Source organism: Burkholderia sp. IMCC1007 (assembly GCF_027257875.1).
Classification (GTDB): Bacteria; Pseudomonadota; Gammaproteobacteria; order Burkholderiales; family Burkholderiaceae; genus Burkholderia.
The window spans coordinates 1-55,685 of the sequence record NZ_JAPVQY010000051.1 but is presented as its reverse complement, the minus strand read 5'-3'; the positions used below and the strand labels follow the sequence as shown (position 1 = coordinate 55,685).

The following is a 55,685-nucleotide window of genomic DNA, read 5'->3' as shown; positions in this document are numbered from 1 at the left end:
TCGGCGCGGACCGGATCGTCGTGATCGGCGCGGCCGATCCGCGTCCCGAAATTCCCGCCGCGAACGGCTCGGGGCTGGTGCGCGGCTATCCGACGCCCGCGCAGATCGGCCAGCAGGTGCTCGCCAGCGTGTTTCTCGATTCGATCGGCGCGGACATCGAGCGGATCGAGCACATCAACCGGATGATCGAGCACCTGCCGCACCAGGTCGAGGTGGACAGCGGCTGGCGGCACGTCGACGTGCTCGCGATCGCGCCGTCCGAGCGCATCGAGCTGATTGCCGCGAAACACCTGAAGCAGATGCCGGCGACGATGCGCGGGCTGCTCGGCGCGATCGGCGGCAGCCAGCCGGCCGGTGCGTCGTTCGCGAGCTATCTGCTGTTCGAGGAGGCGTTCACGCGCGAGCTGATCGAGCTCGGCTACCGCGACGGGCGTGCGCAGCGCGACACGCTGGCCGGCTGGATCGCGCATGCCGACGGCGGCAGCGCGGCGGCAGCCGGCATGCCGTCGGAAAACGGTCGCGCGGCCGGCGAAATGCGGGTCTGACGCGCGTCGAATGCACGCATAGGACGCTATGCTTACAAAACGGTTGCATTTTAGCGACGCTCGCCCGCGACAGATCGCCGCACCACGGTTGGCGGCATGCGATCGGGGCCGGCGTCTCGGAACGGTCATGCGCGCGTGCTATTATGGCCGCCGCCGTATATACCATATCGAGCAGCCCGCCGGTCCGGCGGCCGCACGGGAACCCGTCCGGGAACCGCGTGGCGCAGGGGACGGGCTCGCCAATGAGCCGGCTTGCGCCGGCCCCCACATCAGGCGTGCGCAGCCGGTTCCGTTCGAGTGGAGCGGGCTGCGGCACGTCGCGAGGCGGCAGCGCGGCCGCCCGGCTGCCGACGCGGAATCCGCGTCCGGCGGGCGAATTCACGCGTAAAATTAGAGTCTTGGCTGCAAAAAGCGCGCATGGCGCGCTTGCGCGGCAACAGTCACGTTGAGAGAAGTCGCATTGCGCAGAACAGGGGTGGGACCATCATGAACACCATGCTTTATCCGGAACTTTACAGGTCGCTCGAAGCTGTCCGCTGGGACATGGAGAAGGACATTCCGTGGGACAAGTTCGACGCTTCACTGCTCACCGACGAGCAGGCGAAGACGATCAAGATGAACGCGATCACCGAATGGTCGGCGCTGCCCGCGACGGAGATGTTCCTGCGCGATAACCAGCATGACAGCGACTTTTCCGCGTTCATGAGCGTGTGGTTCTTCGAAGAGCAGAAGCACTCGCTCGTACTGATGGAGTACCTGCGCCGCTTCCGTCCGGAAATGGTGCCGACCGAGGAAGAGTTGCACGCGGTGCGCTTCCAGTTCGATCCGGCGCCCCCGCTCGAGACGCTGATGCTGCACTTCTGCGGCGAAATCCGCCTGAACCACTGGTATCGCTGCGCGGCCGACTGGCACACCGAGCCCGTCATCAAGCAGATCTACGAAACGATCTCGCGCGACGAAGCACGTCACGGCGGCGCGTACCTGCGCTACATGAAGAAGGCGCTGAACAACTGCGGCGACGTCGCACGCGCCGCATTCGCGAAGATCGGCGTGCTGATGGCATCGGCGCGCCGTACCGAGAAGCCGCTGCACCCGACCAACCTGCACGTGAACCAGGCGCTGTTCCCGCGCGACACCGTGCAGTCGCGCCTGCCGGATCCGGAATGGCTCGAGCGCTGGCTCGACGAGCAGATCCGCTTCGACGGCGAGTGGGAAAAGAAGGTCGTCGAACGGATCCTGCACAACCTGTCGATCCTGTTCGAGCGCACGTTCGCGACCGCGCAGGAACTGAACCGCTACCGCAAGGAAGTCACCGGCCGCCTGCAGGCCGAAAGCGGCCCGTCGTCGACCGCGCAACCGGCCTGACGCCGACAGGCATCGCACCCGGCGTGAAGTCGCGCCGGTCGCGATCGCCACGCCGCATCCATGCATGAAGCCCGCCCGGCCGTCCGGCGGGCTTTTCATCTGGCGCCGCCGTGTTTCGTCACGGCGCGCATCGCTTACTCCAGCCGACCTCCGTCATGCCCGCTACCTTCGAACGCAAGCTGATCACCCGCGACGCCCTCGTTGCGCTACGCGCGTCGCTGACTTCGCCCGTCGTGTTCACGAACGGCGTGTTCGACATCCTGCACCGTGGTCACGTCACGTATCTCGCCGATGCCCGGGCGCTCGGCGCATGCCTGATCGTCGGCGTGAACAGCGATGCGTCGGTGCGCATGCTCGGCAAGGGCGACGACCGTCCGATCAACCGCGAGGAAGACCGAATGGCGCTGCTCGCCGCGCTGGAAAGCGTCGACTGGGTCGTGAAGTTCGAGGAGAAGACGCCCGTGTCGCTGATCGACGCGGTTCGTCCGGACATTCTCGTGAAGGGCGGCGACTACGACATGGACGCGCTGCCGGAATCGGCGCTGGTGCGCGGCTGGGGCGGGCGGGCGCTCGCGATTCCGTTCGAGCACGACCGCTCGACCACGGCGCTGCTGAAGAAGGTGCGCGCGCAGCAGTCCTGACGCGGGGGCGCGCCGTCAGGGCGCGGAGGCCGCGAGCGGCTTGCCCGTGAGGGCCGGCGCGGCGAGCGGGCCGCCGATCACGGGTTGATCGCTCGCCTGCGCGAGCGGCGTTGCACGCAGCGCATCGGGCTGTACCTGCCGGGACAGCACGCCGGGTTCGCGCGGGCCGGCTGCCGGCAGCGGCCCGAGCATGCCGTGCGCCAGCGCGAACGCGAGCAGGTTCGCGAGAAAGAGAACAGCGATCAGCCAGCGCAGCATCGTCGAAATTCCTCGTCGTTGGTCGGTCGTTCGACCATTCCGTCCCCTCGAGCCGGCCGTTTGGCCGGCTTTTCATTTGCGGCCGATGGATCATTCGCGGCGCTCGGCCGCGCGTGCGTGTGCCGCCGTCTGTAGCCGCCTGCACAGGGGCGGGCCGCGATGCGTGCGCGCGCGCCGTCATCTTGGCGAAACCCGCGGCACGGGCGTCCGGCCATGCGGCCGGCACGATGCCGGCCGCTTTCCGTCAGTCCTGCGCCGCCGTTTCCGCGGCAATCAGCGCGAGCCCCGACAGGATCAGCGCGTCGTGCCGCGTGTGCGGCAGCGTCAGCGCACGCGCGACGTCGTCGGCCGCGCCGCCGGCCAGCACGAGCCGCACCGGCGCCTGCCATGCATCGGCGAGGTCGCGCCACGCGCGTTCGATCAGCCCCGCCTGCGCATACAGGCAGCCGGCCGACAGCGAGCGCGGCGTATCGACCTGGAACGGCTCGGCCTGCGCGCCCGCGAGCAGCCCGCTCGCGATGTCGGTGGTCAGCGTCGGCAACTGCGCGGTGTGCGTGCCGAGCGCGCGCATCATCAGTGCCCAGCCCGGTGCGATCAGCCCGCCGGTGAAGCGGCCGTCAGCACGCAGCGCCTCGAGCGTCGTCGCGGTGCCGAACGTCGCGATCAGCAGATGTTCGTCCGGGAACGCCGCGCGCGCGCCGATCAGGCCGGCCCAGCGGTCGCTGCCGAGCTGTTCGGGCGCCGTGTAGCCGTTCGTCACGCCGCACTGCACGGGGCGCGAGCGGATCGTCGTGCGCGGCAGGCCCGGCCAGCGTGCGTCGAGCAGCGCGTCCAGCCGCGCGGCCACGTCGGCGCCCGCGACGTTCGAGATCCACGCGCCATGCGGACGCGGCAGCGCCGACCAGTCCGGATCGGCGCCGCCGTCGCGCGTATGGCCGAACGCGCCCGTGTCGACGAGCGTGTGCTGCGCGTCGGCGAGCGCCCACTTGATCCGGCTGTTGCCGGCGTCGATCAGCAGATGCGGCTCGCTCATTGCGCTTCGCGCAGCGACACGTCGCCGGCCGCGATCGCCTGCATGCCGTCCGGCGTGTCGAGCAGCAGCTGGCCGGTCGCGTCGATGCCCGTCGCGATGCCGCGCACGCGCTCGACGCCCTGTTCGAGCAGCACGACTTCGCGCCCTGCGTACGCGTGCAGCGCGTGCCAGCGCGGCAGGAACGGTGCGAGCCCGTCGGTTCCGAACTGCGCGAGCGCGGGTGTCAGCGCGTTCAGCGCGGCGGCGAGCGTGTCGGTGAGGTTCGCCGATGCGCACGCCGCCGACAGCGCGGCCGGCGGCAGCCCGCTCGCGAGCGTCGCGTCGCGCGCGCGAAGCGCGTCGACCTGCGCGGCGACGGCTTCCGCGCCGCGTACGTTGATGCCGAAGCCGATCACGACGGCGGTCGCGTCGGCGGTGGTCCAGACCGTTTCGATCAGGATCCCGGCGAGCTTGCCGACGATGCGCGGCGTGCCGTCGTCGGTGGCCGTCAGCAGCAGGTCGTTCGGCCATTTGAGCGCGATGCGCGTGCGGGCGTCGAGCGGCAGCGCCGCGAGGCCTTCCGCGAGCGCGACGCCGATCGCGATGCTCAGGCCGCCGAGCGCGTCGACGGGGCGCGGCACGATGCAGCCGACCGAGCACAGCAGCGCGTTGCCGGGCTGCGCGAACCACGGACGGCCTTGCCGGCCGCGGCCGGCCGTCTGCTCGAACGCGACGCGCACGAGCGGCGCGGGCAGGGCGTTCGCGGTGCGCGGCAGCGCCTTGAGGCGGGCCGCGACGTCGGCGTTGGTCGAGCCGGTGGCGGCGACGATATCCAGCGGCCACGCGCGCGGCGCGGCGTCCAGGTGCGCGTCGAGCCGGTTGCGCGCAATGTGCGCGTCGCCGGAATCGGGCGTGTCGGAGGAGGTGGGGGCGTTCATGGCGCCTATTGTAGCGACAGGGGGCGGGAGGAGCGTCGACGTGCACCCGGAACAACGGAATCGCGAACGGTGGGCTTCATTCCGATCGAGCGGACGTCGTATCCGGTCAAGTCCATCATGACCATAAATGCATGGCTTGTGCGGCTAGGGTCCGAGCCAGTTCACCCGCTGCTGCATAAACATACTGAGACTATGTCTGGTTATTAGTATTTCGAATTTGTCTGATTGAACTTGCTTTCGTGATTGTGCAACTTTGGGTGAGTCGGCTTCCCTGTATTGTGGAGAACGGAGATGCAATGAGCATCGAGCACGAGGCACGCGCCTATCTATTCAGCAATATTGATTCACTCACGGAGCGCGTCGGTCTATCCGCCGACACCTTCACGGTTGTGATGTGTTCCGCAGTAATTCGCGGGGGCAGCATCGAATGATTCGCTATTTTCTCGCCAAAGGCGATCGGGGTGGTAGCGCGGTGATTACCGAGGGGCTCGAGGATATGACGTGCTCGGATCCGCTGCCGAGCGTGAATATCGCGACGCTTTATATGAAAACGTACTGCACCGCCTGCAATCAGGAAGGGTTTATTTCACCGAGAGGGCCACGCTGGCCGGGCACGGGATCGAACGGCCAACCATGGGCATTGAGTGGCGACATCAATGTCTGTGGATGCAATCCGCCCCCGATCTTCCATGCCGAACGCAACATGATGATGACATTCGAGGCCGAGCAAGCGATGGAGACGATGACGGGAGGTCGAAGCGAACTGCACTCGTCGTCCTCGGCCTGGAGCGAACACGACGAGCAATACGTGATGCGCGATGCCAATACCGGTCGGCCATTGGCTCGCGTGCGGTACCGAATATTGACCCAGTCCGGCCAGGTGTTCAGCGGCATTACCGATGAGACCGGCCACACGCAACGCGTGAGAACAAGCGGGGCAGAGAACTTGAGAATCGATATTATCGAGAACGACGATGTCTGAAAACGATTATGAATACGTGACCGTTCATGATTCGGCCGTGACAAATACCACGCGAGGTTCGAAAGTCGAATTGTTATTGGCGCTCAACGGGCCGCCGATTTGCAAGAACATGACCGATGCCGAATTTCGGCGAAGAGTTTTGACGCTGCGCGACGAGGCTGTCGAGGTGATCGCACAACGCATTCATGAACTATCTGTATGGAAGGCGCCAGCGCAAGCGCGCGTGAGGGAATGGTTCGGGATAGCCGACGAGACAACTCGTGCAACGCTGCTTAACGGGCTGACGGCACTCACAACGGTCATGAACGGGCTGACTGCCAGGAACTTCGTTCGTTCCGACCACGAGCTAGACAGGGTATTAGGGTGCACTCCAAACACCAAAAACCTGGCCGGAGAGGTGGCACATGTCTGTGGCCCCGATACAGCAACGCATACAATCTCAATCAATTCGAGATTTTGCGAGTTGCCCGATCGAAGCGCCGGTACACTTTCGTCCATGCAACTCACGATCGTTCACGAGTGCACCCATTTTGCCGACACCTTTGGATCCGTTGACTACAAGAATACATATGGCCAATTCATGGGCAGACGTCTCGAAAAGGAAGAGCCGAGAATGGCGGTCAGGAATGCGGATAATATCGCTTGGTATATTTTGTGTGCTGATTAGCGTTGGTGTGCCTCATCTCTCTGGAAAAGCTTTCGCGTGTAGCGTGGCCTTGCAATATGGCGGGAAGCTTGAGAGCGGTGTTACATCCCTATCGAACGTGGACCGGGTCGAGCTTGCCAATCTGCTGATTACCGTCCGTGATAGCGCGGCGAGAGAGGGAGCCGTTGTAATTTATGGGTTTGCAAACGAAAACGAACGTAATGCGCTTGTGGTTGCGCGTCGCCGGGCGGAAGCTGTCCAGGAATATCTTTTGAGTCTTGGGGTTTGGCGGCACCGAATCAATGTCGATACCAAGATCTGGAGAAACGCGTCGCTTGTTCCCGTGAGCCAGCGTAACCAGATCGAGGTCGAGTTTATTCCCGCATGTTCGCCTGGCGGCTGTGAGAACCCTTGTGGTTAGTCGGCCCTGAATAATCCTGGCGGGCTTATGCAGAAAGGATGTGATGGTGAAACGGTGTTGTTGGATTTGCAAGGAGCAGGCATATTCATGCGTGAATCCTGCAAATCCTGACGAGGTATGGATGGGTCCGAAGACGCCGGTGCCAGAGGGGGATTTCTTCCGCCAACCGCTGCGCGAGCAGATCAACTTGAAGCATCCGTTGATTCGCCTGGCCGAGCTGATTGACTGGGAGCGGTTGCACACGACGATGAGTGCGAGCTTCGTGTCGCAGCGCGGCCGACCGGCGACGTCGCCGCGTTTGATCGCAGGGCTGCTGTACTTGCAGCATGCCTTCGACCTGTCGGACGAGGACGTCGTCTGGCAATGGCTCGAGAATCCGTATTGGCAGGTGTTCACCGGCGAGACGTACTTGCAGACGAGGCCGCCGATCGATCCGTCGAGCCTGACGCGCTGGCGCAAGCGGCTGGGCGAAGCCGGCATTGAAGAACTGCTGGCCGAGACGATCGAAGCGGCCAAACGCGCCAACGTCATCAAGACTTCGAGCCTGAAGCGGGTGATCGTCGATACGACGGTGATGGAAAAGGCGATTGCGCACCCCACCGATTCGCGCCTGCTCGAACGTTGCCGAGAACATCTGGTGAAGGCCGCGGCCCAGCACGGGCTGACGCTGCGGCAGAACTACAACCGCGAAGCGCCGCGTCTGGCGGGCCAGATTGGCCGCTATGCGCATGCGAAGCAGTACAAGCGGATGAAGAAAACGCTGCGTACTTTGCGTTCTCGAGTGGGGCGCGTGATGCGTGACGTCGAGCGGCAATTGGACGGCGTCGCCCAGCAAAGTCGCGCGGCGTTGGACGAGCTGATCGGCCGCACGAAGCGGATTCTCACGCAGAAGCAGAAGGACAAAAACAAGCTGTACGCGCTGCACGCTCCGGAAGTCGAGTGCCTGGCGAAAGGCAAAGCACGCAAGCCGTACGAATTCGGCGTGAAGGTGTCAATCACCACGACGCACAAGGAAGGTCTGGTGGTCGGAGCTCGTTCGATGCCGGGCAATCCCTACGATGGGCACACGCTGGCCGAAGCGTTGGAGCAGGCGGCGATCCTGAGCGACATTCAGCCAGAGATTGCTGTCGTCGACCGCGGCTACAAGGGCGTAGCGATCGATGGCGTGAAGGTCTATCACCCGGGCTTGCGACGCGGCATCACGCGCGGCCTGCGCGCGATGATCCGGCGGCGCAGTGCGATCGAACCGGCCATTGGGCACATGAAGGCAGACGGCAAGCTCGATCGCAATTGGCTCAAGGGTGCGCTGGGTGATGCCCTGCATGCGGTGCTGTGCGGCGCCGGGCACAACCTGCGGATGATCCTGCGCAAGCTGCGGCTTTTTTACGCCCTGATCCTCGTCGCTTTGCTCGGCGTCAAAATCGCTGTGCCGCCGGCGGCATGACCTCATCCGTGGACCAAAACGAATTGTTCAGGGCCGACTGGTTAAGCCATGCATCGTCCGGAGCGTCGACGACGGTGGCTTTGACATCTGGCGTGATGATTCGTTTTTCGGTGCGTGACCGGCGTGGCACGCCCGCGTTCTGCGCATCGCCGCGCCCTTGCGAGCGATCGATGCGCCGGACGTGACGTCATGCTCGCCGGTCAAGCGGCCGTTCTGTGGTCGCGTGTTCGCGCCTGCATGGCCGCTTCACTCACGGCCCCACCACCGGATGCTTCAACGCATGCGCGGTCTCGATCCACTGCGCGTGGAATTCGTCCGCGTCCGGCTTGAGGCCGAGCTCGCCGTTGCGATACGCCATCGCGAGCGTCTGCACGGCTTCCGGCAACTCGTGCTCGGCCGCACGGCGATACAGCGCGAGCGCGCGCACTTCGTCGCGCGGCACGCCGCTGCCGTCGCGGTACGCGTTCGCGAGCATGAAGTCCGCAGCCGGGATGTCCGCACGCGACGCGAGGTCGAACCAGTGCGCGGCCTGCACGGAATCGGCAGCGGTGCCGTAGCCGCTGCGATAGATCAGCCCGAGGTAGTACGCGGCCGCCGGATCGCCATGCCCGGCCGCTTCGGCGAGCAGCGCGCGGGCGCGGGCATAGTCCTTCGGGATATCGCCGCTGCCGAGCAGCAGCGCCTTGCCGAGCGCGAGCTGCGCACGCCGTGCAGCCGGCGCGTCGGCCTTGCCGGCCGCCGCCGCGGCCGTTTCCAGCCAGCCGCGCCCCTCGTCGCGCAGCCCCGGCTCACGCGCATCGACGAGCGCGATGCCGAGCGCCGCCTGCGCGTCGCCCGACCCGTGGCGCGCGAGGGTGCGCAACTGCGCGAGCGCATGCGGCTCGACGGCCTGCGTGACCATCGCCTGCCACTCGTCGAGCTGCGCGGTGCTCGGCGCGGGGCCGGCGGCACGCCAGCCGGTCGCCGTGGCGGCGACCGCGACAGTCACGGCGGTTGCCGCGAGCAGCGCGGCCGGCGGGAGTTTCGCGCGCAGCAGGCGCCGCGCGGCAGCGGCGAAGCCGGCTTCGGCCGGCCGCATCGTCCGGATCGGTTGCATCACGGGTCTCATGGTCATTGCGTCAGGTCGATCTCGTAGACGGCGAGGTTCTTGCCCGAGCCGTCGTCGGCCGCGACCTGCGTGATGCCGGTCAGGCCCGCCGCCGCGGCGTCGCCGAGGCGGTTCTGCGCGGACGCGAACTGCACGTGCGCGACCGAGCTCGCGAGCTTCGTGAAGCGCCAGCTGCGCTGCGCGCCGTCGGCCGCGCGCGTGATCGCGCCGCGCTTCTTGATGAACGCGATCAGCACGTCGCGGTTCGCATCCGGCGACGCGAAGATCGTCTTGCTGCCGTCGAGGCCCGGGAAGTTGCCGCCGCCGCTCGCGCGGTAGTTGTTGGTCGCGACGATGAACTGCGCGTTCGGGGCGATCGGCGCGCCCTTGTACGTCAGGTTCCTGATCCGGCTGCCGACGGGCTGCGTGACGTCGATTTCATAGGCGAGATCGGCCGACGTGAACATGTCGAAGTTGTAGCCGGGGAAGCTGCTGACGAGCGGCTGCACGCTCGCCTTGGTCGGATCGATCGTGTTGAAGCGCTTCGCGGCCGTCTCGAGCCAGTTCTTCACGTCGGCGCCGCTCACCTTCACCGCGTATACGGTGTTCGGATACAGGTACAGGTCGGCCGCGTTGTTGATCGCGAGCGCGCCCGGCGCGACGTCGGTGTAGTCGCTGCCGCCGCCGAAGCCGCTCTTGAACGGCGCGCTGACCGACAGCACCGGCAGCGACGCGTACTGCGGCAGGTTCGCCTGCACGTAGGTCTTCACGTAGTCGGCCTGCGCCTCGTTGACGATCTGGATCGCGCCCGGATCGCCGACGTCCGCGAAGTACGAGTTCATCCGGTAGTCGGTCGAGCCGATCGGCGTCTTCACGTAGTCGATCGTCGCCTGGTGCTCGGCCGCGATCGCGGCGGAGACCGACGGGTCGGCAGCGACGTAGCTCCTGTCGGCGTTCTGGATCGGTCGCGCCTCGACGGTCGTCTGCGACTTGTCGACGCTCCACGTCTTGCCGTCGAACTTCAGGCCGAGCTTGATCACGCCGAGATGCTTGCCCCAGTAGTTCGCCATCACGGTCGGCACGCCGTTGACGGTGCCCTTGACCTTGTCGACGCCCGGCAGGTTGAACTGCGCGACCGTGCTGTTCGCGTCGGGGAACACCTGGTGCGAATGGCCGATCAGCATCGCGTCGATGCCGGGCACCTTCGACAGCCACCAGCTGCCGTTTTCCATCGTCGGCGAATACGCGGCGTTGTCGAGGCCGCCGTGCGAGATCGCGACGACGAGATCGGCGCCCTTCGCGCGCATCTCCGGAATGTACTTCTCGGCCGCTTCCTTCAGGCCCGTCGTGTAGACCTTGCCGTCGAGCCAGCGCTTGTCCCAGTTCATGATCGCGGGCGGCGTGAAGCCGATGATGCCGATCTTCACGGGCGTGCTGACCGTCTTGCCGTCCGGCGTCGTGGCCGTCACCGTGCGCGTCAGGATCGTGTACGGCGTGAACAGCGGTGCGTTCGTCTTCGCGCTGATCACGTTCGCGAGCACCTGCGGGAAGTTCGGGCCCGCGCACTTCTTCTGCTGGGCCGGCGCGGGCAGGGCGTCGACCTCGAACGTGTTGCCGGTCACCTGCGACAGGTACGGCAGCCCGTAGTTGAACTCGTGGTTGCCGATCCCGCCGCCGTCGAATTTCGCGGCGTTCATCACCTTGTAGATCGCGAGCGTCTGGTCGCAGCCGACCGGCTTCACGAGCGCCTGATAGTCCGACAGCGCGGTGCCCTGGATCGTGTCGCCGTTGTCGAGCAGCAGCGTGTTCGGGTACTGCGCGCGCGCCTGCGCGATCAGCGTCGACACGCGCTCGAAGCCGAGCGAATTGTCGGCGGCGAGCTTGAAATAGTCGTACGACAGCACGTTGGTGTGCAGGTCGGTCGTCTCGAGCAGCGCGAGCGTGGCCGTCGTGCCGACGGGTGCCTGGGTCTGCGGCTGCGGCTGCGACGACGGCGAGGTGACGTCATCGCCGCCGCAACCGGCGAGGGCGAAGGCAAGGCTGGCGAGCGCGGCGGCGCCGGTCACGCGACGGCGGGAAAGCGGGGGGAGACGCATCGATTGTCCTGTTCGGTGTTCTGTTCTATGGGTCGCGATGAATCGCGGGCACGCAGCGAAATGGCGGCGCGAGCGCCGACGGCCTGATGTGCGGCGCGTGAGAGTATCGAAAGGAAACGTGACGGAAGAATGAAAGGTCATGTGCGAGGCAACCGGCCGGCCGGCGCTGGCGGTACGCGCCGCACCGGCTCGACGCGGGGAAGACGCCCGCGGCCAGCCATCGCCGTCCAAAGCGATCCCGGCCAAGCAGCCCTCGGCCAGCAGCACCGACTCGACGCGGGGAAGGCGCCCGCGGCCAGGCATCGCCGTCCAAAGCGATCCTGGCCAAGCCGCCCTCGGCCAGCAGCACCGGCTCGACGCGGGGAAGGCGCCTGCGGCCAGGCATCGCCGTCCAAAGCGATCCTGGCCAGCCGCCGCGGCTGAATCTCGATGCCCGCCGCCCAGCCGCCCCGCCCGCGCGCCCCGAGCCCCGAGCCCCGAGCCCCGAGCCCCCACCGAAATCCTCACGTCGCGGCGCCGGGCGGTTCGCTACAATGACCGCTGTCATCCTTTTGCAAACAACCCGCCCTTGGACTTCGAGACTCCTCCCGGCCTGTCGGTCGATGCCGGCGGTCAGGGCCAGACGGTGCGCCTGTACGGTCAGTGGACCGCGCTCGCGCTTGCACGCAACCGTGGCGCGGTCGCGCGCCGCGTCGCGGGCATCGCGTCCGGGCACGTGAGCGAATGGGATCTGTCCGGCATCGAACGGCTCGACCACGTCGGCGGCCAGGCGCTGTGGCGCGTATGGGGCCGCAAGCTGCCGCCCGGCGTCGCGCTGAGCGCCACGCAGCGCACGATCTTCGAGCGGATCGAACGCCTCGACAGCCAGCGCGAGGCACCGGAGCGCGTCGTGCGGTTCGATCCCGTCACGCGCCTCGGCCTGGGCATCTTCGCGTTCGGCGAACACCTGCAGGGCGGCATCGCGATGTTCGGCCGCGTCGTCCTCGATGCGCTGTCGGTGCTGCGCCGTCCGAAGACGATGCCGTGGACGGAAACCTCGGCGAACATCTACAGCGCCGGCGCGCAGGCGCTGCCGATCACCGCGCTGGTCGCGTTCCTGATCGGCATCGTGCTCAGCTACCTGTCCGCGCAGCAGTTGCAGACGTTCGGCGCGAACCGCTACATCGTGAACATCCTCGGGCTGTCGGTGATCCGCGAACTCGGGCCGGTGCTGTCGGCGATCCTCGTCGCGGGGCGCTCGGGCTCGGCGATCACCGCGCAGATCGGCGTGATGCGCGTGACCGAGGAGCTCGACGCGATGCGCGTGATGGGCATCCCGCACGGGCTGCGATTGATCCTGCCGCGCGTGCTCGCGCTCGGCGTCGCGATGCCGCTGCTCGTGATGTGGACCAACATCATCGCGCTGACGGGCGGCGCGCTCGCCGCGAAGCTGGTGCTCGGGATCGACGTCAACTATTTCGTGCGCTCGCTGCCGGGCGTCGTGCCGATCGCGAACCTGTACATCGGCATCGGCAAGGGTGTCGTGTTCGGCATGCTGATCGCGCTGGTCGCCTGTCATTTCGGCTTCCGGATCAAGGCGAACTCGCAGAGCCTCGGCGAAGGCACGACGACGTCGGTCGTCACGTCGATCACGGTCGTGATCCTCGCCGATGCGGTGTTCGCGATCCTGTTCCAGAACGTGGGGCTGGGATGAGCGCGCCCAACGGATCCGACGAATCGAGCGCACACGCCGCGGCCGTCGGCGCAGGCTCGGTCGGCACGCCGCCGGGCGCCGCCGTGCGCGGCGACGACCTCGTGATCGAGGTGCGCAACCTGACGAAGCGCTACGGCCGCAACATCGTTCACCAGAAGCTCGATTTCGACGTGCGGCGCGGCGAGATCGTGTCGATCGTCGGCGGCTCGGGCTCCGGCAAGACGACGCTCGTGCGGCAGATTCTCGGCCTCGAGCGGCCGACGTCCGGCACGATCAAGGTGTTCGGCGAAGATACGTCGAAGATCGACGCCGCGACCGCGCGAATGATGCGCACGCGCTCGGGGATGCTGTTCCAGCAGGGCGCGCTGTTCTCGTCGATGACGGTGTTCGACAACGTCGCGCAGCCGCTGCGCGAGCTTGGCCGCGTGCCGCCCGACCTGCTGCACGACATCGTGATGCTGAAGCTCGAGATGGTCGGCCTCCCGTGCAAGCATGCATCGAAGATGCCGGCCGCGCTGTCGGGCGGGATGGTGAAGCGCGTCGGCATCGCGCGCGCGATCGCGCTCGAGCCCGAGCTGCTGTTCCTCGACGAGCCGACCGCCGGGCTCGATCCGCAGGCGTCCGACGAATTCGTCGAGTTGATCGCGACGCTGCATCGCACGCTCGGGCTGACGGTCGTGATGGTGACGCACGATCTCGACACGATGATCGCGCTGTCGACGCGCGTCGCGGTGCTGGCGGACCGCAAGGTGCTGGTCGCCGCGCCCGTCGAGGAAGCCGCGAACGTCGACCATCCGTTCATCCACGAATATTTCCTGGGGCTGCGCGGGCGCCGCGCGCTGCAGGCGCTGCCGCCCGAGCGGCGCGCGAAGCTGCCGAAGGCGGCCCTCGAACCGGCGCTGCCGAGCGTCGAGTTGTAAGCCTCGCAAGAAGCAAGGAACCCGCGAATGGAAAACAAATCACATGCGTTCTGGGCCGGCCTGTTCACGATCGCGCTGACGCTGGCGATCGCGGGCACCGTGTTCTGGTTCAACGTCGACCGCACCGTGCGCGTGCCGTACGACCTGCTGGCACGCACCAACGTGACCGGGCTGTTTCCCGATGCGGCCGTGCGCTTTCGCGGCCTCGACGTCGGCAAGGTGCAGTCGATCGGCTTCGATCGCACGCATCCGGGGCAGATCCGGATCCGGATCCTGGTCGACCACGACGCGCCGATCACGCAGTCGACCTACGGCAGCCTCGGCTTCCAGGGCGTGACGGGCATCGCGTTCGTGCAGCTCGAGGATACCGGCCGCGATCTGGCGCCGCTGCCGTCGTCGCCGAGGGCGATCGCGCAGATTCCGATGCGTCCGAGCCTGTTCGACCAGCTCCAGGAGCGCGGCGACGTGCTGCTGCGCGAGCTCGAGCAGGCGGCGAAAAGCGCGAACGAGCTGATGTCGCCGGACATGCGCGAGCAGCTGCGCGCGACGGCCACCAGCCTGCAGCACGCAGCGGACGGCGCGGCGACGCTGTCGAAGCAGCTCGCGCCGGCGGTCAACGCGCTGCCGGAGACGATGCGCCAGGTCGATCGCACGATGGCGTCGGCGAACACGCTGCTGCAGCCGAACGGGCCGCTGGTCGCGAACCTGAACAAGGCCGGCACGGCGGCCGAGCAGGTCGGCGTCGCGCTGAACGACCTGAACGCGCGGGTCCAGTACGACACGCTGCCGCGTTTCAACGCGCTGGCGGGTGACGTCGGCGATGCGTCGCGGCAATTGAAGGACGTCGCCGGTGAACTCGGCCGCAACCCGAGCAGTCTGTTGTTCGGTTCGCCCGGTTCCGCGCCCGGGCCCGGCGAAGCAGGCTTCGTCTGGCCGGGCGCGCGCACGGCAGCCGGCCAATGACGCGGGTCGCCCGCCCATCGGCCAGGCGGCCCGCAACGAGCGCGGGCCATCACGCCATCGAAACCGCAAACATCATGCAGGAACATTCCATGCCACGAACCCTTGATCGCGCGCTGCGTCCGGCCGCGGCCGCGCTCGCGATGCTCACGCTCGTGTTCGCCGCCGGCTGCGCCGGCAACAGCGCGGCGCTGTCGAACATCCGCTACGACCTCGGGCCGGCCGCGCCGGTCGTGACGGCCGGCACGGGCCCCGCGCTGAAGGTGCTCGACATCGGCGCGCCCGACGCGCTCAACACCGACAAGTTCGTCTACCGCCTCACGTATGCGGATGCGCAACGCATGGCCGTCTATCGCGACAGCCGCTGGACCGCGCCGCCCGCGCAGTTGCTCACGCAGCGGCTGCGCGGCGCGCTGTCGTCGCGCGGCGCGGTGCTCGAAGGTACCGACGGCGTACGCGCGCCGACGCTGAAGGTCGACCTGAACGAGTTCGAGCAGGTGTTCGACGGGCAATCGCAGAGTCACGGCGCGGTCACCGCGCGCGCGACGCTGATGCAGGACGGCAAGGTGCTCGGCCAGCGCACGTTCGTCGCGCGCGCGCCGTCGAGCACGCCCGATGCGGCCGGCGGCGCGCGTGCGCTCGCGGCCGCGAGCGACGAACTCGTGTCGCAGATTGCCGCGTGGGTCGGCGTGCAGGCGTACGCGGGCACGCCGTGACGCGCGACGTGCAGTCGCGATGAACGCGCCGGACACGCATCGCGCGTCGGCGCTGGCGCGCCAGGCGTTTGCCGCGTACGCGGCGCTCATCGTCTATGCGTCGCTGTATCCGTTCGACGGCTGGATGTCGCTCGGCATCGGGCCGTTCGACTACCTGTTCGCGCCGATGCAGCGCTACGTGACCGCGTTCGACGTGGTCACCAACGTACTCGGCTACCTGCCGTTCGGCGCACTCGGCGTGCTCGCGCTGCATCCGCGCCGGCGCGGGGTGGCCGCGACGCTGATCGTCAGCGTGCTTGGCGTGCTGCTGTCGGGGTCGATGGAAGCGCTGCAGACCTACCTGCCGACGCGCGTCGCGTCGAATCTCGATCTCGCGGCCAACGCGCTCGGCGCGCTGCTGGGCGCGGCACTCGTGGCGCCCGCGACCGGTGCGCTGCTCGATCGCGGCGCGCTGCGGCGGCTGCGTTTCGCGTGGTTCGAACCCGACGGCTCGACGCCGCTGCTGCTCGCCGCGCTGTGGCCGTTCGCGATCCTCTTTCCGTCGCCGTTCCTGTTCGGCATCGGCGACTGGCCGGCCGCGCTGTGGGAGCGCGCGGACGGGTCGATGCAGGACGCGCTACTCGCGTGGCTGCCGGCCGCGTGGCAGGTGAGCCAGTGGCCCGAGCGCGTCGACGGCTGGCTGTCCGATTCCGCATGGGAAGCCGCGCTCGGCGGGCTGATGCTGTTCCCCGCGCTGGCGATCGCGTCGCTCGCGATGCGCGCCGCCGCGCCGCGCGTGCGGCTGCTGATCGCGTTCGTCGCCGCGACGCTCGTGCTGAAGGCGGCCGCGACGTTCATGCAGTCGACCACCGGCCTCGTCGTCGTGTGGGCGACGCCCGGCGCGCGGCTCGGCATCGAGCTCGGCTTCGCGGCGGCGCTGATCGCATTGCGCGTGCCGGCCACGTGGCGCGCATTGCTCGCGGCGCTCGCGCTGCTGGCGGGCGTCGCGCTCGTCAACCTGCTGCCGGTCAATCCGTTCTTCGACTTCACGCTGTCGGGCTGGCGGCAGGGCCGCTACGTGCACTTCAACAGCATCGCGCGCTGGCTCGCGTGGATGTGGCCCTATGCGGCGCTGATCTGGCTCGGCCTGCGCGTCGAGCGCGCGTGGCTGCCCGCGGCGGTGCGGCGCTGACGCGGCGATGCCGGCAGGGTGGCAGGGTGGCAGGGCGGCGGGTGGCAGGGCGGTCGCCGCTCGATCGCGGGCAGCGGCGCGCGCCCGTCGTTATAATCGTCCGCATCCTCGATTGCGCGGCACCGCGGCAATCGTTCCTCCTTTCGCCCGGCACCGCGCCGGGCCGCACGTCATCATCATGGATTCCTACTACCAGCACCACGTCTTCTTCTGCCTGAACCAGCGCGATCCGGGCGCCGATCGTCCGAGCTGCGCGCAATGCGACGCGCAGACCATGCAGGAATACGCGAAAAAGCGCGTGAAGGAACTCGGCCTCGCGGGGCCCGGCAAGGTCCGCATCAACAAGGCCGGCTGCCTCGACCGCTGCGAGGAGGGTCCCGTGATGGTCGTGTATCCGGAAGGCACGTGGTACACCTACGTCGACCAGGCCGACATCGACGAGATCGTCGAATCGCACCTGCGCGACGGCCAGGTCGTCGAGCGCCTGAAGATCTGAGCGGGCCGGCCGAATGAACGTACATACGCAGAAGTCGCTGATCGCCGGCCCGGTCGGGCAGATCGAAATCGCTGTCGACGTGCCGGACGCCGTGCGCGACGGCGGCGCCGCGCCGCGCGGCATCGCGCTCGTCGCGCATCCGCATCCGCTGTTCGGCGGCACGATGGACAACAAGGTCGCACAAACGCTTGCGCGCACGCTCGTCCAGCTCAACTATGTGGTGTACCGGTCGAACTTCCGCGGCGTCGGCGCGACCGAGGGCGTGCACGACAACGGCATCGGCGAAGCGGACGACCTGCTCGCGGTGCTCGCGCACATGCGCGCGCAGCCGGCTCATGCGGACCTGCCGCTCGTGCTCGCGGGCTTCTCGTTCGGCACCTTCGTGCTGTCGCACGTCGCGAAGCGGTTGCGCGACGCGGGCGAGACGATCGAGCGGATGGTGTTCGTCGGCACGGCCGCGAGCCGCTGGCAGGTCGCCGACGTGCCCGAGAACACGCTCGTGATCCACGGCGAAACCGACGACACGGTGCCGATCGCGTCGGTGTACGACTGGGCGCGGCCGCAGGAGCTGCCGGTCGTCGTGATCCCCGGCGCCGAGCATTTCTTCCATCGCAAGCTGCATGTGCTGAAGCGCATCATCGTCGACGCGTGGCGTTGAAGCGTTGAAGCGTTGAAGCGTTGAAGCACTGAAGCACTGAAGCACTGAAGCACTGAAGCACTGAACCGGGCAGGCGGCGCCGATGCCGCCGCCTGCCTGCGGCCCCACGCGTTGCCCGACGGATACACGTCGCGCGACAGCAAGACGCACCCCCTTCCGACACGATCGCCCAGGTTCTCCGCCACGCGGCGCAACCCGACTTGCGCACCGCCTGCGCACGCCTTTCGCACGGCTTCGATCGCCATCGCCGGTCATCGAGCCGCGCTATCCTCTCGAAGCCGATGCGCGGCCACGCCGCGTACAGTTCGCGAAAGTGCCGTTCGCGGCCACGTATAATGGCCGCTTTCGCGTTGCCCGCGGCCCGGCTGGGCCCATGCGGCGCTCGTTTCGCCGCCTGTCCGCCCGCTCGCGACGGCCGCGAACCGAACGCGCCCGCACGAGTCCAACCGGCGCGTTTCGCGTCGCCCGACGAAGTCGGGCGAGTGGCCGAAACGCCCGCCGCCTTGCCGTTCAACCCTGCGCGTTTCGCGCCGCACTTTCTGCCATCAGCCTGAATCGATCATGCGTCTGTCACCCCAAGGCCTCAAGTCCCTCGCTTCTTCCATCGCCTTCGGCACCGCCGCGCGCAACGTCGCGCTCGGCGTGATGCTGCCCGTCGCGCTCGCGTCGACGATCGTCGTCGCCGAAGCGAAGCCGGCCGCCAAGGCCAAGGCCGCGCATGCGGCGCCCGCCGCCGAGCAGTTCACCGGCGCGCCCGCGACCTTCATGCCGGGCGCGGTGCCGCCGCCGGGCGTGAACGCGCGCTCGTGGGTGCTCGTCGATGCAACCAGCAACACGGTGCTGGCATCGGGTAACGCGGACGAACGCGTGGAGCCCGCGTCGCTGACGAAGCTGATGACGGCCTACCTGGTGTTCGAGGCGCTCGACAAGAAGAAGATCTCGATGGAGCAGATCGTCACGCCGAGCGATGCGGTGCGCCGCGTCGGCCGCGACGAATCGCGCATGTTCATCGAGGCGAACAAGCCGGTGTCGGTGCACGACCTCGTGTACGGGATGATCATCCAGTCGGGCAACGACGCGGCGATCGCGCTGGCCGAACTGGTCGGCGGCAGCGAAGGGCAATTCGTCACGCTGATGAACACGGAGGCCGCGCGCCTCGGCATGAAGGGCACGCACTTCGCCGACGTGAACGGCATGCCCGACCCGAACCACTACACGACGGCCGGCGACCTCGCGAAGCTGTCCGCGCACCTGATCCGCGATTTTCCGCAGTACTACAGCATCTTCTCGGAGAAGGAATTCAAGTACAACAACATCCGCCAGGGCAACCGCAACCGGCTGCTGTGGCTGGATCCGACGGTCGACGGCCTGAAGACGGGCCACACGCAGGCGGCGGGCTACTGCCTGATCGCATCGGCGAAGCGCGCGATCCCGGGTGTCGACGGCCAGCGCCGTCTCGTGTCGGTGATGATGGGCGAGCAGAAGGAAGGCGAGCGTACGCAGGACAGCATGAAGATGCTGAACTACGGCTATAGCGCGTTCGACGCGGTGCGTCTGTTCAAGGGCGGCCAGGCGATGTCGACGCCGCGCATCTACAAGGGCAAGGAGAACACCGTGCAGGTCGGCGTGAAGGGCGACCAGTGGGTGACCGTGCCGCGCGGCCTCGGCGACAAGGTCAAGCCGCAAGTCGAAGTGAACTCGCCGCTGATCGCGCCGCTCGCGGAAGGCCAGCAGGTCGGCACCGTGAAGATCGTCGCCGACGGCAAGACGCTGTCGGAGTTCCCGGTCGTCGCGCTGCAGGCTGTGCCGGAAGCGGGTATCTTCGGACGTATCTGGGACTCGATCTTGCTGATGTTCAGCAAGAAGAAGTAAGCGCCACGGGCCTTTGTTTTCACGACTTCATCCCCATCTGGTATAGCCATGAGCCAAGCCGAATTCGAACCGATCGTCTACCTCAGCGTGTCGTCGCAGGAGGAACTGGTGCCGCTGTCCGAAGCCCGTGTGCCGGTGCTCGACCGCGGGTTCATCTTCGGCGATGGCGTGTATGAAGTCGTGCCCGTTTATGCGCATGACGGCGCGCACGTGCCGTTCCTGATCGAACAGCACCTGGACCGGCTCGCGCGCAGCCTGAAGAAGATCGGCATCGCGAACCCGCACGACGCGGCCGGCTGGCGCGCGCTGATCGAGCGCGTGCTCGCCGCGAACGCGGAAGGCCTCGTCGACAGCAATGCGCTCGTCTACCTGCAGGTGACGCGCGGCGTCGCGAAGCGCGGCCATGCGTTCCCGGCGAACGCGGTGCCGACGGTCTTCGCGATGACGAGCCCGCTGCGCCTGCCGTCGGCCGACGAGCGCGCGCGTGGTGTGCGCTGCGTGACGGCCGAGGACCGCCGCTGGCTGCATTGCGACATCAAGTCGATTTCGCTGCTCGGCAACGTGCTGATGGCGCAGCATGCGGCCGAACGCGATGCGTTCGAGACGATCCAGCTGCGCGACGACCGCGTGACCGAAGGCTCGTCGTCGAACGTGTGGGTCGTGAAGAATGGCGAACTGTTCGCGCCGCCGCGCAGCAACAAGATCCTCGAAGGGGTCCGCTACGCGCTGGTCGAGCAGCTGGCCGACGAATGCGGGATTCCGTTCGTCGCGCGCGAGATCAGCGAGGTCGAGCTGCGCTCGGCCGACGAAATCATGATCACGTCGGCCACGAAGGAAATCCTTCCCGTCACGTCGCTCGACGATCTGCCCGTGAAGGGCGGCAAGCCGGGCGCCGTATTCGCGGCGTTGTACGACGCGTACCAGCGCGCGAAAGCGCGCGAGTTTGAACAGTTTGACCTAACCCGGAGAAAGTGATGAGCGAACCGACCAAAACCATCGAGGTGACCGGCGCGATCGATACCCGGAAGGAGTCGCTGCTGGAGTTTCCGTGCGATTTCCCGATCAAGATCATGGGCAAGGCGCACCCGGAATTCAAGGACACGATCTTCAAGGTCGTGGCCGTTCACGACAACGAGATCGACGTCGAGAAGATCGAAGAGCGCGCATCGAGCGGCGGTAACTACACCGGCCTCACGATCACCGTGCGCGCGACGAGCCAGGAGCAGCTCGACAACATCTACCGCGCACTGACCGGCCATCCGATGGTCAAGGTCGTGCTTTGATCGTCAAGGCTGTACTTTAAGTCCTTTCCATCCTCCTTCCTGCGCGCACTCGGCGGGGGTTTTCCCCGCCGCGCGCCGCGCGTCCAGCTCGTCGCACAGCAGCTTGAATTTCGCGACTTCCTCGAGAATCCACGCCCTGAACGCCTGCACGCGCGGCGTCGCCAGAAGCGGCGGCGGACACACGAAAAAATAGTGCCACGGGCTCGGCCCGTCGATGTCGAACAGGCGCACGAGGCGCCCGTCGAGCAGGTCGTGCACCGCAAGCGAGCGGCGCACCAGCGCGATGCCCTGGCCGTCGATTGCGGCCAGCAGCAGGTTCGACGAATCCTGGTACAGGATCCCGCGTTTCGGCTCGGTCAGCGTGTCGAGCCCCGCCGCGTCGAACCACGGCCGCCACAGCTCGTCGTCGGAGCGCAGCAGGTTGTAGTGCGCGAGATCGGCCGGCGTTTGCGGCAGCTTGCCGCCGTTCAGCGTGGGCGCGCAGGCCGGAAAGAACACCTCCTCGAACAGCGGCTCGACGTGCAGCCCCGGATAGTTGCCGAAGCCGAAGCGGATCGCGAGATCGACGTCGTCGCGCGCGAAATCGGTCAATGTGTTGGTCGACTGCAGTTCGACGTCGATTTCCGGATGCCGCTCGATGAACGTGCCGATGCGCGGCGTGACGAAGCGCGCGGCGAACGACGACAGCATCGACACCACCAGCCGCCGGTCGCGATCGCTCGCGCGCACTTCGCGGGTTGCGTCGGACAGCATCATCAGCGCGGTGCGCACCTGCTGCGCGTAGCGCATGCCAGCGCCAGTCAGGCACAGCCGCTTGCCGTTGCGCGCGAACAGCTGAACGCCCAGCTCCTCTTCGAGCGCGCGCACCTGGTGGCTGACCGCGCCGTGCGTGACGAACAGTTCGTCGGCGGCGCGCGAGAAATTCTCGTGACGGGCGGCGGCTTCGAACGCGCGGATTGCATTCAGTGCAGGGAGCTGTCGGAGGTCCATTTGCTAATTTTCCTCACATCGACGTGAAAATTGGTCGTTTGGTCGGGCGCCTTTAAGTGACTACGATTGTAGCCATCGAAGCACTTCTTGGCGGAGTCGATCATGCAAGAAATTTCCTCTAGCATCACGTTCGAAATCCCTGCGGGGGAAACCGTGCCGATGCGGGTGCAACGAAGCACGCGCCTGACGGTGCATTGCGGGCCGGTCTGGGCGACGCGCAGCAACGACGTCGAAGACTACTTCCTCGTCGACGGCGAGACGCTCAAGCTGCGCCGCGGCGAGCGGCTGTGGCTCAGCGCGGACAGCCCGGATGGCGCGCATGTTGCGTTCTCGGTGTCGCGGCCGCCCGCGGAAGTCGCGCTCGGCGTGCTCGCACGGCTGCGCCAGCGCGTCAGCGCACTGCTTCACGACGGCTGGCGCACCGTCTGACGGCCCTTTCGTCCGACGGATGCGTGCGATCCGTCCCCTTCCAAGGCCGGCGAGACGCATGGGTTTTCGGTAAACTACCGCCCATGTCCGTCTCGCCGGTTTCCATCGTGTCCACGCCTGTTGCTGTTTCAGAATCGCCTGCCGGGCTCCCGGCCCAGCCGGTCACCGTGCGCTGGCGGGGCCTCGAGGCCTACGAGACGAGCTTCGACGCGATGCGCGCGTTCACCGACACGCGCACGGCCGACACCGGCGACGAAATCTGGGTCGTCGAGCATCCGCCCGTCTATACGCTCGGCCAGGCCGGCGACCCGGCCCATCTGCTGGTGGCCGACAGCGGCGTGCCGCTCGTGAAGGTCGACCGCGGCGGACAAATCACCTACCACGGCCCCGGCCAGATCGTCGTCTACCTGCTGCTGGACCTGCGCCGCCGCAAGCTGATGGTGCGCACCCTCGTGACGAAGATCGAGGAGGCCGTGATCGAAACCCTCGCGGCGTATAATCTCGCTTCGGTCCGCAAGGCGGGCGCGCCGGGAATCTACGTGGCATCCGGCGTGCACGAGGGCGCGAAGATCGCGGCCCTCGGCCTGAAGATCCGTAACGGCTGCAGTTATCACGGGCTGAGCCTGAACGTGAAGATGGATCTGCGCCCGTTTCTCGCGATCAACCCGTGCGGCTATGCCGGACTGGAAACCGTCGACATGGCGAGCCTCGAGGTTGCCGCCGACTGGAGCGACGTCGCCCACACGCTGGTGGGTCGTCTGATTGCCAACCTCGATGGCGTATCCGCGGCCGCCGACAAGCCGCAGGCACTGGAACATTCGAATGACTGACGTTACCGCTTCCCCCGCACCGGCCGATTCGGCCGCGACCCCGGCCTACGATCCGACCGCCAAGCAGAAGGCGCAGGCGAAGACGGCGCGCATCCCGATCAAGGTCATTCCGATCGAGAAGCTGAAGAAGCCCGAGTGGATCCGCGTGAAGGCGGCCACCGGCAGCTCGCGCTTCAACGAGATCAAGACGATCCTGCGCGAGCACAACCTGCACACCGTGTGCGAGGAAGCGAGCTGCCCGAACATCGGCGAATGCTTCGGCAAGGGCACCGCGACGTTCATGATCATGGGCGACAAGTGCACGCGCCGCTGCCCGTTCTGCGACGTCGGCCATGGCCGTCCCGATCCGCTCGACGCCGACGAACCGAAGAACCTCGCGCGCACGATCGCCGCGCTGAAGCTCAAGTACGTGGTGATCACGAGCGTCGACCGCGACGACCTGCGTGATGGTGGCGCCGCCCACTTCGTCGAGTGCATTCGCGAAACGCGTGCGCAATCGCCGGACACGCGCATCGAGATCCTGACGCCGGACTTCCGTGGCCGTCTCGACCGCGCGATCTCGATCCTCAATGCCGCGCCGCCCGACGTGATGAACCACAACCTCGAAACGGTGCCGCGCCTGTACAAGGAAGCGCGCCCGGGTTCGGACTACGCGCATTCGCTGAAGCTCCTGAAGGACTTCAAGGCGCTGCATCCGGACGTCGCGACGAAGTCGGGGCTGATGGTCGGCCTCGGCGAGACCGAAGAGGAAATCCTGCAGGTGATGCGCGACCTGCGCGCGCACGACGTCGACATGCTGACGATCGGCCAGTACCTGCAGCCGTCCGAGCACCACTTGCCCGTGCGTGCGTACGTGCATCCGGACACGTTCAAGATGTACGAGGAAGAGGCGTACAAGATGGGCTTCACGCACGCGGCCGTCGGCGCGATGGTGCGGTCGAGCTATCACGCCGATCTGCAGGCGCATGGGGCTGGGGTGGTCTGAGCGCTCGCTGACGCTCCACGCATAAAAAGACCCGCTTTGCGGGTTTTTTTATGCATTTCTTTGTCTCGCTATCCTGACGAAGCGAAGCATCGCCTTCTAGCGCAGCGCAATTTCGTCAGCGCTCCCAGCAGCAGCCAGCATTCGGTCGATCTTCCGTCATGCCATTATCGGAAACGGGCTTTTAGTCTTCAAGCTTGCGAAACCGCGCATCGCGCATTCTGATACTCTCGACCCACAGTTCCCAATCCTCGGCCGAAATATAGGCGCCAGTCTCTTTCCTGCCTTCTTCCAGAAAGCTCGTTTGTTCCTCAAGGCTCAGGCTATCCCAGAACGAGTCCCATACATAGTTCAGCCAGTAGTGAGGATCGCCCTGACTGATATGCAGAACCGGTCCAAACTCATACAACGTGATCCACGGCGGGGTTGGGTGGAAACCCTGCTCAGAGAGCTTCGCAATCAGTTCAACATCGTTGGAGAGCAAGCGCACGACTCGTTCTGCAAACCTCCATGTGGGGGAGATGATGGTACTCAGCGACTGCCCGTCGACTTCGCGGATGAAGTGAAAATACGCGACCTCGTTCCTGCCTTGCCGCACGAGACTGAGCAAAGCTGGAAACTGACCAGGCTGAACATAATGAACCAGCCCAAAGGCATGGATACCTGCATCGCCTTGATATATCGGCTTGGGATAGGCCGGAAGTTGCTGTTGTTCTAGATCGAGCGCACCGGAGCCGAAAATAGTTTGCAATTCACCGAGCGACTTTCCAAAGGCATCTTCCAGACTCTTCAGACCTTCCCGCTCCGCACGCTTCGTTTGCAACTCTTCAACCTTGCGCTTGAAGAAAGACACATCTCCTCCCTCATCATTTATCTGGGATCTGGTCGGCAATCATCGAGCCGCCGAAATAGTCGATAGCGCCAAAGAGAATGCCACCGATGGCGCCGGTTATTACGGCACCAGGCCCAAGTTCAATACCAACCATCGCACCCGCTGTAGCCCCTACCCTGGCTCCAGCAACGGCGCCGGCCCAACTACCTGCCCATCCCCCAGCCTGGCGAAGGACTTCCTTTTCCAGAGGACGAATGGACTTTAGACGAATGGATTCATTGGACGCAACCGAGAGGTCATAGCCGGTAAAAGCGAGGCCGACAACCCGCACAACCCGAGCAAATTTGACGATGCCGAGGCTGATAGCCAAACCACGCTGCGAGAACACGCCTTCACCGGGCACCATTGGCCGCGGCTGAACCAGAACCTCCTTGTCCATGACTAAGACTTTTTGCTTGATATGTTCCGCCCACCGTCTGTCTTTTGAACGCGCCGTGGCAGCATACTCATCGATGGCCTGAACAATCTCATCGGTTGTGACGAGCTTCGCACCTGCTCGCTTGGCTTTGGCGATGTCGACATACACTGCCTTGCCTGTCATTCTTTCCGTGCCTTGAGGATAGATGTTGCTGGTAGAGGCATAAGAAGTCAGCTTCTCGTATTCCAGCACGTGCTCAACAACACTTCCTGGGGCCTGGGGACCACCCTTGCTCCACAGACCATATTTTTCTGGATAGACCTCGCGCATCTCACCAAGGGGTGAGAGTTCAAGTTGTTTGAGATATGGATCGCTGATCGTGCTGTACGTGCGACGGACCAGCATGCCATCCTTGCCGACTTCCTCGACTGTAACAAAGAAGAAAATGCGAGCAGGCATGTGATGCCCGAGGACATCATACTTGGAGTCAGCGGTAGTGTTTGTCGTTGTTCGATAGGTGAAGTTGCTCATCGTTCCCACCGCTCCAGAGCTCGCAGACCTACTGCAATGTCCAGTTTCGACACATCCTTCGTGTAGACACGAGGACAGTAACCTTGGGAATCCGTCAGGCCCTTGTAGACCGCGCCTGTTGACGTGCGAATGTGATAGGGCGAACTGCAAACAGGTTGATTATTGGCGTCGAGTACGCGGACGCGCTCATCGCAGTTGCCTCGATACTCTTCCGTCAGAGATTGCCCTGAAGATCCATATCCCATCTCGGCGAGGTTATGAAACTCGAAGCTATGAAAGCTATCGGTTTGGGAGGCGATCATTACAGGAGGAGGGTGGCATTTGCAAAGACACAAGTCGCCATCAAGAGCCTGTTCTTTGCCCATCAAATGATCGGGCCAACGAGGACCTTGAGCAGCGATAACACCCGTAGACTGGCACGCGTTACAAACGACCTGAGCGCCAACAAAAGTCAGGGCTGTGCCGTGATGTGTGCAACTGTCTACCCCCTCGATGACGATGCCACCCGTAGTTGACTTGTCGCCTACCTTAAGCAAGTACCGTTTCATGTTCGTCACCTGTTTTCGCAACAGACGAAGAATTATCACTGTGGCATGCGGCGCAGCAATCAGACAGGTACGAAAAACTAGGTAGTCCAAAAAGTTTTGAGGAATCACACATTTTTATCGATTTTTCACCGCCGATGTGCGGAGCTTGCAGCGTCTCGCAAGTTTGCTACGATTTTGTATCGACGAACGAGCGGCGGGCGCGCGCGGCAACGGCCCGCCCCCGCACGACAATCGCCGCCGGACCGGACGACCGATCCATTTCAGCGTGAAAAGCAAAGCTGAAACGGCATCGATAGCTTCGCAGGATAAGTTCGCTCCCGCCGCGCGCAAAGCTCGTAAAGTCGGCTCTCCCGCAGCAATGCCCGCATCCGAAGGAGAGCCGCATGTCCCGTTCCAGCTTCATCCGCCGCGCCGTCGTCGCGCTGACCGCCTTTGCCGCGCTCGGCGCGGCGCACGCCGAATCGCGCGAAGTCGTGATCGCGTACCAGGACATGGTCGTGCCGTGGCGCTACGCGCAGGCGAGCGGTGAAGTCGAAAAGGCGACCGGCTACAAGGTCACGTTCCGCAAGCTCGACAGCGGCGCCGACGTGATCCGCGCGCTCGCGTCGGGCTCCGTGCAGCTCGGCGAAGCCGGGTCGAGCCCGATCGCGGCCGGCCTGTCGCAGGGGCTCGACATCTCGCTGTTCTGGGTGCTCGACAACATCAACGACGCCGAGGCGCTCGTCGCGCGCAACGGCTCGGGCGTGACCAGCGTCGCCGCGCTGAAGGGCAAGAAGATCGGCGTGCCGTTCGTGTCGACGTCGCACTTCCATACGCTCGTCGCGCTGCAGGCCGCGGGCGTCAATCCGAACGACGTGAAGATCGTCAATCTGCGTCCGCCCGAAGTCGCGGCCGCATGGACGCGCGGCGACATCGACGCGACCTACATCTGGGATCCGGTGCTCGCGAAGGTCAAGCAGTCGGGCACCGTGCTGACGACGTCCGGCCAGGTTGCGAAGGAAAGTGGCAAGGCGACCTTCGACGGCTTCGTCGTGAGCCGCAAGTTCGCGCGCGAGAACCCCGAGTTCGTCACGCGTTTCGTGAAGGTGCTCGCATCGGCCGATGCCGATTACCGTGCGCACACGGCGGCGTGGAAGGTCGGCTCGCCGCAGGTCGCGGCGGTCGCGAAGGTATCGGGCGCGAACGCGCAGGACGTGCCGGCGAGCCTCGCGCTCTACGCATTCCCGACGGCGGCCGAGCAGGCGTCGCCGACGTGGCTCGGCGGCGGCGCGCAATCGGGCGCCGCGAAGTCGCTCGCGGCCACGGCCACGTTCCTCAAATCGCAAGGCACGATCCAGACGGTGCTGTCCGATTATTCGGCCGGCGTCGATCCGCAGTTCGTGCAGAAGGCCGCGCGCTGAGCGCGGCCGTTCAGCCCACTCGTCGCGGAGCCCTTCGATCATGAGCACGCTGGAAGTCCGTCAGGTATCGGTTGCGTATCCGGGCGAGCGCGGCAGGCCGACGACGCAGGCGCTCGCGCGCGTCGACCTGCGCATCGAGTCCGGTGAATTCGTCGTCGCGCTTGGCGCGTCCGGGTGCGGGAAGACGACGCTGCTGAATTGCATGGCCGGCTTCGTCGCGCCGACGACCGGCGACGTGTGCGTCGACGGCGTGCCGGTCGCGGGCCCCGGCGCCGATCGCGGCGTCGTGTTCCAGAAATACGCGCTGCTGCCGTGGCTCGACGTGCTCGACAACGTCGCGCTCGGGCTGCGCTTCGCGCGCGTGTCGAAGGCCGAGCGCGAAGCGCGGGCAACGGAAATGCTTGCGCTCGTCGGTCTCGAGCGCCATGCGCATGCGCGCGTGTACGAGCTGTCGGGCGGGATGCAGCAGCGCGTCGGCATCGCGCGCGCGCTCGCGAGCGACCCGCGCGTGCTGCTGATGGATGAGCCGATGGGCGCGCTCGACGCGATGACGCGCGGCACGATGCAGGCGCTCGTGCTCGACGTGTGGGCGCGTACCGGCAAGACGGTGTTCTTCATCACGCACGACGTCGAGGAGGCGTTGTTCCTCGCGACGCGTCTCGTCGTGATGACGCCGGGCCCCGGTCGCGTCGCCGAAACCTTCGAACTGCCGTTCGCGCGCCGCTACGTCGAATCGCGCGATGCGCGCGCGGTGAAGTCGTCGCCCGATTTCATCGCGTGGCGCGAGCGGCTGATCGCGTATCTGCATCGCGACGAGGCGGTGGCGGAGCCCGCATGATGCGCGAGTTCGCGCGGCAGGGCGCGTCCGTCGGGCGCGGCCGGATCAGTACTTTGCACAGGCAGGACGACATGAGCACGCAGGATTCTTGGGCGGCCGATCGAACGGGCGCGGAGCTCGGGCAGGATCGACGCGCGACGCAACGGCTTCGCGCCGCGCGTCCCGCACGCACATCGCATCGCTACCGGTTGCCGGGGCAAGGGAAGACGGCCGCGCTGAGCGCCGCGACGGTCGCGGCGCTGGCCGTGCTGTGGTGGGTCGCGACGCATCTGCAGTGGCTGCCGCCGCTGTTCCTGCCTGCGCCGGAAGCGGTGTGGACGGCGTTCGTCGATGCGTGGCACGGCCGCATCCAGGGCGGCCTGCCGTTGTCCGAGCATCTGCTGTGGAGCGCCGCGCGCGTGTTCGGTGCGTTCGCGCTCGCGACCGCGATCGGCGTGCCGGCCGGCATCCTGATGGGCGTGAGCCGCATCGCCCGCGGCGTGCTTGATCCGTTGCTGGAGTTCTATCGGCCGCTGCCGCCGCTCGCGTATCTGCCGCTCGTCGTGATCTGGTTCGGCATCGACGAAACGGCGAAGCTCGTCGTGATCTTCCTCGCGTGCTTTGCGCCGATCGCGATGGCCGCGCGCGCCGGTGTGCGTGCGGCAACCGTCGAGCAGATCAACGCCGCGTATTCGCTCGGCGGCAGCTTCGCGCAGATCGTGCGCCATGTCGTGCTGCCGGCCGCGCTGCCGGAAATCCTCACGGGGCTGCGGATCGCGATCGGCTTCGGCTGGACGACGCTCGTCGCGGCCGAGATGGTCGCCGCGACGGCCGGGCTCGGGCAGATGGTGCTCAATGCATCGAGCTTCCTGCGTACCGACATCGTCGTGATGGGGATTCTGCTCATCGGCGCGATCGCGTGGCTGTTCGATCTCGCGATGCGGTGGGTCGAGCGGCGGGTGGTGCCGTGGAAGGGGCGCGGGTGAGCCGTGGGTCAGCGCATCAAGTCGCGCTGCCTCGGCGATAGAAGCTGAGCGCGACCGCCAGTCCGGCCAGCATGCCGGCGCAGCCGCGGTTGAGCCATGTCAGCGCTCGTCCGGACATCGCCTTCATCACGTGATAGCCGCTCGTCGCGTAGACGGCCATCAGCAGCATGTCGATCACGGCCGTGACGATGGCAAGCGTCGCGTACTGGATTGCCACGTTCGCACCGGACTCGATGAATTGAGGCAGGAATGCCGAGAAGAACAGCAGCCCCTTCGGATTCGACAGCGCGACGAGCAACGATCGCCTGAACGCGGACAGGCCATCCCGCGCGCCGTCCGCCGCGTGCGCGGCCTGGTCCGACGGCGCGATCGCGGGCGCGCGCCACAGCGTCCACGCGAGGTACAGCAGGTACGCGGCGCCCGCCCATTTCAGTAGCGCGAACAGATGCTCCGAGGCCTGCATGATCGCGCCGAGTCCGCATCCGACCGCGCCGATCAGGATCAGGTCCGACAGCGCGGCGCCGGCGATGCCGTACGCCGCGATGCGCATCCCGCGCGTGGCGCCGTTGTTCAGCGCCAGCAGCATCGTGGGGCCGGGCATGACCGTCACGGCGGAGACGGCAATGACGTAGAGCAGAAGCGTCGTCGTATTCATGGCGCGGCGTGCCGGCGGAGGAGGGCGGTGGTCAGTTTAATGTACGTGGACCGCGCACGCCGCGGCCGGCCTCATTCCCCCATCGCCACGCCTTCGCGCCGCGGGTCCGCACCGCCGAACCACACCGTCTGCCCCTGCACGTTCAAGCGCTGAATCCCGTGCAGTCCCGAATTCATCTCGACGAGCCGCACGTCATGCCCGCGGCCCTTCAGCCCGTCGACGAGCGCATCCGATACGCGCCCGCGCTCGAGCTGCGTCGGCCCGTTCATCGACCCGAAGTTCGGCAGCGCGATCGCCTGCTGCATCGTCATCCCCCAGTCGAGCACGCCGACCAGCGCCTTCGCGACGTGATTGATGATCGCGGGGCCGCCGGCCGAACCGACGATCATCGTCACCTGCTGTGTCTTCTTGTCGAACACGAGTTCCGGCGACATCGCCGAGCGCGGCCGCTTGCCCGGCTGCACGCGGTTCGCGACCGGCCGGCCGTTGTCGTTCGACACGAACGAAAAATCGGTCAGCTGATTGTTCAGCATGAAGCCGCGCACCATCAGCCGCGAACCGAACGCGTCCTCGATGCTCGTCGTCATCGACAGCGCCTGGCCGTAACGATCGACGATCGCGATGTCCGACGTCGACGGCAATTCGGGGCTGCGGTCGTCGGCCATCGCGAGCGTTGCGCCCTGCGGCGTGCCGGCCTGCGTGACGCCCATGCTGTTGTCGCCGATCAGCCGCGCGCGCTGCGCGAGATAGGTCTTGTCGGTGAGGCTCGCCCAGCTGCCGCCCGGCAGCGGCACGAAATCGGGATCGGCGACGTAGCGTGCGCGGTCCGCATACGCGAGGCGGCCGGCCTCGCTGAACAGGTGCGCGGCGAACGGCGTCGGCTCGTAGCCGAGCTCGGTGCGCACCGGCTTCTGCACGCCGATCTGCTGCCAGTCGGGCATCGCCTGCAGGATGCCGAGCATCTGCGCGATCGCGAGCCCGCCCGACGACGGCGGCGGCATCCCGCACACGACCGAGCGCCGGTAATCGGTACACAGCGGCGCACGCACCTTCGCCTTGTAGCGCGCGAGATCCTGCAGCGACAGCAGGCCCGGATTGGTCGGGTGCTTGCGCACCTTCGCGACGATGTCGCGCGCGACCGCGCCGGTGTAGAACGCATTGGCGCCGCGGTCGGCGACCTGGCGCAGCACGGTCGCGAGCGCGGGGTTCTTCAGCACCGTGCCGGCCGCCTTCGGCGTGCCGTCCTTGTTGTAAAAGTACGCGCGCGCGGCCGGGTCGCTGCTCAGGTACTTGTCGTTCGCGATCAGCATCGCCAGGCGCGGGCTGATCGTGAAGCCGTGCTCGGCGAGCCGGATCGCGGGCTGGAACAGCCGGCGCCACGGCAGCTTGCCGTGCGCGCGGTGCGCGGCGTCGAGCATGCGCAGCACGCCGGGCGTGCCGACCGAACGCCCGCCGACCACGCCCTCGTAGAAACTCATCGGCTGGCCGGTCGGGCCGTAGAACAGCCGGTCGGTCGCGGCGGCCGGTGCAGTCTCGCGGCCGTCGTATGCCTGCGTCGCACGGCCGTCGAAGTACACCATGAATGCGCCGCCGCCGATGCCCGACGACTGCGGCTCGACCAGCGCGAGCACCATCTGCGTCGCGATCGCCGCGTCGATCGCGGTGCCGCCGGCCTTCAGCATCTCGTACCCGGCGTGCGTCGCGAGCGGGTTCGCGGCCGCGATCATGAAGCGCTGCGACGTCCAGCCGGGCTTGTCGGTCCAGCCGGACGACAGCTCGGGCGCGTGCACGCCGGGCAGCGGCACCGCGGCGTCCGACGCGGCGGCGACCGGGACGACGGCGTTCGATGGCGCGGACGGCGACGTGCAGCCGGCGCTGAACGTTGCGAGCGCGACGAACGCGAGCGTGGCGACGGGCGTCCAGGGACGCGAATGCGGACGAATCCGGTCGAACATTGAACCCTCGGCAACGGTGAATTCGAAGGAGGCGGCGGCGCCGTGCGCACGCGGCGCGCTATTGTCGCCGCGTGTCCGGCGGCTTGTCACCCGACAGGAAACCCTGACGGATCCCGCCGCGCCCGCGCCGGCCGGCCTTTCCGGCCTGTTCGAGGATGAACTCTATGAACGTCGACGTCGCGCGCGTATGGTGCCGGTTCGGCATGTACAGCATGTACATGTGCGTGCCGAAGATGCTGAGGCGGTACGCATCGAGCGACGTGACGACGGCGCCGCGCCGCAGGTCGTCCTGCATCACGTAGTCGGGCACGATGCCGACGCCGATCCCGGCCAGGATCGCCTGGCGCAGGAACAGGAAGTTCTCCGAAATCAGCGTGGGTTCGAGCAGCACCTCGTGGCGTTCGTCGCCGAGATATGCGGCGATCCGCAACTGGCGGCCCAGCACCGTCGCGGTGACGACGGGAGCGGCGGCCAGCGCGCCGAGGCTCGCCGGCATCCCGTGCGCGGCCGCGAACGCGGGCGACGCGCACGCGACGTAGCGCACCGCGCCCATGTCGCGCGCAACGAGGTTCTGCGGCGGCTCGGACATCACGCGGATCGCGATGTCGACTTCGTCGCGCATCAGGTCTTCCACGCGATTCTCGAACACGACGTCGAGCACGATCCCCGGATGCAGCTGCTTGAATGCGAGCAGCCATTCGGACATCACCATCTGCCCGTAGCCGCTCGGCACCGACAGCCGCACGCGGCCCTGCAGATCCTGGCCGAGCGTCGTCACCGATTCCTGCGCGGCGAGCAGCTCGTTGCGGATGCGCCGGCCGTGCTCGTACAGCTTCAGCCCGATCTCGGTCGGCTCGATGCGCCGCGTCGTGCGCCGCACGAGCTGCTGGCCGATCGAGCGCTCGAGCTGGTTCAGCCGGTAGCTGACGTTCGCGCGGCTCATCTTGAGCCGCTGCGCGGCCTTGCTCAGGTTGCCTGCGTCGAGGATTTCGACGAGCAGCGTCAGCGCGTTCAGGTCCATGCGGGGTGTCTCCTGATCCGTCCCGTTTATCGGTCGGAAACGTTCCGAAAGCATTCAGTGTCAAGTCAGACTTGACAGCTTGTAAAGGCACGCGGGAATTGTCAATGAATCTCGATCAATCGAGAATCGAGTCATGCCCGGTAACGACGCCGGACCGTTTCCCGCGCCGCCGGGGACCGGATCGGGCGTCGGCGCTTCTCGCCGGCCACGACCGGTTCCTGCTGCCCGGCGCCCCGCACCACTGGAGACACGATGAATTCAACCGCTTCCCCCGCCAACGCCCCGACCGGCACCGTCACGCGCGAACGGCGCGACAAGGTGCTCGTCGCCACGATTGACCATCCGCCCGTCAATGCGCTGTCCGCCGGCGTGCGGCGCGGCCTTGCCGACGCGCTCGACGCCGCACAGGCCGACGACGCGATCCGCGCGGTGCTGATCGTCGGCGCCGGCCGCAACTTCATCGCGGGCGCCGACATCCGCGAATTCGGCAAGCCGCCGGTGCCGCCGTCGCTGCCCGACGTGTGCGAGCGGATCGAGTCGAGTGCGAAGCCGGTCGTGGTCGCGCTGCACGGCGCGACGCTCGGCGGCGGCCTCGAGGTCGCGCTCGCCGCGCATTACCGGCTCGCGGTGCCCGGCGCGAAGCTCGGGCTGCCCGAAGTCACGCTCGGCCTGCTGCCCGGCGCCGGCGGCACGCAGCGCGCGCCGCGCCTGATCGGCGCGAAGGCCGCGCTCGATCTGATGCTGACGGGCCGCCACGCAAGCGCCGACGAAGCGCTCGCGCTCGGCCTCGTCGATCGCGTCGCGCATAGCGACGACACGCTCGCCGAAGGGCTTGCCTACACGCAGGAGCTCGTGTCGCTCGGCGCACCGGTACGTCGCACCCGCGATGCGCAGGGTCTTGCCGATCGCGCGGCCGCGCAGGCTGCCATCGACGCGGCGCGCGCCGAGCTGCCGAAGAAGTCGCGCGGGTTGTTCTCGCCCGCGAAGATCGTCGACGCGGTCGAGGCCGCGCTCACGCAGCCGTTCGACGCGGGGATGAAGCTCGAGCGCAGCCTGTTCCTGCAGTGCATCGACAGCCCTCAGCGCGCTGGCCTCGTGCACGCGTTCTTCGCGGAACGCGAAGCGGCGAAGGCGCCCGAGGCGCGCCGCGCGAGTGCTCGTCCGGTCGAGCGGATCGGCGTGGTCGGCGGCGGCACGATGGGCGCGGGCATCGCGGTCGCGGCGCTCGACGCCGGGCTGCCGGTGACGATGATCGAACGCGACGAAGCGTCGCTCGCGCGCGGCCGTGCGCATGTCGAGAAGGTGTACGACGGCCTCGTCGCGAAGGGCCGGATGACGCCGGCCGCGCACGCGGCACGCCTCGCACGCTTCAAGGGCAGCACGTCGTACGACGCGCTCGCGCAGGCCGACGTCGTGATCGAAGCCGTGTTCGAGGACATGGCCGTGAAGCAGGCCGTGTTCGCCGAACTCGCGCGCGTGTGCAAGCCGGGCGCGGTGCTCGCGACCAACACGTCGTATCTCGACATCGACGAACTGGCGGCGAGCACCGACCGGCCGGGCGACGTGATCGGCCTGCATTTCTTCTCGCCGGCCAACGTGATGAAGCTGCTCGAGATCGTCGTGCCGAAGCACGTGAGCCCGGACGTCGTCGCAACCGCGTTCGCGCTGGCCAAGCAATTGAAGAAGACGCCGGTGCGTGCCGGCGTGTGCGACGGCTTCATCGGCAACCGGATCCTCGCCGTCTACCGGACAGCGGCCGACTACCTGATGGAAGACGGCGCATCGCCGTACCAGATCGATCGCGCGGTGCGGGAATTCGGCTTCCCGATGGGCCCGTTCCAGGTCGTCGATCTCGCGGGCGGCGACATCGGCTGGGCGACCCGCAAGCGCCGCGCGGCGACGCGCGATCCGAACGCGCGCTACGTCGAGATTTCCGACCGGCTGTGCGAGCGCGGCTGGTTCGGACAGAAGACGGGGCGCGGCTACTACCTGTACCCGGACGGCGCACGCGTCGGCACGCCGGACCCGGAAGTCGACGCGATCGTCGCGGAAGAGCGCGCGAAGAAGGGTGTCACGCCGCGCACGTTCACCGATGAGGAAATCCTGCGCCGCTACCTCGCCGCGATGATCAACGAAGGCGCGAACGTCGTGCACGAGAAGATCGCGCTGCGTCCGCTCGACGTCGATGCAGTGTTCCTGTACGGCTACGGCTTCCCGCGCTATCGCGGCGGCCCGATGCACTACGCGGACACCGTCGGCCTCGCGAACGTGCTCGCCGACATCCGCGCGTTCGCGCAGGAAGATCCGCTGTTCTGGAAGCCGTCGCCGCTGCTCGTCGATCTCGTCGCGCGCGGCGCGGATTTCGCGAGCCTGAACCGCATCGACTGAACGCCCACCGCATTCGCCACGGACCCACGATGGACCTCGATTTCACTCCCGAAGAGGAAGCGTTCCGCACCGAAGTGCAGCGCTTCCTGCAAGCCGAACTGCCCGAGCGCATCGCGCGCAAGGTGAAGGGCGGCCTGCACCTGACGCGCGACGACATGCGCGAATGGCACGCGATCCTCAACGCGCGCGGCTGGCTCGCGAGCCACTGGCCGCGCGAATACGGCGGCCCCGGCTGGAGCGTCGCGCAGAAGTTCCTGTTCGACAACGAATGCGCGCTCGCCGGCGCGCCGCGCATCGTGCCGTTCGGCGTGAACATGCTCGGCCCCGTGCTGATCAAGTACGGCAACGAAGCGCAGAAGCGCCACTGGCTGCCGCGCATTCTCGACGGCACCGACTGGTGGTGCCAGGGCTATTCGGAGCCAGGCGCCGGCTCCGATCTCGCATCGGTGAAGACGAGCGCAGTGCGCCATGGCGATCACTACGTCGTGAACGGCCAGAAGACGTGGACTACGCTCGGCCACTACGCGAACATGATCTTCTGCCTCGTGCGCACCGCGACCGACGTGCGCAAGCAGGAGGGCATCAGCTTCCTGCTGGTCGACATGAACGCGCCGGGCGTCGAAGTCCGCCCGATCATCACGCTCGACGGCGAACATGAGGTAAACGAAGTGTTCTTCACCGACGCGCGCGTGCCGGTCGAAAACCTGGTCGGCGAAGAGAACCGCGGCTGGACCTACGCGAAATACCTGCTCACGTACGAGCGCACCAACATCGCGGGGATCGGCTTCTCGACGGCCGCGCTCGACCGGCTGCGCGCGGTTGCCGCGAAGGTCACGAAGAACGGCCGGCCGCTTGCCGACGATCCGTTCTTCGCCGCACGCGTCGCGCGCGTCGAGATCGAACTAGAGAACATGCGCACGACCAACCTGCGCGTGCTGGCCGCGGTCGCGGGCGGCGGCGTGCCGGGCGCGGAAAGCTCGATGCTGAAGATTCGCGGCACGCAGATCCGCCAGGAAATTACCGCGCTGATGCGCCGCGCGATGGGGCCGTACGCGCAGCCGTTCGTCGAAGACGCGCTCGACGCCGACTACGACGGCGAACCGGTCGGGCCGGAAGAAGCCGCGAGCGCCGCGCAGCAGTACTTCAACAACCGCAAGCTGTCGATCTTCGGCGGCTCGAACGAGATCCAGAAGAACATCATCGCGAAGATGATGCTCGGGCTGTAACGAGGGACGCGACGATGGATTTCCAGCACACAGAAGACCGCCGGATGCTGGCGGATAGCTTAAACCGCTTCATCGCCGAACAGTATGCGTTCCCGGTGCGCGACCGGATCGCGCAGTCGGCCGAAGGCTTCGACCGCACGCTGTGGCAGCGCTTTGCCGAACTCGGTGCGGTCGGCGCGCTGTTTCCCGAAGCCGACGGCGGCTTCGGCGGCGCGGGTTTCGACATCGCCGTGGTGTTCGAATGCCTCGGGCGCGGGCTCGTGGTCGAGCCGTTCCTCGGCGCGCTGCTCGCGGGCCGTGCGCTGGCGCTCGCCGGCGGCGATGCGCATCGCGAGTGGCTCGCCGCGCTGATCGACGGCAGCGCGAGCGCCGCGTTCGCGCACGACGAACCCGGCTCGCACTACGAACTCACGACCGTACGCACGCGCGCCGAGCGCACCGCTGACGGCTGGGTGCTGACGGGCGCGAAGGGCGTCGTCGACCAGGCCGCGCACGCGGCGTTCTTCGTCGTCAGCGCGCGCGTGTCCGGCAACGACGACGACGCGGCCGGTATCGGCCTGTTCGTCGTGCCGGCCGATGCGCCGGGCGTGTCGGTGCGCGATTACCCGAAGATCGACGGCGGGCGCGCGGCCGAAGTCCGCTTCGAGCGCGTCGCGCTCGCGGCCGATGCCGTGCTCGGCGCACCGGATGCGCTCGACGGCGAAGCGGGCGCCGAGCTGCTCGAACGCGTGCTCGGCTACGGGTTGCTCGCGCTGTCGGCGGAAGCGCTCGGCGCGATGGACGTTGCGAAGGAGGCGACGCTCGAGTATCTGCGCACGCGCAAGCAGTTCGGAATCCCGATCGGTAGTTTCCAGGCGCTGCAGCACCGGATGGCCGATCTGCTGCTCGAAGTCGAGCAGGCGCGCTCGGCCGTGATCAACGCGGCCGCGCAGCTCGATGCGCCGCGCGCGGTGCGCGAGCGCGCGCTCGCGGCGGCGAAATACAGCATCGGCCGGATCGGCACGCTCGTGGCCGAGGAAAGCATTCAGCTGCACGGCGGGATCGGGATGACGTGGGAGTTGCCGCTGTCGCACTACGCGAAGCGTCTCGTGATGATCGATCACCAGCTCGGCGACGAGGATCACCATCTCGCCCGCTACATCGCGCTGTCGAAACCGCTGTCGGAACAATAACGGCGCACGGCGCGAATGGAGGAGACAACGATGACGAACGACATGCGCGCGCTGCCGCTGGCCGGCGTGAAGGTGCTCGATTTCTCGCGCGTGCTCGCGGGCCCGTGGTGCGCGATGGTGCTCGCCGATTTCGGCGCGGAAGTGATCAAGGTCGAGCATCCGGCGCGCGGCGACGATACGCGCGACTGGGGGCTGCGGATCGGCGACACCGAGACCACGTATTTCAACAGCGTGAACCGCAGCAAGCGCTCGATCTGCATCGATTTGCAGACGGAAGCCGGCCGGCGCATCGCGCGTGAGCTCACCGCGCAGGCCGACGTGGTGCTCCACAACTTCAAGTTCGGCTGCGCGGAGAAGCTCGGGCTTGGCTACGACGCGCTGGCCGAGCTGAATCCGCGGCTCGTGCACTGCGCGATCTCGGGCTACGACCGTTCGGGCCCGGAGGCCGCGCGGCCCGGCTACGACCTCGTCGTGCAGGGCGAGGCCGGGCTGATGGCGCTGAACGGCGAGGCCGACCAGCCGCCGCTGAAGTTCGGCGTCGCGGCGGTCGACCTGTTCACCGGCATGTATTCGGCGCAGGCGATCCTCGCCGCGTTGTACGAACGCAATGCGACGGGGCGCGGGCGTCGCGTCGAGATGGCGCTGTTCGACTGCGGGCTGATGATCACCGCGTACTACGGGCTCGACGCGCTGCTGATGGGCGAGGACCCGCCGCGCTACGGCAACGCGCATCCGTCGATCGTGCCGTACGGCGTATTCGACGCGGCCGACGGCCCGCTCGTGATCACGGTCGGCAACAACACGCAGTTCACGCGCTTCTGCGATGCGATCGAGCGACCCGATCTCGCGACCGACGAACGCTACAAGACCAACCTCGGCCGGTCGGAGAATCGTGCCGATCTGCTGCCCGAGATTCGTGGCGCCCTCGCGCGCCGGTCGCGCGCGACGTTGCTCGCGGCGCTCGCCGAAGCGGGCATTCCGTGCGGTGAAGTGCTCGGCCTGCACGAAGCGTTGACGTCGGAGCGTGCGACCCGCGCGGGGCTCGTCACGCGGCAGCCGCATCCGGTCGCGGGCGGCGTCGACGTGCTCGCGCCGCCGTACCGCTTCGACGGCGCGCGGCTGCCGGTGCGTGGCGCACCGCCGGTGCTCGGCGCGGATACCGATGCGGTGCTCGGCGGCTGGCTCGGGATGTCGGCGGACGACGTCGCGCGGCTGCGCGCGGAGCGCGTCGTGTAACGCGTTTCATGGATTGCCGCCGCGGCGCGGGCGGATTCGGGTCACGCGCCGGCCATCGACAAGACAGCGCTCGCGACGACGAGACGCTCGCCCTGCGGGAACTGGAGCAGGCGCTAGCGTGCCACCGCCGGTCGACCGCGAAGCATGGGACCAGAGTAAGCGCTCAGGCGCCGACTTCGGTCCACTCAGGAGACAACATGGAGCTTTCCGTCATCGAATCGGTCACGGCGCGCCGTGACTACCAGCAGCTCGTGCGGGCGCGGCGCCGCTTCAGCTTCACGCTGACCGCGCTGATGATCGCCACCTACTACGGCTTCATCCTGCTCGTCGCGCTCGCGCCGCACGTGCTCGCCGCGCCGCTGTATCGCGGCGCGACGACGACGGTCGGGATCGCCGCGGGCGTCGCGATCATCCTGGTCGCGATCGGCCTGACCGCGTGCTACGTGCTGCGCGCGAATCGTGCGTTCGACCGCCGCGTCGACGCGATCCTGCAACGTCCGTGACGGAGCCCGACATGCGATTCCTTTCGAACGCGCCCGGCGCGCTGGGCATCCTCGTTTCCCTCGTTTCCTCCACCGCCCATGCGACTGGCGTCGCCGGCCCGATGCCCGACAAGGTCGAGCTGAACCCGGTCGCGATCGGGATGTTCTTCGCGTTCGTGTTCGCGACGCTCGCGCTCACGCGCTGGGCCGCGCGCCGCACGCGCTCGACGCGCGACTTCTACACGGCCGGCGGCGGCATCACCGGGCTGCAGAACGGGCTCGCGATCGCGGGCGACTACATGTCGGCCGCGTCGTTCCTCGGGCTGTCCGGCATGGTGTTCATGTTCGGCTTCGACGGACTGATCTACTCGATCGGCTTCCTGGTCGGCTGGCCGTTCGTGATGTTCCTGATCGCCGAACCGCTGCGCAACCTCGGCAAGTTCACGTTCGTCGACGTCGTCGCGTACCGCTTCGCGCAGCGGCCGATCCGGCTGCTGACCTCCGCGAACGCGCTGACGATCGTCGTGCTGTACCTCGTCGTGCAGATGGTCGGCGCGGGCAAGCTGATCCAGCTACTGTTCGGGCTGTCGTACGGCACGGCCGAGCTGATCGTCGGTGTGCTGATGGTCGTCTACGTGTTCTTCGGCGGGATGACCGCGACCACCTGGGTGCAGGTGATCAAGGCCGTGCTGCTGCTGTGCGGCGCGACGCTGCTCGCGTTGCTCGCGCTCGGCGAATTCGGCTTCAGCATCGACGCGATGTTCCGCCGCGCGGTGGCCGTGCATCCGGGCGCGCTGTCGATCATGGGGCCCGGCAAGCTGATCCGCGACCCGGCCAACGCGCTGTCGCTCGGCATCGCGCTGATGTTCGGCACGGCCGGCTTCCCGCACATCCTGATGCGCTTCTTCACGGTGCCGAACGCGAAGGAGGCGCGCAAGTCGGTGCTGTACGCAACCGGTTTCATCGGCTACTTCTACCTGCTGACGTTCGTGATCGGCTTCTCGGCGATCGTGCTGCTCGCGCAGCATCCGGAATTCTTCCGGCTTGGCGCGAACGGCACGTTCAACCTGACGCACGACCTGCTCGGCGGCTCGAACATGGTCGCGGTGAAGCTCGCGCAGGCAGTGGGCGGCAACTGGTTCTACGGGTTCATCGCGGCCGTCACGTTCGCGACGATCCTCGCGGTGGTCGCCGGACTGACGCTCGCCGGCGCGACGACGATCTCGCACGACCTGTATGCGCAGATGTGGGCGCGCGGCAAGCCCGACGAACGGCTCGAAATGCGCATCTCGCGCGCGGCGACGATCGGGCTGTCGGCCGTCGCGATCGCGCTGTCGATCCTGTTCGAGCACGTGAACGTCGCGTTCATGGTCGGGCTCGTCGCGGCGGTGGCCGCGAGCGCCAATTTCCCGGTGCTCGCGATGTCGATCTTCTGGCGCGGGATGACCACGCGCGGCGCGGTGCTCGGTGGCGCGCTCGGGCTCGTGTCGGCGGTGGTGCTCACGGTGCTGTCGAAGTCGGTGTGGGTCGACGTGCTGCACCACGCGCATGCGGCGGTGTTCCTCGATAACCCGGCGCTCGTGTCGGTGCCGCTCGCGTTCGTCGGGATCGTCGTCGGCTCGCTTGCGGATCGCGGCGAACGCGCGCGGCGAGAGCGCGATGCGTTCGCGCAGCAGGAGTTCTACGCGCAGACGGGCGTGCTGGGCGGGCGAGCCGTGCAGCATTGATTGGTCTTCGCCGGTTGATGGCGATGAGCCCTGGAGCATTGCGGTCTTCCGGGGTTTTGTTTTTCGAGGAGAGTCCGAAGATAGGGGGCGGAAGGACGGTATTTGCGAGCGGTGTTGGCTGCATCGGCAGGAAATAAAATTGCCAAGACACGCCATTTTCGGATTCGTCCAATAGACATCGATTTCACAATAGTCAATCGTTGCTGCTTGGCATTCAGCGAGCAGCCCGACTATGGCTATCCAATCCGATCTGCGCTTTACCTTTGCTGTTGGTGACGAACCATTCGAGGTCGTCGAGTTCACGTTGCATGAAGGGTTGTCCGAGACCTTCCTGTTGGAGGTCGAACTGGCCAGCGGGAACGCCGCGATCGACTTCGGGCAGGTGCTCGACCACAACGGCCTGCTGACGATCTGGCAAGGCGCCCAGCCGGTGCGCTACGTGCATGGCACGGTGTCGTCGTTCGAGCAGGGGGACACGGGGTTTCGTCGCACGCGCTATTCGGCCGTGATCGAGCCGCGTCTGGCGCGCTTGAAGCTGTCGTCGGACTGGCGCATCTTCCAGACGCTCAACGTCACCGAGATTGCCAGCGCCGTGCTCAAGGCGCATGGCCTGACGTTGGACTATGAGCAGCGCATCACCAACGCACACTTGCCGCGCGAGTATTGCGTACAAGCCGGTGACACCGACTACGATTTCGTTGAACGCATCCTGCGCGAGGAAGGCTTCCTCTATGCGTTCCAGCATCGCGTCGACGGTCATCGACTGATTCATAGCGACCGCTTGTTCAACCTGGAGCGGCTGACGGGTGAGCCGGTGCTGTACAACCCCACGCCGGGCGGCGATCAGCCGCAGCCCAGCCTGCATACCTTCGCTTATACCGAGAATGTGCGCACCGCGCGTCAGGTGCAGCGCGACTACACGTTCAAGAATCCACGCTTCAATCATGAGTATCCGCGCGAAGGGGTAGATCTCGATCATCAAGGTCGCGGCTACACGCGCTACGACTACCCGGGCCGCTACAAACACGAAGGCAGCGGCAACGCCTTTACCCAGGACCGTCTGCGTGGCCAGCTTCTCAACACCGTGGGTGCATTGACGATTCCCGGATTGGGAGAGCTGCGTCGCATTGCGGTGATGCTCCCGGGTTGGAGACCGCAGATCAGCCCGTATCGGATCAAGCAGATTCATGGCGCGCTGGGCCGTGTCGCTACGTACGAGGCTCTGGAGCAAGTCGTCGTACGGGACGGCGTTGGCGTCGTTACGCTATCGAATGACGTATTGATTGGAAAGACCGAGGTCGAGTACTGGCCGAACGGCTTTACGGAACCGAACTACGTGCTGCGTGAAACTAACTACTTATGAGCACAACTCCGGACGATCCCACTTTGCGACCAACGGACGCAGCCGGTTTCGAAAAGCAGATCGAGGCGCTGCGAGCCAAAAGCGACCATATCGCCTTACCCGGCATTACTCTTGCGATGTGGCCGCCTAAAGTTTGTCTTTCTGACGATGTATCGGATCCGAGCATGTTTAACGAGCGTTACATTGAGCCGGATTTTCTTCGAGGGCAGTGCTTGCTGATTATGTATTTTTTTGCATTTGCGTATCATCTCACGTTTGCGGCAGCGCTATATTCTCTATTTTTTTATGGGCGTGGTTACCAGGAAATTCGCCTTATTGATGTATTTCAGGTAGGTGTAACTTACCTTATTTTTCTATTTTTCTATGGATTTGTATTTTGGCTTTCTGCCATGGCAGCGACGTCGCCGTCGCATCGATTCAATCGGCAGGCTCAACTTGTACACATTCCATGGAATTACCAAACATTGCATTTGAGGTGGCGGGACGTCAGACCATTCACTCAGATCGGGAAAACCTTAAACGGCAGCTTCCGTCTTCATCTCTTTTTTCCTCAGCCGCGCCAGATATTCGGTAAGGTATCCAAGAACTTCATTCGTAAGCGCTACAGTGAACCATTTGATTTAGAAGGTGACTTTGCTTCGGGTGACGGTACAACTTTCTGGGCCAACTTGGATCGCCTTGAATTCATCCGTCGCTACATGGAGCACGGTTTGGAAGCGATTCAGCCTGATGAGCAGATGCGTAGGCTCGGCCTTGTGCGCAAGCCGAGCGGCTTTCCGGGCAGCACGCCCAATCCGGACTGGTGGAACCTGTATGTTGGCCGCCCGTTCGTACGCTTGCTCTACTGGTGCGCGACCGGGCCGCTGATTGACTGGTGGGTAGAACGCAAGAAGGCTGCATACCGTTGGCCCGAAGAGGTGGAACGCTTGTGTGCCCCAGGCGCAGATTTGAGCGCCTTCGATACCACGCCTGTGAAATCCCGCACCGACATTTTCTACCGTTATGCCGGTGACCGTGGCTACGAGTTGGTTGATGCCAAGGGGCGTCGTGTTTCTACCTTATCTAAGTGACTCTGTGCTGCGTTAAAGCAACGATCAATCTGTGGCAGAGGTACGTTGTCGAACGACCGGTTGGAAAGACCGAGGTCGAGTACTGGCCGAACGGCTTTACGGAACCGAACTAGGTGCTGCGTGAAACTAACTCCTTATGAGCACAACTCCGGACGATCCCACTTTGCGACCAACGGACGCAGCCGGCTTCGAAAAACAGATCGAGGCGCTGCGCGCCAAAAGCGACCATATCGGTTTGCCGGGCATCACACTGGCCATGTGGCCAACTAGCGTGTGCTTCCGTGACGACGTGTCAGATCCACGCATGTTCAATGAATGCTATATCGAGCCAGATTTCTGGCGTGGGCGGTGTTCGCTGGTTCTGTATTTATGCGCCTTAATGCACCACTTCATTCTTGCCTTGGTGATCTACGGAACGCTTTCTAACTGGATCGGGGTGGGCCTGAGTCTGGAGGATTATCTTGTCGACCTATTCCTAGGCGCTTCGATGTATGGTTTTTTTCTGATTTTGTTGGGATATTTTTTTTGGCTTTGCTTCGTCGGTGCAACCTCTCCCTCAGTGCGATTCAACCGGCAGGCGCAACTTGTGCATGTGCCATGGGGGGATCAGGTGCTGCATCTTCGATGGCGGGACGTCCGGCCATTCACACAAGTTGGTCAAACATTGAATGGACAATTCCGTCTTGGACTTTGCTTTCCGCAACCACATCGAAAATTCGGCAAGGTATCCAAGGACTATATTCGTAAGCGCTACAGTGAGCCATTCAATTTGGATGCTGACTTTGCGTCGGCGGATAGCACCACCTTTTGGGCCAATTTAGATCGCCTCGAATTCATCCGCCGCTACATGGAGCACGGCCTGGAGGCGATTCAGCCTGATGAACAGATGCGACGTCTCGGCCGGGTGCGTAAGCCGAGCGGCTTTCTGGGGAACGTGCCGAATCCGGACTGGTGGGATCTATATGTCAGCCGTCCCTTTATGCGCTTGCTCTACTGGTGTGCGACCGGGCCGCTGATTGACTGGTGGGTGACACGCAAGAAGGCTGCATACCGCTGGCCCGAAGAGGTCGAGCGCCTGTGTGCCCCAGGCGCGGACTTGAGCGCATTCGACACCACACCCGTTAAATCCCGCACCGACATTTTCTACCGTTATGCCGGTGACCGCGGCTACGAGTTGGTCGATGCCAAGGGGCGTCCGCTCTCTACATTATCCAAGTGATCGATTTAACGAGTCTGCCCTGAATCCAGTCGTACTCGTCGGTCACAGCGACATCTCTCCGCTCAGCGGCGAGGGCGCGGTTAGCAGTGGGGCCGTGTCTGCCGCCGTCGATAGCGGCCGTAGCGGGAGTCGGGGACCGCACCAGTTGCAGTGCCGTCATTGAAACTGGCGCTCCTGGCACCGTCATCGAAGGCAACCCGTCGCTCGCCTTCGCGATACCACCAGCCATGGCGGCATCCTAGCCGGGTGCGAAGCGGGACGGTAGGTGGAGTGACGGAGTCGATCAGTCGCGCGCTGCGCGGCTGCCGGCGGCCGAAAGAGATCAGACAAATCCCCCGAGAAAAGCACCCATCCGTCCGGATCACCGGACGGATATTTTCCGGAAATCCGGAATCCCGGATTTCCTTGCCTGCCGCATTATGAGAAATACAATGAAAACAACGGCTTGAGGCGTTCCGGAAACCTGGCATCGACCTTGCGATATAAAGCGCACGGCCATCCCCCGGCCGAACTACTACAGCAAGCAGCTATGCATGGGACTGGAGTAAGCGCTGAAGCGCTAACTCCAATCGACAGGAGACAAACCGATGACCAATGCCTTCCTCCCCCTCCGGATGTCCTGAGGCATCGCTTGTTGCGGCACGGCAGCCGCGCGGGCGAATGCCTCGGGGGGGATTGCCCCCCGTTCTCATTCATCCCTGCGCGCGTGACGCCGTTTCCACCGGCTCATCTACTTCAGCAGGAACCATCGTGAAGAAGAAACCCTTCTACAAAGTGCTCTATGTGCAGGTGATCTTCGCCATCATCGTCGGCGTGATCCTTGGCCACTTCTACCCGTCGATCGCCACCGACATGAAACCGCTCGGCGACGGCTTCATCAAGCTGATCAAGATGGTCATCGGCCCGATCATCTTCTGTACCGTCGTCACCGGCATCGCCGGCATGGAGGACATGAAGAAGGTCGGCCGCGTCGGCGGCAAGGCGCTGCTGTACTTCGAGATCGTATCGACCTTCGCGCTGCTGCTCGGCCTCGCGGCCACGCACATCCTGCGTCCGGGCGTCGGCTTCAACATCGATCCGGCGACGCTCGACGGCAAGGCCGTCGCATCGTACGCGGCAAAGGCGCACGGGCAGTCGACGGTCGACTTCCTGATGCACATCATCCCGAACACGATGGTCGATGCGTTCGCGCAGGGCGAAATCCTGCAGATCCTGCTGATCGCATTGCTGTTCGGCAGCGTGCTCGCGCATCTCGGCGAGCGCGGCCGTGTCGTGACCGACTTCATCGACGGCCTCACGCGCGTGCTGTTCGGCATCGTGCACATCGTCACGAAGCTCGCGCCGATCGGTGCATTCGGCGCGATGGCTTTCACGATCGGCAAGTACGGCGTCGGCTCGCTGGTGCCGCTGCTCAAGCTGATCGGCACGTTCTATCTGACGTCGGTGGTGTTTGTGCTGGTCGTGCTCGGTACGATCGCGCGCGTCACGGGCTTCTCGATCATCCGCTTCGTGTCGTACATCAAGGAAGAGCTGCTGATCGTGCTCGGCACGAGCTCGTCGGAAGCCGCGCTGCCGCAGCTGATGGAAAAGCTCGAGAAGGCCGGCTGCTCGCGTTCGGTCGTCGGCCTCGTCGTGCCGACCGGCTATTCGTTCAACCTCGACGGCACCAACATCTACATGACGATGGCCGTGCTGTTCATCGCGCAGGCGACCAACATCGAACTGACATGGACGCAGCAGCTCACGCTGCTGGCGGTCGCGATGCTGACGTCGAAGGGCGCGAGCGGCGTCACGGGCGCGGGCTTCATCACGCTCGCCGCGACGCTCGCCGTCGTGCCGACGATCCCGCTGTCGGGCATGGTGCTGATCCTCGGCATCGACCGCTTCATGAGCGAATGCCGCGCGCTGACCAACATCGTCGGTAACGGTGTCGCGACCGTCGTCGTGTCGGCGTGGGAGAAGGAGCTCGACCGCAACAAGCTGCGCCAGGCGCTCAAGGGCGGCGGCGAGGTCGCGACGACCGAGACGACGGCCGGCGTCTGACGTCATGAAGGAGCAGGCGGCGATACCGCCCGCAGGCGGCGCGCCGCGCGGCGGCCTCGGCGGCCCGGGCAGCGAGGCGGAACCCTATGACACAATAGGCGATCCGCATCGCCAGGAAGTCTCGTCCGTGAAGCGCCGCCTGCTCATCCTCGTCATGCTCGCCGCCGCGCTCGCCGCGGCGTGCGCGCTGACGTGGACCATCACGTGGCGGCGCGGCGTCGCGGAGCTGCAGCGCAACGCCGCGGTGCGCGTCGACCGGACCACCAACGCGCTCAAGAGCACGCTCGATCGCTACGAATCGCTGCCTTATCTGCTCGGCAGCCACCCGTACGTGCAGGACGCCCTCGCCGAGCCGAAGCGCGCCGATTTCACCGCGCGCGCGAACCGCTATCTCGAAGACCTCAACGAACACGCACATGCGACCGTCACCTACGTGATCGGCGCGGACGGCCTGTGCGTGGCCGCCAGCAACTGGCGCGCGCCCGACAGCTTCGTCGGGATCGAATATCGTTTCCGTCCTTATTTCATCGACGCGATGAACGGCCAGGTCGGCCGTTTCTTCGGGATCGGCACGATCTCGCGCGATCCGGGCTACTACATCTCGCAGCCGGTGTGGCGCGACGGGCGGATCGCGGGCGTCGTCGTCGTGAAACTCAATCTCGAATGGTTCCAGGGCGCCGATGCGTCCGAGCCGCTCGTCGTCATGGACGATCACGGCGTCGTGTTCCTGTCGTCCGTGCCCGCGTGGAAATACCACACGCTGCATCCGCTGACGGGGCCGGTCGCCGCGTCGATCTACGAGACGCGCCAGTACGCGCAGCAGCCCGTCACGCCGCTACCGCTGCGCGTCGAGCAGGTGCGCGGCCCCGATGCGGAGATGGTGCGGCTCGGCCCGGGCCTTGGTGCGCCGCGTTTCCTGGCGTCGAAGCGGCGCATCGGCGAGCCCGACTGGCTGCTCGTCACGCTCGCGCCGATCGCGCCCGTCGACGCCGATGCGCGCAACGCGACGGTCGTCACGGGCTTCGGCTTCGTGTCGGTCGCGCTGCTCGCGTTCTACTGGCGGACGCGCCGCGCCCGCGTGCGCGAAATGATCCGCGGCCGCGCGCTGCTGCAACAGGCGTACGCGGAGCTGAACCGGCGCGTCGAGGAGCGCACGGCCGACCTGTCGGAAGCGAACGAGCAATTGCAGAAGGAAGTCGGCGACCGGATCCGCGCGGAGCAGGAGCTGCGCGCCGCGCACGACGAACTGATCCAGGCGAGCAAGCTCGCCGCGCTCGGCCAGATGGCGGCCGGCATCACGCATGAACTGAACCAGCCGCTCGCGGCGCTGCGCAGCTTCTCGGACAACACGCGCGTGCTGCTCGATCGCGGCGAGCACGCGGCCGCGCGGGAGAACCTGGAGGCGATCGCCGCGCTGACCGAGCGGATGGGCAAGATCACGAACCAGCTGAAGCTGTTCGTCGGCCGCGCGAAGCCGCGCAACGAGCAGGCGCTCGTCGTGCGCGCGCTGCGCAGCGTGCTGTCGCTGCTCGGCGAGCGGCTGCGCGGCGTCGCGCTCACGCTGACGTTGCGGGATGCGACGGTAGCGCCGGCGCAGGATGCGCCGCTGGACCTCGCGCAAGACTATCCGCAGCTCGTCGCCCGCTGCGAGGATCTGCGCCTCGAGCAAGTGCTGATCAACCTGCTAGGCAACGCGCTCGACGCGGTGGCGGGCCCCGGTGTTACGGCCGCGGCACCGGCGATCGAAGTGACGATCGTGGTGTCCGTCGCGACGCTGTCGATCGAGGTGCGCGACAACGGCTCCGGCATCGCGCCCGAGCTGCTGCCGCGCCTGTTCGAGCCGTTCTTCACGACGAAGGAAATGGGGCGCGGGCTCGGGCTCGGCCTCGCGATTTCGTCGTCGATCGCGAGCGATGCGGGCGGTGCGCTGACCGCGCGCAATGCGCCGTCCGGCGGCGCACTGTTCGTCTTGACGCTGCGGCGCGCGCGCACGCATCATCCGGACTCCGTGTCCGAGCCGGCGGGCTCGCATTAGCCGCAGGCCCGGTCGCACGGCCCGCATCAACGAGAACCGCGCGCAATCGTGCCGCGCGGCCCGTCAGGAGCAAGTGACTACGATGGCCAACCGGCTGCAAGTGATCTATATCGAAGACGACGCGCTCGTTCGCCGGGCCAGCGTGCAAAGCCTCCAGCTCGCGGGGTTCGACGTCGTCGGGTTCGAATCGGCCGAGGCGGCCGACAAGGCGATCGTCTCCGAAAACGCCGGCGTGATCGTCAGCGACATCCGGTTGCCCGGCGCGAGCGGACTCGACCTGCTCGCGCAGTGCCGCGAGCGTGTGCCCGACGTGCCGGTGATCCTCGTGACCGGCCACGGCGACATCTCGATGGCCGTGCAGGCGATGCGCGACGGCGCGTACGACTTCATCGAAAAGCCGTTCGCGGCCGAACGCCTGATCGAGACGGTGCGCCGCGCGCTGGAGCGGCGCGAACTCGTGCTCGAGAACCATGCGCTGCGGCGCGAGCTGGCCGGGCAGAATATCGTCGCACCGCGCATCATCGGCCGCAGCCCCGCGATCGAACAGGTCCGCAAGCTGATCGCGAACATCGCGCCCACCGACGCGTCGGTGCTGATCAACGGCGACACGGGTGCCGGCAAGGAGCTGATCGCGCGCAGCCTGCACGAGCTGTCGCCGCGCCGCGACAAGCCGTTCATCGCGGTGAACTGCGGCGCGCTGCCCGAGCCGATGTTCGAGTCGGAAATGTTCGGCTACGAGCCCGGCGCGTTCACCGGCGCCGCGAAGCGGCGCGTCGGCAAGCTTGAATACGCATCCGGCGGCACGCTGTTCCTCGATGAAATCGAAAGCATGCCGCTCGCGCTGCAGGTGAAGCTGCTGCGCGTGCTGCAGGACGGCGTGCTCGAGCGGCTCGGCTCGAACCAGCCGATCCGCGTGAACTGCCGCGTCGTCGCGGCCGCGAAAGGCGACATGAGCGAGCTCGTCGCGGCCGGCACGTTCCGGCGCGACCTGCTGTACCGGCTCAACGTCGTGACGATCGCGCTGCCGCCGCTTGCCGAACGCCGCGAGGACATCGTGCCGCTGTTCGAGCACTTCATGCTCGACGCGGCCGTGCGTTACGGGCGGCCCGCGCCGGTGCTGAGCGACCGGCAGCGCGCGAGCCTGATGCAACGCGACTGGCCCGGCAACGTGCGCGAACTGCGCAACGCGGCCGACCGCTTCGTGCTCGGCGTCGCCGACATGCCGCAGGAAGCCGGCGCGAACGGCGGCGATGCGGAGAGCGACCAGACGCTGAAGGAGCGCATCGAGCAGTTCGAGCGCGCGGTGATCGCCGAGGCGTTGAACCAGACGGGCGGCGCGGTCGCCGCGACGGCCGACCGGCTGCATGTCGGCAAGGCGACGCTGTACGAGAAGATGAAGCGCTACGGGCTGTCCGCGAAAGGCGAAACCGAGCGCTGAAAAAGATACGGACCGCAGAACCGGGCTGGCCGGTCGTGCGGTCCGTTCGACGGGGCAGGGCGCGCGCGGCCCGCCGAGCCGTGTCGGGCGGCGCTCAGGCCGCGTTGCTGCCGAGTGCCTTCTTGAGCAGCGCGTCGAGTTCCGCGAATTGCGGTGCGCCGACGTAGCGCTTCAGGATCTTGCCGTCCTTGTCGACGACGAAGGTGGTCGGCGTGAGCTGAACGTTGCCGAACTGCTTCGCGACGCTGCCGTCGTCGAGCGCGACCTTGAACGGCAACTGGCGCGTTTGCGCGTAGTTCGCGACGTACATCGGCGGGTCGTAGTTCATCGCGACCGCGACGAATTCCAGCCCCTGGCCCTTGAAGCGATTGTAGGTATCGACCATCTGCGGCATTTCCTGCATGCAGGTCGCGCAGCTCGTTGCCCAGAAGTTCACCAGGTAGACCTTGCCCTTCAGGTCGCCGGCCGTCGACACCTTCTGGCCCGACAGCAGCGTGAACGTGGCGTCCGGCACGGTGGACTTGCCGTTGATCGCGAAGAAGCCGGCAACGGCGATGGCCGCGACGACGACCGCCGCGACGAGATAGCGGACGGGGCCGGTGCGGCGCTGGGCGGGAGGCGTGGTGTTCATCTGCGGTGCTCTCGGAGTCGGTCGATGACGCGGGTCGATGCAAAGGACGTCGAAATTCGGCGCTCATTTTAGCGCGAATGCGGGCCGCGCACCGGTGGCCGCCACGCATCCCGGCCGTCAGGTTCGGCGGATAATGAGTGCTTTGCCTGTCCCCATCACTGCCATGCCGAAGGAAGTCATCGAATCGTTGCGTCCCCTTTTCCGTCCGCTGCGACACTTCGCCGCGCTCGCGTGTGTGAGCGCGGCGCTGGCCGCGTGCTCGCCGTCATATGACTGGCGTACGCTGCACAACGACGCCGGCTACACGATCGACCTGCCGGCGAAGCCGACCGTCGAGAACCAGCCGGTGGCGGTGGGCGGCGCGTCGATGCCGATGCGGATGCAGGCCGCGCACGTCGACGGCGCGGTGTTCGCGGTCGGCACGCTGACGCTGCCGGACGACCGCGACGACACGCGCCGCGCGGCGCTCGACTTCCTGCAGACAGGGCTGTCGCGCAATCTCGAAGGCACGCCGCAGACCGCGTCGGTGCCCGTGCCGCTTGCGGCCGGCGGCACGGTGAACGGGCTCGAGCTGCGCGTTGCCGGCGCCGCCAGCGGCGGCGACCATACGCGCAAGACGATCGTCGCGCGGCTCGTCGCGCGCGGCCGCCACGCGTACCAGGCGGTGGTGATCGCCGACGGGCCGCTCGCGCAGGAGCAGCTCGACCAGTTTTTCGGCTCGTTCAAACTCGACTGATACCGTCCGGCGAGGGCGCTCAGACACACTGCGACAACTGAAAGTTCATTCGCAGCTTTCGACGCTAATCGCCGGATTTTGCGGGGATTTTTCGGCTATCCACAGCGCATGTGGATAACTTTGTTGAAAAGTTTGCCAAATCCGCCGCAAAGCCATGCCGGACGGCCATTCGGCACATTTGGCGGCTCGTGCGCCGTTTGAGAAAGATCAATAAAAACAACGGAATAGCAGTTCCTCGATAAGAAGCTGCCCGCGCGGGCCGATCCGGGGCCGGATTCGCGGAATTGTGCATAAGTCAAGTCTTGACAGCCTGATTTTGTCCTCAAAGCACATCTACAGTGCCGTAAGCGCACGCCGGTAGCGGATCGCCTCGGCGATCTGCGCGCCCGTCGGCAGCGGGTCGCCGGCGAGGTCGGCGATCGTGCGCGCCACCTTCAGCACGCGGAAATACGCGCGCGCGGACCAGCCGAAGCGCTCGCCGGCCTCGCGCAGCAGCCGTTCGCCGTCGTCGGTCGGCCGGCACAGGTCATCGGTCTCGCGGCCGCTCAGCATGTGATTCGTCTTGCCCTGCCGGTCGAGTTGCAGCGCGCGCGCTTGCGCGACCCGCGCGGCAACCGTCGCGCTCGACTCGCCGGGCGCCGTCGCGCGTGACGCAAGCTCGGCCGGCGATAGCGCGGGCAAGTCGATCTGGATGTCGATGCGATCGAGCAGCGGTCCCGACAGCTTGCGCAGGTAGCGTGCGGCGACGTCCGGCGAGCAGCGGCAGCGCCCGGACGGATCGCCGTGCCAGCCGCACGGGCACGGATTCATCGCGGCGATCAGCTGGCAGGCGGCGGGGAAGTCGGCTTGCTGCGCCGCGCGCGAGATCGTGATGCGGCCGACTTCCAGCGGCTCGCGCAGCATCTCCAGCACATGGCGGTCGAATTCGGGCAACTCGTCGAGAAACAGCACGCCGAGGTGCGCGAGCGTGATCTCGCCCGGCTGCGGCGGGTTGCGGCCACCGACCAGCGCGGCGGCGCTCGACGAATGATGCGGCGAGCGGAACGGCCGCCGGCGCCACTGCGCGGGCGAGAAGCCGAGGCGGCTCGCGGAAAGCAGCGCGGCCGACGTCAGCGCTTCGTCGTCGGTCAGCGGCGGCAGCAGGCCGGGCAGGCGCGCGGCCAGCATCGACTTGCCGGCGCCGGGCGGCCCGACCATCAGCATGTGATGGCCGCCCGCGGCGGCGACTTCGAGCGCGCGCCGGGCACCGCGCTGGCCGACGACCTCGGCGAGATCGGGCGCGGCCGGCGTCGGCACGCCGGCGAGGCACGGCGCCGCGACGGGCGCGAGCCGCGCGTCCGGCGCACCGGCGAGATGCGCGCACAGCGCCGGCAGGTCGGGTGCACCAAAAACGGTCACGCCCGGCACGAGCGCGGCCTCGGCGGCACTGTCGAGCGGCAGGTACAGCTCGGGCGTGCGCGACAGCGCGGTCGCGCCGGAGATCGCGACGTGATCCCGGCTGGAATGGAGGCCGGACCCACGCGCGGAATCGGGACGGGAACCGAGACCCGAGCCGAAGCCTGCTCGCGCGTCACCCGCACGCCAGTCGCGCGCGGCGCCGCAAGCCATCGCGAACGCGCCGCGCATCGGCCGCAGCGCGCCGGTCAGCGACAGTTCGCCGGCGAATTCGCGGCCGGCCAGCGCGTCGGCCGGGATCTGGCCGTTCGCGGCAAGGATGCCGAGCGCGATCGGCAGGTCGAAGCGGCCCGACTCCTTCGGCAGGTCGGCCGGCGCGAGATTGACGGTGATGCGCCTGACGGGAAATTCGAATCCGCAGTTCTGCAGCGCGGCGCGCACGCGCTCGCGGCTTTCGCGGACTTCGAGGTCCGGCAGGCCGACGATCGAGAACGACGGCAACCCGTTGGCGAGGTGGACTTCGACGGTGACGTCCGGCGCGCGGCCGGCCGCCGGCGCGCGACTGCGCACCACGGCAAGCGACATGGCGAGGCTCCTGTATAGGCATCGGACGGCAACGGCCGTACGAGGCCGCATGCCGCGGGAATCGGAGGAATCGGTGCGCGCTTGCCGGCGTGGCGCGGGGAAAGAACGAGGGTCTGCTGAAACGCAGAACAGCGAAGAGCGAAGAACAGCGAAGAGCGGGGTACGACGAAACGGCGCAGCGACTTCGGAATGGCGGGCGCGAGCCGCACGAGGCGGCCCGCGCCCGGACCAGTCGGTCGGGCGGGGCGTCAGGCCTGCGGCGCCGCGAGCTTCTGCTCGAGTTCCGCGACGCGCTTCTCGAGTTCCTCGAGACGCACGCGGGTGCGGGCGAGCACCTGGGCCTGCGTGTCGAACTCCTCGCGCGTGACGAGATCGAGTTTCGAGAAGCCTTGCGACAGCATGGCCTTCACGTTGCGCTCGACGTCCTTGGCCGGCGAGTTTTTCAGCAGATCGCTGACGCGCGACTGCAGGTCGTTGAAAACGTCGCTGGGTTGCTTCATATGATTCCCCTTCCTTGCACAAAAAATGTGCATCTTCAGTTGCGTACGTGCCCATGATGCACGCATGACCGGAAATGGTGCGCCGGTGGCGCGAATTCCGGGCATGGCGCCCGCATGGGTGAATGGCCCGGTGATCCGGGACGTGCGAGCACTCTAGCAACGATCCTTTCGCCGCGCCAGCAAACCGGGCCCACATTGGCCATTCGGCCGGGCTCGCGCGCCTTACAGCGTGCGATACGACCCTGCTCGCGGGCCATTCGAGACGGCGTTCTTGCCAACATGGCATGCGAGTTGCTGAGAAGAGCACGGTTACACCATTCCAACCAATACGACGGGACACTCCAGCGAGAGGACTCCATGAAACTGATTACCGCAATCATCAAGCCGTTCAAGCTCGATGAGACGCGCGAAGCGCTCTCCGCGCTCGGCGTCTCGGGCATCACCGTGACGGAGGTGAAGGGGTTCGGGCGCCAGAAGGGGCACACCGAGCTGTATCGCGGCGCGGAATACGTGGTCGATTTCCTGCCGAAGATGAAGATCGAGGCGGCCGTGTCCGACGATCTCGTCGATCAGGCTGTGGAAGCGATCGAGCGGGCCGCGCGCACCGGCAAGATCGGCGACGGGAAGATCTTCGTCACGCCGATCGAGGAGGTGATCCGGATCCGGACCGGGGAGACAGGCGCGGACGCGCTGTAACGAGAACAGACAAGACACGCGACTAGAGGAAACCCAAGATGCGCAAACTTCTGATGTCCCTGCTGATGGCCGGCTCGCTGATCGCGACCGGCGTCGGCTCCGCGCTCGCGGACGACGCGGCGTCCGCCGCGGTTGCATCCGCGCC

At 66.4% G+C, this 55,685-nt stretch carries 53 protein-coding genes (1 of these 53 running past the window's edge); 38 read left to right on the top strand and 15 right to left on the bottom strand.

Translation table 11 applies throughout. From position 1 onward, the window contains the following. The 3 genes from O1Q03_RS31090 to rfaE2 form a co-directional block, all read left to right on the top strand. Positions 1 to 545, top strand: partial view of a patatin-like phospholipase family protein gene (locus O1Q03_RS31090; RefSeq protein ID WP_269508116.1) — the 3' end only. The gene continues 682 nt to the left of window position 1, outside the view; the window shows 545 of its 1,227 coding nt (coding positions 683-1,227); its start codon lies beyond the left edge, outside the window; it ends in the stop codon at positions 543 to 545. 486 nt (positions 546 to 1,031) lie between these two features. Then, positions 1,032 to 1,910, top strand: a complete 879-nt coding sequence (locus O1Q03_RS31085) for a diiron oxygenase (RefSeq protein WP_269508113.1) — start codon at positions 1,032 to 1,034, stop codon at positions 1,908 to 1,910. 155 nt (positions 1,911 to 2,065) lie between these two features. Then, the gene (gene rfaE2 / locus O1Q03_RS31080) at positions 2,066 to 2,551 is read left to right on the top strand and encodes a D-glycero-beta-D-manno-heptose 1-phosphate adenylyltransferase (RefSeq protein ID WP_096507457.1); all 486 of its coding nucleotides are present in this window, start codon (positions 2,066 to 2,068) and stop codon (positions 2,549 to 2,551) included. A 15-nt stretch (positions 2,552 to 2,566) separates the two neighbouring features. On the opposite strand, the gene O1Q03_RS31075 is transcribed toward rfaE2, so the two are convergent. From O1Q03_RS31075 to O1Q03_RS31065, 3 genes are all read right to left on the bottom strand, one after another. Further along, the gene (locus O1Q03_RS31075) at positions 2,567 to 2,809 is read right to left on the bottom strand and encodes a hypothetical protein (protein ID WP_269508111.1); all 243 of its coding nucleotides are present in this window, start codon (positions 2,807 to 2,809) and stop codon (positions 2,567 to 2,569) included. A gap of 244 nt (positions 2,810 to 3,053) precedes the next feature. Continuing rightward, positions 3,054 to 3,842 carry a type III pantothenate kinase gene (locus tag O1Q03_RS31070; protein ID WP_269508109.1) on the bottom strand — a complete coding sequence of 263 codons (789 nt, stop codon included), beginning with the start codon at positions 3,840 to 3,842 and terminating at the stop codon, positions 3,054 to 3,056. After that, complete coding sequence (locus O1Q03_RS31065; protein ID WP_269508106.1) at positions 3,839 to 4,759, bottom strand: biotin--[acetyl-CoA-carboxylase] ligase; 921 nt, start codon at positions 4,757 to 4,759, stop codon at positions 3,839 to 3,841. The genes O1Q03_RS31070 and O1Q03_RS31065 overlap by 4 nt, the downstream gene beginning before the upstream one ends. Positions 4,760 to 5,055: 296 nt before the next feature. Between O1Q03_RS31065 and O1Q03_RS31060 the strand changes: the two genes are divergently transcribed. The 5 genes from O1Q03_RS31060 to O1Q03_RS31040 all read left to right on the top strand — a co-directional run bounded on the left by O1Q03_RS31060 (position 5,056) and on the right by O1Q03_RS31040 (position 8,252). Further along, on the top strand, positions 5,056 to 5,190 hold the full coding sequence (locus O1Q03_RS31060; RefSeq protein ID WP_269508103.1) for a hypothetical protein: 135 nt from the start codon (positions 5,056 to 5,058) through the stop codon (positions 5,188 to 5,190). Further along, the gene (locus O1Q03_RS31055) at positions 5,187 to 5,741 is read left to right on the top strand and encodes a hypothetical protein (protein WP_269508100.1); all 555 of its coding nucleotides are present in this window, start codon (positions 5,187 to 5,189) and stop codon (positions 5,739 to 5,741) included. The genes O1Q03_RS31060 and O1Q03_RS31055 overlap by 4 nt, the downstream gene beginning before the upstream one ends. Beyond that, positions 5,734 to 6,408 (top strand): M35 family metallo-endopeptidase, encoded by a 675-nt coding sequence (locus O1Q03_RS31050; protein WP_269508097.1) that lies wholly within the window; start codon positions 5,734 to 5,736, stop codon positions 6,406 to 6,408. Before O1Q03_RS31055 ends, O1Q03_RS31050 begins: the two co-directional genes overlap by 8 nt. A 43-nt stretch (positions 6,409 to 6,451) precedes the next feature. Further along, entirely contained in the window at positions 6,452 to 6,808 is a 357-nt protein-coding gene (locus tag O1Q03_RS31045) for an OmpA family protein (RefSeq protein WP_269508094.1), read from the top strand. A gap of 121 nt (positions 6,809 to 6,929) precedes the next feature. Continuing rightward, positions 6,930 to 8,252: an IS5 family transposase gene (locus O1Q03_RS31040; RefSeq protein ID WP_269508091.1), complete on the top strand. Its 1,323-nt coding sequence runs from the start codon at positions 6,930 to 6,932 to the stop codon at positions 8,250 to 8,252. A 250-nt stretch (positions 8,253 to 8,502) separates the two neighbouring features. Here the strand turns inward: O1Q03_RS31040 and O1Q03_RS31035 are convergent, their stop codons facing one another. Next, entirely contained in the window at positions 8,503 to 9,348 is an 846-nt protein-coding gene (locus O1Q03_RS31035; RefSeq protein ID WP_269508088.1) for a tetratricopeptide repeat protein, read from the bottom strand. A gap of 14 nt (positions 9,349 to 9,362) precedes the next feature. Then, the gene (locus O1Q03_RS31030; protein WP_269508086.1) at positions 9,363 to 11,435 is read right to left on the bottom strand and encodes a bifunctional 2',3'-cyclic-nucleotide 2'-phosphodiesterase/3'-nucleotidase; all 2,073 of its coding nucleotides are present in this window, start codon (positions 11,433 to 11,435) and stop codon (positions 9,363 to 9,365) included. 568 nt (positions 11,436 to 12,003) lie between these two features. Between O1Q03_RS31030 and O1Q03_RS31025 the strand changes: the two genes are divergently transcribed. The 10 genes from O1Q03_RS31025 (at position 12,004) to O1Q03_RS30980 (ending at position 21,204) form a co-directional block, all read left to right on the top strand. Next, a complete protein-coding gene (locus tag O1Q03_RS31025) occupies positions 12,004 to 13,128 on the top strand; it encodes an MlaE family ABC transporter permease (protein WP_442865890.1) in 1,125 nt (374 codons plus the stop codon). Continuing rightward, positions 13,125 to 14,048 carry an ABC transporter ATP-binding protein gene (locus O1Q03_RS31020; protein WP_269508084.1) on the top strand — a complete coding sequence of 308 codons (924 nt, stop codon included), beginning with the start codon at positions 13,125 to 13,127 and terminating at the stop codon, positions 14,046 to 14,048. Before O1Q03_RS31025 ends, O1Q03_RS31020 begins: the two co-directional genes overlap by 4 nt. 27 nt (positions 14,049 to 14,075) lie before the next feature. Further along, positions 14,076 to 15,011, top strand: coding sequence for an MlaD family protein (locus tag O1Q03_RS31015; RefSeq protein ID WP_269508081.1), 936 nt, complete (start codon positions 14,076 to 14,078; stop codon positions 15,009 to 15,011). Positions 15,012 to 15,100: 89 nt separating this feature from the next. Next, a complete protein-coding gene (locus O1Q03_RS31010; RefSeq protein WP_269508078.1) occupies positions 15,101 to 15,724 on the top strand; it encodes an ABC-type transport auxiliary lipoprotein family protein in 624 nt (207 codons plus the stop codon). Between the two features lie 19 nt (positions 15,725 to 15,743). After that, the gene (locus O1Q03_RS31005; RefSeq protein ID WP_269508074.1) at positions 15,744 to 16,895 is read left to right on the top strand and encodes a VanZ family protein; all 1,152 of its coding nucleotides are present in this window, start codon (positions 15,744 to 15,746) and stop codon (positions 16,893 to 16,895) included. A 178-nt stretch (positions 16,896 to 17,073) separates the two neighbouring features. After that, positions 17,074 to 17,391, top strand: a complete 318-nt coding sequence (locus O1Q03_RS31000; protein ID WP_269508072.1) for a (2Fe-2S) ferredoxin domain-containing protein — start codon at positions 17,074 to 17,076, stop codon at positions 17,389 to 17,391. Between the two features lie 13 nt (positions 17,392 to 17,404). Next, entirely contained in the window at positions 17,405 to 18,049 is a 645-nt protein-coding gene (locus O1Q03_RS30995) for an alpha/beta hydrolase (RefSeq protein ID WP_269508069.1), read from the top strand. A gap of 561 nt (positions 18,050 to 18,610) precedes the next feature. After that, complete coding sequence (locus tag O1Q03_RS30990) at positions 18,611 to 19,921, top strand: D-alanyl-D-alanine carboxypeptidase family protein (RefSeq protein ID WP_269508066.1); 1,311 nt, start codon at positions 18,611 to 18,613, stop codon at positions 19,919 to 19,921. A 48-nt stretch (positions 19,922 to 19,969) separates the two neighbouring features. Next, a complete protein-coding gene (locus tag O1Q03_RS30985; protein WP_269508064.1) occupies positions 19,970 to 20,896 on the top strand; it encodes a D-amino acid aminotransferase in 927 nt (308 codons plus the stop codon). Then, positions 20,896 to 21,204, top strand: coding sequence for an HP0495 family protein (locus O1Q03_RS30980; RefSeq protein ID WP_011353335.1), 309 nt, complete (start codon positions 20,896 to 20,898; stop codon positions 21,202 to 21,204). Before O1Q03_RS30985 ends, O1Q03_RS30980 begins: the two co-directional genes overlap by 1 nt. Positions 21,205 to 21,207: 3 nt before the next feature. Here the strand turns inward: O1Q03_RS30980 and O1Q03_RS30975 are convergent, their stop codons facing one another. Further along, complete coding sequence (locus tag O1Q03_RS30975; protein WP_269508061.1) at positions 21,208 to 22,194, bottom strand: transcriptional regulator GcvA; 987 nt, start codon at positions 22,192 to 22,194, stop codon at positions 21,208 to 21,210. 102 nt (positions 22,195 to 22,296) lie between these two features. Here O1Q03_RS30975 and O1Q03_RS30970 point away from each other — a divergent pair, with 102 nt between their 5' ends. From O1Q03_RS30970 to lipA, 3 genes are all read left to right on the top strand, one after another. Next, positions 22,297 to 22,623: a DUF2917 domain-containing protein gene (locus tag O1Q03_RS30970; RefSeq protein WP_269508058.1), complete on the top strand. Its 327-nt coding sequence runs from the start codon at positions 22,297 to 22,299 to the stop codon at positions 22,621 to 22,623. 83 nt (positions 22,624 to 22,706) lie between these two features. Then, positions 22,707 to 23,453, top strand: coding sequence for a lipoyl(octanoyl) transferase LipB (lipB, locus tag O1Q03_RS30965; protein WP_269508121.1), 747 nt, complete (start codon positions 22,707 to 22,709; stop codon positions 23,451 to 23,453). Further along, the gene (gene lipA / locus O1Q03_RS30960) at positions 23,446 to 24,438 is read left to right on the top strand and encodes a lipoyl synthase (RefSeq protein ID WP_012329293.1); all 993 of its coding nucleotides are present in this window, start codon (positions 23,446 to 23,448) and stop codon (positions 24,436 to 24,438) included. Before lipB ends, lipA begins: the two co-directional genes overlap by 8 nt. 181 nt (positions 24,439 to 24,619) lie before the next feature. Here lipA and O1Q03_RS30955 read toward each other — a convergent pair whose 3' ends face one another. From O1Q03_RS30955 to O1Q03_RS30945, 3 genes are read right to left on the bottom strand one after another with little or no spacing between them, the layout of a single operon-like run. After that, positions 24,620 to 25,288, bottom strand: coding sequence for a hypothetical protein (locus O1Q03_RS30955; protein ID WP_269508054.1), 669 nt, complete (start codon positions 25,286 to 25,288; stop codon positions 24,620 to 24,622). A 13-nt stretch (positions 25,289 to 25,301) separates the two neighbouring features. Next, entirely contained in the window at positions 25,302 to 26,216 is a 915-nt protein-coding gene (locus tag O1Q03_RS30950; RefSeq protein WP_269508051.1) for a glycine zipper family protein, read from the bottom strand. Beyond that, positions 26,213 to 26,764 carry a PAAR domain-containing protein gene (locus tag O1Q03_RS30945; RefSeq protein ID WP_269508048.1) on the bottom strand — a complete coding sequence of 184 codons (552 nt, stop codon included), beginning with the start codon at positions 26,762 to 26,764 and terminating at the stop codon, positions 26,213 to 26,215. Before O1Q03_RS30945 ends, O1Q03_RS30950 begins: the two co-directional genes overlap by 4 nt. 383 nt (positions 26,765 to 27,147) lie before the next feature. Here O1Q03_RS30945 and tauA point away from each other — a divergent pair, with 383 nt between their 5' ends. From tauA to O1Q03_RS30930, 3 genes are read left to right on the top strand one after another with little or no spacing between them, the layout of a single operon-like run. Continuing rightward, complete coding sequence (gene tauA, locus O1Q03_RS30940) at positions 27,148 to 28,164, top strand: taurine ABC transporter substrate-binding protein (RefSeq protein ID WP_269508045.1); 1,017 nt, start codon at positions 27,148 to 27,150, stop codon at positions 28,162 to 28,164. A gap of 40 nt (positions 28,165 to 28,204) precedes the next feature. Beyond that, complete coding sequence (locus O1Q03_RS30935) at positions 28,205 to 29,002, top strand: taurine ABC transporter ATP-binding protein (RefSeq protein WP_269508042.1); 798 nt, start codon at positions 28,205 to 28,207, stop codon at positions 29,000 to 29,002. Further along, positions 29,002 to 29,967 (top strand): ABC transporter permease, encoded by a 966-nt coding sequence (locus tag O1Q03_RS30930; protein WP_269508119.1) that lies wholly within the window; start codon positions 29,002 to 29,004, stop codon positions 29,965 to 29,967. The genes O1Q03_RS30935 and O1Q03_RS30930 overlap by 1 nt, the downstream gene beginning before the upstream one ends. A gap of 16 nt (positions 29,968 to 29,983) precedes the next feature. Here the strand turns inward: O1Q03_RS30930 and O1Q03_RS30925 are convergent, their stop codons facing one another. The 3 genes from O1Q03_RS30925 to O1Q03_RS30915 form a co-directional block, all read right to left on the bottom strand. Further along, the gene (locus tag O1Q03_RS30925) at positions 29,984 to 30,622 is read right to left on the bottom strand and encodes a LysE family translocator (RefSeq protein ID WP_269508039.1); all 639 of its coding nucleotides are present in this window, start codon (positions 30,620 to 30,622) and stop codon (positions 29,984 to 29,986) included. Positions 30,623 to 30,693: 71 nt separating this feature from the next. Next, positions 30,694 to 32,577: a gamma-glutamyltransferase gene (ggt, locus tag O1Q03_RS30920; protein WP_269508036.1), complete on the bottom strand. Its 1,884-nt coding sequence runs from the start codon at positions 32,575 to 32,577 to the stop codon at positions 30,694 to 30,696. Positions 32,578 to 32,635: 58 nt separating this feature from the next. After that, on the bottom strand, positions 32,636 to 33,598 hold the full coding sequence (locus O1Q03_RS30915) for a LysR family transcriptional regulator (protein WP_269508033.1): 963 nt from the start codon (positions 33,596 to 33,598) through the stop codon (positions 32,636 to 32,638). A 252-nt stretch (positions 33,599 to 33,850) separates the two neighbouring features. On the opposite strand from O1Q03_RS30915, the gene O1Q03_RS30910 reads away from it, so the two are divergent. The 12 genes from O1Q03_RS30910 to O1Q03_RS30855 all read left to right on the top strand — a co-directional run bounded on the left by O1Q03_RS30910 (position 33,851) and on the right by O1Q03_RS30855 (position 50,997). Further along, positions 33,851 to 35,986, top strand: coding sequence for a 3-hydroxyacyl-CoA dehydrogenase NAD-binding domain-containing protein (locus O1Q03_RS30910; RefSeq protein ID WP_269508030.1), 2,136 nt, complete (start codon positions 33,851 to 33,853; stop codon positions 35,984 to 35,986). A 29-nt stretch (positions 35,987 to 36,015) separates the two neighbouring features. After that, entirely contained in the window at positions 36,016 to 37,212 is a 1,197-nt protein-coding gene (locus O1Q03_RS30905; protein ID WP_269508028.1) for an acyl-CoA dehydrogenase family protein, read from the top strand. Positions 37,213 to 37,226: 14 nt separating this feature from the next. Next, positions 37,227 to 38,384: an acyl-CoA dehydrogenase family protein gene (locus O1Q03_RS30900; RefSeq protein ID WP_269508025.1), complete on the top strand. Its 1,158-nt coding sequence runs from the start codon at positions 37,227 to 37,229 to the stop codon at positions 38,382 to 38,384. A gap of 30 nt (positions 38,385 to 38,414) precedes the next feature. After that, positions 38,415 to 39,620: a CaiB/BaiF CoA transferase family protein gene (locus tag O1Q03_RS30895; RefSeq protein ID WP_269508022.1), complete on the top strand. Its 1,206-nt coding sequence runs from the start codon at positions 38,415 to 38,417 to the stop codon at positions 39,618 to 39,620. Positions 39,621 to 39,817: 197 nt separating this feature from the next. Continuing rightward, complete coding sequence (locus tag O1Q03_RS30890; protein WP_069620222.1) at positions 39,818 to 40,123, top strand: DUF485 domain-containing protein; 306 nt, start codon at positions 39,818 to 39,820, stop codon at positions 40,121 to 40,123. Between the two features lie 11 nt (positions 40,124 to 40,134). Then, on the top strand, positions 40,135 to 41,829 hold the full coding sequence (locus O1Q03_RS30885) for a cation acetate symporter (RefSeq protein ID WP_269508019.1): 1,695 nt from the start codon (positions 40,135 to 40,137) through the stop codon (positions 41,827 to 41,829). 232 nt (positions 41,830 to 42,061) lie between these two features. After that, a complete protein-coding gene (gene tssI / locus O1Q03_RS30880) occupies positions 42,062 to 43,192 on the top strand; it encodes a type VI secretion system tip protein TssI/VgrG (protein WP_269508016.1) in 1,131 nt (376 codons plus the stop codon). Then, positions 43,189 to 44,262, top strand: coding sequence for a hypothetical protein (locus O1Q03_RS30875; protein ID WP_269508013.1), 1,074 nt, complete (start codon positions 43,189 to 43,191; stop codon positions 44,260 to 44,262). Before tssI ends, O1Q03_RS30875 begins: the two co-directional genes overlap by 4 nt. Positions 44,263 to 44,398: 136 nt before the next feature. After that, positions 44,399 to 45,481 carry a hypothetical protein gene (locus tag O1Q03_RS30870; RefSeq protein ID WP_269508009.1) on the top strand — a complete coding sequence of 361 codons (1,083 nt, stop codon included), beginning with the start codon at positions 44,399 to 44,401 and terminating at the stop codon, positions 45,479 to 45,481. A 750-nt stretch (positions 45,482 to 46,231) separates the two neighbouring features. Then, positions 46,232 to 47,524, top strand: a complete 1,293-nt coding sequence (locus O1Q03_RS30865) for a dicarboxylate/amino acid:cation symporter (RefSeq protein WP_269508006.1) — start codon at positions 46,232 to 46,234, stop codon at positions 47,522 to 47,524. A 4-nt stretch (positions 47,525 to 47,528) separates the two neighbouring features. Further along, positions 47,529 to 49,559, top strand: a complete 2,031-nt coding sequence (locus O1Q03_RS30860; RefSeq protein ID WP_269508005.1) for a sensor histidine kinase — start codon at positions 47,529 to 47,531, stop codon at positions 49,557 to 49,559. An 82-nt stretch (positions 49,560 to 49,641) separates the two neighbouring features. Beyond that, positions 49,642 to 50,997 (top strand): sigma-54-dependent transcriptional regulator, encoded by a 1,356-nt coding sequence (locus O1Q03_RS30855; RefSeq protein WP_269508002.1) that lies wholly within the window; start codon positions 49,642 to 49,644, stop codon positions 50,995 to 50,997. A gap of 94 nt (positions 50,998 to 51,091) precedes the next feature. Here the strand turns inward: O1Q03_RS30855 and O1Q03_RS30850 are convergent, their stop codons facing one another. After that, a complete protein-coding gene (locus tag O1Q03_RS30850) occupies positions 51,092 to 51,628 on the bottom strand; it encodes a TlpA disulfide reductase family protein (RefSeq protein WP_269508001.1) in 537 nt (178 codons plus the stop codon). A gap of 163 nt (positions 51,629 to 51,791) precedes the next feature. On the opposite strand from O1Q03_RS30850, the gene O1Q03_RS30845 reads away from it, so the two are divergent. Beyond that, positions 51,792 to 52,364 carry a hypothetical protein gene (locus O1Q03_RS30845; RefSeq protein WP_269507999.1) on the top strand — a complete coding sequence of 191 codons (573 nt, stop codon included), beginning with the start codon at positions 51,792 to 51,794 and terminating at the stop codon, positions 52,362 to 52,364. A gap of 333 nt (positions 52,365 to 52,697) precedes the next feature. Here O1Q03_RS30845 and O1Q03_RS30840 read toward each other — a convergent pair whose 3' ends face one another. Beyond that, positions 52,698 to 54,344 carry a YifB family Mg chelatase-like AAA ATPase gene (locus O1Q03_RS30840; RefSeq protein ID WP_269507997.1) on the bottom strand — a complete coding sequence of 549 codons (1,647 nt, stop codon included), beginning with the start codon at positions 54,342 to 54,344 and terminating at the stop codon, positions 52,698 to 52,700. A 248-nt stretch (positions 54,345 to 54,592) separates the two neighbouring features. Beyond that, positions 54,593 to 54,844: an accessory factor UbiK family protein gene (locus O1Q03_RS30835; protein ID WP_006489451.1), complete on the bottom strand. Its 252-nt coding sequence runs from the start codon at positions 54,842 to 54,844 to the stop codon at positions 54,593 to 54,595. 357 nt (positions 54,845 to 55,201) lie between these two features. Here O1Q03_RS30835 and O1Q03_RS30830 point away from each other — a divergent pair, with 357 nt between their 5' ends. Beyond that, a complete protein-coding gene (locus O1Q03_RS30830; protein WP_269507994.1) occupies positions 55,202 to 55,540 on the top strand; it encodes a P-II family nitrogen regulator in 339 nt (112 codons plus the stop codon). The last annotated feature ends 145 nt before the right edge of the window (positions 55,541 to 55,685 follow it).

Bases quoted from the DNA above. Each gene is read 5' to 3' on its own strand.
- O1Q03_RS31085 (WP_269508113.1), top strand. From the start codon at position 1,032: ATGAACACCATGCTTTATCCGGAACTTTACAGGTCGCTCGAAGCTGTC.
- rfaE2 (WP_096507457.1), top strand. From the start codon at position 2,066: ATGCCCGCTACCTTCGAACGCAAGCTGATCACCCGCGACGCCCTCGTT.
- O1Q03_RS31075 (WP_269508111.1), bottom strand. From the start codon at position 2,809: ATGCTGCGCTGGCTGATCGCTGTTCTCTTTCTCGCGAACCTGCTCGCG.
- O1Q03_RS31070 (WP_269508109.1), bottom strand. From the start codon at position 3,842: ATGAGCGAGCCGCATCTGCTGATCGACGCCGGCAACAGCCGGATCAAG.
- O1Q03_RS31065 (WP_269508106.1), bottom strand. From the start codon at position 4,759: ATGAACGCCCCCACCTCCTCCGACACGCCCGATTCCGGCGACGCGCAC.
- O1Q03_RS31060 (WP_269508103.1), top strand. From the start codon at position 5,056: ATGAGCATCGAGCACGAGGCACGCGCCTATCTATTCAGCAATATTGAT.
- O1Q03_RS31055 (WP_269508100.1), top strand. From the start codon at position 5,187: ATGATTCGCTATTTTCTCGCCAAAGGCGATCGGGGTGGTAGCGCGGTG.
- O1Q03_RS31050 (WP_269508097.1), top strand. From the start codon at position 5,734: ATGTCTGAAAACGATTATGAATACGTGACCGTTCATGATTCGGCCGTG.
- O1Q03_RS31040 (WP_269508091.1), top strand. From the start codon at position 6,930: ATGGGTCCGAAGACGCCGGTGCCAGAGGGGGATTTCTTCCGCCAACCG.
- O1Q03_RS31035 (WP_269508088.1), bottom strand. From the start codon at position 9,348: ATGCAACCGATCCGGACGATGCGGCCGGCCGAAGCCGGCTTCGCCGCT.
- O1Q03_RS31030 (WP_269508086.1), bottom strand. From the start codon at position 11,435: ATGCGTCTCCCCCCGCTTTCCCGCCGTCGCGTGACCGGCGCCGCCGCG.
- O1Q03_RS31020 (WP_269508084.1), top strand. From the start codon at position 13,125: ATGAGCGCGCCCAACGGATCCGACGAATCGAGCGCACACGCCGCGGCC.
- O1Q03_RS31015 (WP_269508081.1), top strand. From the start codon at position 14,076: ATGGAAAACAAATCACATGCGTTCTGGGCCGGCCTGTTCACGATCGCG.
- O1Q03_RS31010 (WP_269508078.1), top strand. From the start codon at position 15,101: ATGCCACGAACCCTTGATCGCGCGCTGCGTCCGGCCGCGGCCGCGCTC.
- O1Q03_RS31005 (WP_269508074.1), top strand. From the start codon at position 15,744: ATGAACGCGCCGGACACGCATCGCGCGTCGGCGCTGGCGCGCCAGGCG.
- O1Q03_RS31000 (WP_269508072.1), top strand. From the start codon at position 17,074: ATGGATTCCTACTACCAGCACCACGTCTTCTTCTGCCTGAACCAGCGC.
- O1Q03_RS30995 (WP_269508069.1), top strand. From the start codon at position 17,405: ATGAACGTACATACGCAGAAGTCGCTGATCGCCGGCCCGGTCGGGCAG.
- O1Q03_RS30990 (WP_269508066.1), top strand. From the start codon at position 18,611: ATGCGTCTGTCACCCCAAGGCCTCAAGTCCCTCGCTTCTTCCATCGCC.
- O1Q03_RS30985 (WP_269508064.1), top strand. From the start codon at position 19,970: ATGAGCCAAGCCGAATTCGAACCGATCGTCTACCTCAGCGTGTCGTCG.
- O1Q03_RS30980 (WP_011353335.1), top strand. From the start codon at position 20,896: ATGAGCGAACCGACCAAAACCATCGAGGTGACCGGCGCGATCGATACC.
- O1Q03_RS30975 (WP_269508061.1), bottom strand. From the start codon at position 22,194: ATGGACCTCCGACAGCTCCCTGCACTGAATGCAATCCGCGCGTTCGAA.
- O1Q03_RS30970 (WP_269508058.1), top strand. From the start codon at position 22,297: ATGCAAGAAATTTCCTCTAGCATCACGTTCGAAATCCCTGCGGGGGAA.
- lipB (WP_269508121.1), top strand. From the start codon at position 22,707: ATGTCCGTCTCGCCGGTTTCCATCGTGTCCACGCCTGTTGCTGTTTCA.
- lipA (WP_012329293.1), top strand. From the start codon at position 23,446: ATGACTGACGTTACCGCTTCCCCCGCACCGGCCGATTCGGCCGCGACC.
- O1Q03_RS30950 (WP_269508051.1), bottom strand. From the start codon at position 26,216: ATGAGCAACTTCACCTATCGAACAACGACAAACACTACCGCTGACTCC.
- O1Q03_RS30945 (WP_269508048.1), bottom strand. From the start codon at position 26,764: ATGAAACGGTACTTGCTTAAGGTAGGCGACAAGTCAACTACGGGTGGC.
- tauA (WP_269508045.1), top strand. From the start codon at position 27,148: ATGTCCCGTTCCAGCTTCATCCGCCGCGCCGTCGTCGCGCTGACCGCC.
- O1Q03_RS30935 (WP_269508042.1), top strand. From the start codon at position 28,205: ATGAGCACGCTGGAAGTCCGTCAGGTATCGGTTGCGTATCCGGGCGAG.
- O1Q03_RS30930 (WP_269508119.1), top strand. From the start codon at position 29,002: ATGCGCGAGTTCGCGCGGCAGGGCGCGTCCGTCGGGCGCGGCCGGATC.
- O1Q03_RS30925 (WP_269508039.1), bottom strand. From the start codon at position 30,622: ATGAATACGACGACGCTTCTGCTCTACGTCATTGCCGTCTCCGCCGTG.
- ggt (WP_269508036.1), bottom strand. From the start codon at position 32,577: ATGTTCGACCGGATTCGTCCGCATTCGCGTCCCTGGACGCCCGTCGCC.
- O1Q03_RS30915 (WP_269508033.1), bottom strand. From the start codon at position 33,598: ATGGACCTGAACGCGCTGACGCTGCTCGTCGAAATCCTCGACGCAGGC.
- O1Q03_RS30910 (WP_269508030.1), top strand. From the start codon at position 33,851: ATGAATTCAACCGCTTCCCCCGCCAACGCCCCGACCGGCACCGTCACG.
- O1Q03_RS30905 (WP_269508028.1), top strand. From the start codon at position 36,016: ATGGACCTCGATTTCACTCCCGAAGAGGAAGCGTTCCGCACCGAAGTG.
- O1Q03_RS30900 (WP_269508025.1), top strand. From the start codon at position 37,227: ATGGATTTCCAGCACACAGAAGACCGCCGGATGCTGGCGGATAGCTTA.
- O1Q03_RS30895 (WP_269508022.1), top strand. From the start codon at position 38,415: ATGACGAACGACATGCGCGCGCTGCCGCTGGCCGGCGTGAAGGTGCTC.
- O1Q03_RS30890 (WP_069620222.1), top strand. From the start codon at position 39,818: ATGGAGCTTTCCGTCATCGAATCGGTCACGGCGCGCCGTGACTACCAG.
- O1Q03_RS30885 (WP_269508019.1), top strand. From the start codon at position 40,135: ATGCGATTCCTTTCGAACGCGCCCGGCGCGCTGGGCATCCTCGTTTCC.
- tssI (WP_269508016.1), top strand. From the start codon at position 42,062: ATGGCTATCCAATCCGATCTGCGCTTTACCTTTGCTGTTGGTGACGAA.
- O1Q03_RS30875 (WP_269508013.1), top strand. From the start codon at position 43,189: ATGAGCACAACTCCGGACGATCCCACTTTGCGACCAACGGACGCAGCC.
- O1Q03_RS30870 (WP_269508009.1), top strand. From the start codon at position 44,399: ATGAGCACAACTCCGGACGATCCCACTTTGCGACCAACGGACGCAGCC.
- O1Q03_RS30860 (WP_269508005.1), top strand. From the start codon at position 47,529: ATGAAGGAGCAGGCGGCGATACCGCCCGCAGGCGGCGCGCCGCGCGGC.
- O1Q03_RS30855 (WP_269508002.1), top strand. From the start codon at position 49,642: ATGGCCAACCGGCTGCAAGTGATCTATATCGAAGACGACGCGCTCGTT.
- O1Q03_RS30850 (WP_269508001.1), bottom strand. From the start codon at position 51,628: ATGAACACCACGCCTCCCGCCCAGCGCCGCACCGGCCCCGTCCGCTAT.
- O1Q03_RS30845 (WP_269507999.1), top strand. From the start codon at position 51,792: ATGCCGAAGGAAGTCATCGAATCGTTGCGTCCCCTTTTCCGTCCGCTG.
- O1Q03_RS30840 (WP_269507997.1), bottom strand. From the start codon at position 54,344: ATGTCGCTTGCCGTGGTGCGCAGTCGCGCGCCGGCGGCCGGCCGCGCG.
- O1Q03_RS30835 (WP_006489451.1), bottom strand. From the start codon at position 54,844: ATGAAGCAACCCAGCGACGTTTTCAACGACCTGCAGTCGCGCGTCAGC.
- O1Q03_RS30830 (WP_269507994.1), top strand. From the start codon at position 55,202: ATGAAACTGATTACCGCAATCATCAAGCCGTTCAAGCTCGATGAGACG.